Origin of the sequence: Enterococcus crotali, from assembly GCF_000633635.1 — a bacterium.
GTDB lineage: Bacteria > Bacillota > Bacilli > Lactobacillales > Enterococcaceae > Enterococcus_L > Enterococcus_L crotali.
Map to the genome: position 1 here is coordinate 230,687 of NZ_AYPQ01000001.1, position 57,671 is coordinate 288,357.

Annotated in this window: 52 protein-coding genes, 1 tRNA gene, 1 pseudogene and 1 other annotated feature (2 of these 55 running past the window's edge); of the genes and pseudogenes, 47 read left to right on the forward strand and 7 right to left on the reverse strand. The window is 35.9% G+C overall.

Annotation, left to right across the window (positions count from 1 at the left end; genetic code table 11):
* Nucleotides 1–68, reverse strand: the beginning of a protein-coding gene (locus V192_RS0101110) for a hypothetical protein (protein WP_010763354.1). It extends 169 nt beyond the left edge of the window; the window shows 68 of its 237 coding nt (coding positions 1–68); it begins with the start codon at nt 66–68; its stop codon lies beyond the left edge, outside the window.
* Nucleotides 69–205: 137 nt separating this feature from the next.
* On the opposite strand from V192_RS0101110, the gene V192_RS0101115 reads away from it, so the two are divergent.
* Nucleotides 206–278, forward strand: a tRNA-Thr gene (locus V192_RS0101115).
* A gap of 259 nt (nt 279–537) precedes the next feature.
* Here the strand turns inward: V192_RS0101115 and V192_RS0101120 are convergent.
* On the reverse strand, nt 538–969 hold the full coding sequence (locus tag V192_RS0101120) for a hypothetical protein (protein ID WP_025868561.1): 432 nt from the start codon (nt 967–969) through the stop codon (nt 538–540).
* A 309-nt stretch (nt 970–1,278) separates the two neighbouring features.
* Between V192_RS0101120 and V192_RS0101125 the strand changes: the two genes are divergently transcribed.
* The 10 genes from V192_RS0101125 to V192_RS0101170 all read left to right on the forward strand — a co-directional run bounded on the left by V192_RS0101125 (nt 1,279) and on the right by V192_RS0101170 (nt 9,554).
* Complete coding sequence (locus V192_RS0101125; protein ID WP_025868562.1) at nt 1,279–2,733, forward strand: MucBP domain-containing protein; 1,455 nt, start codon at nt 1,279–1,281, stop codon at nt 2,731–2,733.
* A gap of 386 nt (nt 2,734–3,119) precedes the next feature.
* Nucleotides 3,120–3,305 carry a hypothetical protein gene (locus V192_RS0101130; RefSeq protein WP_025868563.1) on the forward strand — a complete coding sequence of 62 codons (186 nt, stop codon included), beginning with the start codon at nt 3,120–3,122 and terminating at the stop codon, nt 3,303–3,305.
* 460 nt (nt 3,306–3,765) lie between these two features.
* Nucleotides 3,766–4,950 (forward strand): FtsW/RodA/SpoVE family cell cycle protein, encoded by a 1,185-nt coding sequence (locus tag V192_RS0101135; RefSeq protein WP_025868564.1) that lies wholly within the window; start codon nt 3,766–3,768, stop codon nt 4,948–4,950.
* An 18-nt stretch (nt 4,951–4,968) separates the two neighbouring features.
* Complete coding sequence (locus V192_RS0101140) at nt 4,969–5,325, forward strand: arsenate reductase family protein (protein ID WP_025868565.1); 357 nt, start codon at nt 4,969–4,971, stop codon at nt 5,323–5,325.
* Nucleotides 5,322–5,651 carry a glycine cleavage system H family protein gene (locus V192_RS0101145; RefSeq protein ID WP_338030839.1) on the forward strand — a complete coding sequence of 110 codons (330 nt, stop codon included), beginning with the start codon at nt 5,322–5,324 and terminating at the stop codon, nt 5,649–5,651. Before V192_RS0101140 ends, V192_RS0101145 begins: the two co-directional genes overlap by 4 nt.
* A gap of 57 nt (nt 5,652–5,708) precedes the next feature.
* Nucleotides 5,709–5,953 (forward strand) — a binding site (T-box leader).
* A 234-nt stretch (nt 5,954–6,187) separates the two neighbouring features.
* The gene (locus V192_RS0101150; protein ID WP_025868567.1) at nt 6,188–7,225 is read left to right on the forward strand and encodes a methionine ABC transporter ATP-binding protein; all 1,038 of its coding nucleotides are present in this window, start codon (nt 6,188–6,190) and stop codon (nt 7,223–7,225) included.
* Nucleotides 7,215–7,904 carry a methionine ABC transporter permease gene (locus V192_RS0101155; protein WP_025868568.1) on the forward strand — a complete coding sequence of 230 codons (690 nt, stop codon included), beginning with the start codon at nt 7,215–7,217 and terminating at the stop codon, nt 7,902–7,904. The genes V192_RS0101150 and V192_RS0101155 overlap by 11 nt, the downstream gene beginning before the upstream one ends.
* 35 nt (nt 7,905–7,939) lie before the next feature.
* Complete coding sequence (locus V192_RS0101160; protein ID WP_025868569.1) at nt 7,940–8,791, forward strand: MetQ/NlpA family ABC transporter substrate-binding protein; 852 nt, start codon at nt 7,940–7,942, stop codon at nt 8,789–8,791.
* Nucleotides 8,792–8,995: 204 nt separating this feature from the next.
* Complete coding sequence (locus V192_RS0101165; RefSeq protein ID WP_025868570.1) at nt 8,996–9,184, forward strand: hypothetical protein; 189 nt, start codon at nt 8,996–8,998, stop codon at nt 9,182–9,184.
* A gap of 91 nt (nt 9,185–9,275) precedes the next feature.
* Entirely contained in the window at nt 9,276–9,554 is a 279-nt protein-coding gene (locus V192_RS0101170) for a hypothetical protein (RefSeq protein ID WP_025868571.1), read from the forward strand.
* A gap of 96 nt (nt 9,555–9,650) precedes the next feature.
* Here the strand turns inward: V192_RS0101170 and hemH are convergent, their stop codons facing one another.
* Complete coding sequence (gene hemH / locus V192_RS0101175; RefSeq protein WP_025868572.1) at nt 9,651–10,595, reverse strand: ferrochelatase; 945 nt, start codon at nt 10,593–10,595, stop codon at nt 9,651–9,653.
* A gap of 219 nt (nt 10,596–10,814) precedes the next feature.
* On the opposite strand from hemH, the gene V192_RS20790 reads away from it, so the two are divergent.
* The 7 genes from V192_RS20790 (at nt 10,815) to V192_RS0101210 (ending at nt 18,159) form a co-directional block, all read left to right on the forward strand.
* Nucleotides 10,815–12,431 (forward strand): TPM domain-containing protein, encoded by a 1,617-nt coding sequence (locus V192_RS20790; protein WP_025868573.1) that lies wholly within the window; start codon nt 10,815–10,817, stop codon nt 12,429–12,431.
* A 206-nt stretch (nt 12,432–12,637) separates the two neighbouring features.
* A complete protein-coding gene (gene sufC, locus V192_RS0101185; RefSeq protein WP_010763366.1) occupies nt 12,638–13,408 on the forward strand; it encodes a Fe-S cluster assembly ATPase SufC in 771 nt (256 codons plus the stop codon).
* 14 nt (nt 13,409–13,422) lie between these two features.
* Complete coding sequence (sufD, locus tag V192_RS0101190) at nt 13,423–14,709, forward strand: Fe-S cluster assembly protein SufD (RefSeq protein WP_025868574.1); 1,287 nt, start codon at nt 13,423–13,425, stop codon at nt 14,707–14,709.
* Nucleotides 14,706–15,941 (forward strand): cysteine desulfurase, encoded by a 1,236-nt coding sequence (locus V192_RS0101195; protein ID WP_025868575.1) that lies wholly within the window; start codon nt 14,706–14,708, stop codon nt 15,939–15,941. Before sufD ends, V192_RS0101195 begins: the two co-directional genes overlap by 4 nt.
* Nucleotides 15,928–16,395 (forward strand): Fe-S cluster assembly sulfur transfer protein SufU, encoded by a 468-nt coding sequence (sufU, locus tag V192_RS0101200; protein ID WP_025868576.1) that lies wholly within the window; start codon nt 15,928–15,930, stop codon nt 16,393–16,395. The genes V192_RS0101195 and sufU overlap by 14 nt, the downstream gene beginning before the upstream one ends.
* 74 nt (nt 16,396–16,469) lie before the next feature.
* A complete protein-coding gene (sufB, locus tag V192_RS0101205) occupies nt 16,470–17,864 on the forward strand; it encodes a Fe-S cluster assembly protein SufB (RefSeq protein WP_010772886.1) in 1,395 nt (464 codons plus the stop codon).
* A 76-nt stretch (nt 17,865–17,940) separates the two neighbouring features.
* Nucleotides 17,941–18,159: a hypothetical protein gene (locus tag V192_RS0101210; RefSeq protein WP_025868577.1), complete on the forward strand. Its 219-nt coding sequence runs from the start codon at nt 17,941–17,943 to the stop codon at nt 18,157–18,159.
* A gap of 177 nt (nt 18,160–18,336) precedes the next feature.
* Here V192_RS0101210 and V192_RS0101215 read toward each other — a convergent pair whose 3' ends face one another.
* Entirely contained in the window at nt 18,337–18,648 is a 312-nt protein-coding gene (locus tag V192_RS0101215; RefSeq protein ID WP_025868578.1) for a hypothetical protein, read from the reverse strand.
* A 101-nt stretch (nt 18,649–18,749) separates the two neighbouring features.
* On the opposite strand from V192_RS0101215, the gene V192_RS0101220 reads away from it, so the two are divergent.
* The 6 genes and pseudogenes from V192_RS0101220 (at nt 18,750) to V192_RS0101245 (ending at nt 29,924) form a co-directional block, all read left to right on the forward strand.
* Nucleotides 18,750–18,974 (forward strand): helix-turn-helix domain-containing protein, encoded by a 225-nt coding sequence (locus V192_RS0101220; protein ID WP_420834547.1) that lies wholly within the window; start codon nt 18,750–18,752, stop codon nt 18,972–18,974.
* A 197-nt stretch (nt 18,975–19,171) separates the two neighbouring features.
* Nucleotides 19,172–21,022 carry a DUF262 domain-containing protein gene (locus tag V192_RS0101225; protein ID WP_025868580.1) on the forward strand — a complete coding sequence of 617 codons (1,851 nt, stop codon included), beginning with the start codon at nt 19,172–19,174 and terminating at the stop codon, nt 21,020–21,022.
* Nucleotides 21,023–21,186: 164 nt separating this feature from the next.
* Nucleotides 21,187–22,781: pseudogene (locus tag V192_RS18950) on the forward strand (type I restriction-modification system subunit M).
* Nucleotides 22,771–23,991: a restriction endonuclease subunit S gene (locus V192_RS0101235; RefSeq protein ID WP_025868581.1), complete on the forward strand. Its 1,221-nt coding sequence runs from the start codon at nt 22,771–22,773 to the stop codon at nt 23,989–23,991. The pseudogene V192_RS18950 and the gene V192_RS0101235 overlap by 11 nt, the downstream one beginning before the upstream one ends.
* An 11-nt stretch (nt 23,992–24,002) precedes the next feature.
* Entirely contained in the window at nt 24,003–27,170 is a 3,168-nt protein-coding gene (locus tag V192_RS0101240) for a type I restriction endonuclease subunit R (protein WP_025868582.1), read from the forward strand.
* Entirely contained in the window at nt 27,171–29,924 is a 2,754-nt protein-coding gene (locus tag V192_RS0101245; RefSeq protein ID WP_239644538.1) for an AbiH family protein, read from the forward strand.
* 212 nt (nt 29,925–30,136) lie between these two features.
* Here the strand turns inward: V192_RS0101245 and V192_RS0101250 are convergent, their stop codons facing one another.
* Nucleotides 30,137–30,403 (reverse strand): hypothetical protein, encoded by a 267-nt coding sequence (locus tag V192_RS0101250; protein ID WP_025868584.1) that lies wholly within the window; start codon nt 30,401–30,403, stop codon nt 30,137–30,139.
* A 1,266-nt stretch (nt 30,404–31,669) separates the two neighbouring features.
* Between V192_RS0101250 and V192_RS0101255 the strand changes: the two genes are divergently transcribed.
* The 15 genes from V192_RS0101255 to V192_RS0101330 all read left to right on the forward strand — a co-directional run bounded on the left by V192_RS0101255 (nt 31,670) and on the right by V192_RS0101330 (nt 48,531).
* Entirely contained in the window at nt 31,670–32,521 is an 852-nt protein-coding gene (locus V192_RS0101255) for a PRD domain-containing protein (protein ID WP_025868585.1), read from the forward strand.
* Nucleotides 32,522–32,624: 103 nt separating this feature from the next.
* A complete protein-coding gene (locus V192_RS0101260) occupies nt 32,625–34,496 on the forward strand; it encodes a beta-glucoside-specific PTS transporter subunit IIABC (protein WP_025868586.1) in 1,872 nt (623 codons plus the stop codon).
* Between the two features lie 13 nt (nt 34,497–34,509).
* On the forward strand, nt 34,510–35,967 hold the full coding sequence (locus V192_RS0101265; protein WP_025868587.1) for a glycoside hydrolase family 1 protein: 1,458 nt from the start codon (nt 34,510–34,512) through the stop codon (nt 35,965–35,967).
* A gap of 473 nt (nt 35,968–36,440) precedes the next feature.
* Complete coding sequence (locus V192_RS0101275; RefSeq protein ID WP_025868588.1) at nt 36,441–37,109, forward strand: TetR/AcrR family transcriptional regulator; 669 nt, start codon at nt 36,441–36,443, stop codon at nt 37,107–37,109.
* Entirely contained in the window at nt 37,087–38,043 is a 957-nt protein-coding gene (locus V192_RS0101280) for an alpha/beta fold hydrolase (protein ID WP_025868589.1), read from the forward strand. The genes V192_RS0101275 and V192_RS0101280 overlap by 23 nt, the downstream gene beginning before the upstream one ends.
* 18 nt (nt 38,044–38,061) lie before the next feature.
* On the forward strand, nt 38,062–38,994 hold the full coding sequence (locus V192_RS0101285; protein WP_025868590.1) for an alpha/beta hydrolase: 933 nt from the start codon (nt 38,062–38,064) through the stop codon (nt 38,992–38,994).
* A 195-nt stretch (nt 38,995–39,189) separates the two neighbouring features.
* The gene (locus V192_RS0101290; protein WP_025868591.1) at nt 39,190–39,558 is read left to right on the forward strand and encodes a DUF2620 domain-containing protein; all 369 of its coding nucleotides are present in this window, start codon (nt 39,190–39,192) and stop codon (nt 39,556–39,558) included.
* A gap of 4 nt (nt 39,559–39,562) precedes the next feature.
* Nucleotides 39,563–40,870, forward strand: a complete 1,308-nt coding sequence (locus tag V192_RS0101295) for a YhfT family protein (protein ID WP_025868592.1) — start codon at nt 39,563–39,565, stop codon at nt 40,868–40,870.
* Between the two features lie 23 nt (nt 40,871–40,893).
* Nucleotides 40,894–41,787, forward strand: a complete 894-nt coding sequence (locus V192_RS0101300) for a phosphotriesterase family protein (protein ID WP_025868593.1) — start codon at nt 40,894–40,896, stop codon at nt 41,785–41,787.
* Nucleotides 41,784–42,878, forward strand: coding sequence for an aminotransferase class V-fold PLP-dependent enzyme (locus V192_RS0101305; protein ID WP_025868594.1), 1,095 nt, complete (start codon nt 41,784–41,786; stop codon nt 42,876–42,878). Before V192_RS0101300 ends, V192_RS0101305 begins: the two co-directional genes overlap by 4 nt.
* 5 nt (nt 42,879–42,883) lie before the next feature.
* A complete protein-coding gene (gene yhfZ / locus V192_RS0101310) occupies nt 42,884–43,807 on the forward strand; it encodes a GntR family transcriptional regulator YhfZ (RefSeq protein ID WP_025868595.1) in 924 nt (307 codons plus the stop codon).
* 13 nt (nt 43,808–43,820) lie between these two features.
* Entirely contained in the window at nt 43,821–44,174 is a 354-nt protein-coding gene (locus V192_RS0101315) for a PRD domain-containing protein (RefSeq protein WP_025868596.1), read from the forward strand.
* 12 nt (nt 44,175–44,186) lie between these two features.
* Nucleotides 44,187–45,338: a YhfX family PLP-dependent enzyme gene (locus tag V192_RS0101320; protein ID WP_025868597.1), complete on the forward strand. Its 1,152-nt coding sequence runs from the start codon at nt 44,187–44,189 to the stop codon at nt 45,336–45,338.
* A gap of 3 nt (nt 45,339–45,341) precedes the next feature.
* On the forward strand, nt 45,342–46,553 hold the full coding sequence (locus V192_RS0101325; RefSeq protein WP_025868598.1) for a phosphopentomutase: 1,212 nt from the start codon (nt 45,342–45,344) through the stop codon (nt 46,551–46,553).
* A gap of 304 nt (nt 46,554–46,857) precedes the next feature.
* Nucleotides 46,858–48,531, forward strand: coding sequence for a metallophosphoesterase family protein (locus V192_RS0101330; protein ID WP_025868599.1), 1,674 nt, complete (start codon nt 46,858–46,860; stop codon nt 48,529–48,531).
* 157 nt (nt 48,532–48,688) lie between these two features.
* Here V192_RS0101330 and V192_RS0101335 read toward each other — a convergent pair whose 3' ends face one another.
* Together V192_RS0101335 and V192_RS0101340 are read right to left on the reverse strand one after the other, a co-directional pair.
* On the reverse strand, nt 48,689–49,501 hold the full coding sequence (locus V192_RS0101335; protein WP_025868600.1) for an ABC transporter substrate-binding protein: 813 nt from the start codon (nt 49,499–49,501) through the stop codon (nt 48,689–48,691).
* A gap of 4 nt (nt 49,502–49,505) precedes the next feature.
* Nucleotides 49,506–49,766 (reverse strand): hypothetical protein, encoded by a 261-nt coding sequence (locus tag V192_RS0101340; RefSeq protein WP_025868601.1) that lies wholly within the window; start codon nt 49,764–49,766, stop codon nt 49,506–49,508.
* Between the two features lie 456 nt (nt 49,767–50,222).
* Here V192_RS0101340 and V192_RS0101345 point away from each other — a divergent pair, with 456 nt between their 5' ends.
* The 8 genes from V192_RS0101345 to V192_RS0101380 all read left to right on the forward strand — a co-directional run.
* Nucleotides 50,223–52,061 (forward strand): beta-glucoside-specific PTS transporter subunit IIABC, encoded by a 1,839-nt coding sequence (locus V192_RS0101345; protein WP_025868602.1) that lies wholly within the window; start codon nt 50,223–50,225, stop codon nt 52,059–52,061.
* Between the two features lie 87 nt (nt 52,062–52,148).
* The gene (locus tag V192_RS0101350; protein ID WP_025868603.1) at nt 52,149–53,612 is read left to right on the forward strand and encodes a glycoside hydrolase family 1 protein; all 1,464 of its coding nucleotides are present in this window, start codon (nt 52,149–52,151) and stop codon (nt 53,610–53,612) included.
* 23 nt (nt 53,613–53,635) lie between these two features.
* Nucleotides 53,636–54,499, forward strand: a complete 864-nt coding sequence (locus V192_RS0101355) for a PRD domain-containing protein (RefSeq protein ID WP_025868604.1) — start codon at nt 53,636–53,638, stop codon at nt 54,497–54,499.
* Nucleotides 54,500–54,667: 168 nt separating this feature from the next.
* Nucleotides 54,668–55,525, forward strand: coding sequence for a MerR family transcriptional regulator (locus V192_RS0101360; RefSeq protein WP_025868605.1), 858 nt, complete (start codon nt 54,668–54,670; stop codon nt 55,523–55,525).
* A 519-nt stretch (nt 55,526–56,044) separates the two neighbouring features.
* The gene (locus V192_RS0101365; protein ID WP_010772852.1) at nt 56,045–56,320 is read left to right on the forward strand and encodes a BMC domain-containing protein; all 276 of its coding nucleotides are present in this window, start codon (nt 56,045–56,047) and stop codon (nt 56,318–56,320) included.
* A 29-nt stretch (nt 56,321–56,349) separates the two neighbouring features.
* Nucleotides 56,350–57,354, forward strand: a complete 1,005-nt coding sequence (locus V192_RS0101370; protein ID WP_025868606.1) for a DMT family transporter — start codon at nt 56,350–56,352, stop codon at nt 57,352–57,354.
* 1 nt (nt 57,355) lies between these two features.
* On the forward strand, nt 57,356–57,640 hold the full coding sequence (locus V192_RS0101375; RefSeq protein ID WP_025868607.1) for a hypothetical protein: 285 nt from the start codon (nt 57,356–57,358) through the stop codon (nt 57,638–57,640).
* A 12-nt stretch (nt 57,641–57,652) separates the two neighbouring features.
* Nucleotides 57,653–57,671, forward strand: partial view of a BMC domain-containing protein gene (locus V192_RS0101380; RefSeq protein ID WP_025868608.1) — the start only. 278 nt of this gene lie beyond the right edge of the window; 19 of the gene's 297 nt are visible here — the first part of the coding sequence; its start codon is at nt 57,653–57,655; its stop codon lies beyond the right edge, outside the window.

Consider the following 57,671-nt stretch of genomic DNA (forward strand, 5'->3'; position numbering starts at 1 on the left):
TCAACAGTGAATAAATCCCCTTCCGCAGAAGGCTCAACAGGACGATTAAAGTTACCGAAATTAGACATTCAAAAAAACTTCCTTTCTTAACTACGTCTATTATACCATAAATGAAGAAAAATTTCAGAAAACTAATTTTATTTTAAAAAAGCAGCGTTTCTGACTTTACAAAGAGGAGGTTTAGTTCTATAATCTTCATTGTATTGCCAGCTTAGCTCAGTCGGTAGAGCAACGCACTCGTAACGCGTAGGTCGTAGGTTCGATTCCTACAGCTGGCATAGTGATAACTCTCGATTTATCAATGTTTTTTAGCATTGGTGTATCGAGAGTTTTTATTTGTCATCTAAAATGTATCTAAAGCATCATTTTATGAAAGAACAAGTAGTCCAGTACAGGACTGTTTAATATCGACAATTAGCGGTAATACTATATTAGCCAACGATACATCACGCTGGTTAGTCAAAGAGTGTAGGAGATGTAAGGAAACTAGCGCCCCTGTCGGATTTAAGCAAAGAAAAAACGCAGGCTTTGTAGAGGTTAAAATAGAAAAGAGACGATCATTGCTCCTACAAGCGTAGGCAACAAACATTTCACAAAAAATATTTTAAAAATCTCTACTTGTTCATGATCTGCTTTTAAACGAATCATACCCAAACCTTTGTTAATGTTTAAATCAAAAATTTTTTCTTGATAGTCGTACTTTCCGCATTCTGGACAAGTGAATTTATACATTGTTTTTGACTTCCCAAGTGAATCAATCTTTTTTGTAGGAGCGAATTTTATTTTTTTCTTAGTGTTGGGTCCATTTAATTCGTTAGTCTCAGTACAACTTTCGCATATAAAAGTATGAAGTGTGTCTTTTGAAAAGGCAATGTTATTTGATTTGTAAAAGAAATGGATTGTTCGTATGAAAAAGTTAAGCGCTAATGATAGCAATAAAAGCAGACCGATAATCCTTTTAATAGGCATAATAAACTCCTTTTACAACAATTATATCCTTTTATTACTCAATTCCGCAATTCTATTTTAAAAATCTGCACTTAGCACCAAAAACCTATTCAACTCCGAAGTCTCCTGGAAGATCTTAGACCTCCGACATGCCATCCCTTATTCCTAAACAAACCTACAACATTTTGTACACACTTCACTTTAATTGGAGCCATCAGAAGTTTTGAAAGTGTTCTATTATTTTTTCTAGTGAAAATAAAAAAACACAAAGTTAAAGCATACTATGTTACGATTCTTTTGATAAAAAAATAGATAAGTGAGAGGTTGCAGATGAAAAAACGTTTGTACTATGTAGGTTTTCTAGTTTTAGGCTGTTTATTATTTTACACTTCACCAGCTTTTGCCCAAGGGAATGTGTCTAGTTCAGGAATAAAGACTTCAGATGATGGGACAGATTATGTTCTTGTTGGAAAAGCTTTCCATGATATTTTTTCTGAACCAACAAAAATAGATTTAAATCAAAATAAAATCGTTTATTTTCAGCAAGATTTGACTGTAAACAATGGGACTATGACAAAATATCTAGCCAAGTTCATTAATCAAGATATAACAGGAAATTCTTGGTTTCAGTTCACATCATATCCAACAGTGACTAAAGGGAATGCTAAGTTGACCTATACAATTGATGGAATAAACTTTAGTGAAACACTTCCAGATTTAGATGAGTTAGTCGGATATAAAATGGAGCTTACACAAGATATTGTGCATCCGTCTGACGGAAACAATAGAGAAGCAGATTTACTTATTTCATTTACAATGGCGCCAAAACAAGAATATATTCTTGAAAATAGTGCATTGAATAGGGATATTGTGCCTTTTAGCGGCGGTTATGATTCGGGTGGCTATGGGACCTATTATGATTGGGGCTTTAGAAGAGGTGTGCAATTTACGAATATTCCAGTTCCAGGAGAGGCTGTTGAAGTGACCTATAAAGATGATCAGGGGATACAAATTCATGAGCCTCAATCGATCACTGGAAACACGGGAGACATCTATGATACCACTACAGCTCAATATCAATTGGACATTCCTGGCTATACGCTGGATCAAGATAAATTACCATTAAACGCTATAGGTAATTTTACGGACACAAAGCAAACTGTCGATTATGTTTACAGTAAAAATCCGGTAAAGGCAGCAGATGTAACAGCAAGATATCAAGATACTGCCGGGAATAAATTGACAGAAGATGTGATAAATACTGGGATGATCGGAGAGCAATATACTACCGAAGAAAAAGAATTTGATGGTTATCAATTCAAAGAAGTACAGGGTAGCACTTCTGGTCTATTTACAGATGAAGCACAAACAGTCATCTATGTATATACGCCAATCTCAATCAAACTATCAAAGATAACTGTGAAATATCAAGATAGTGCTGGAAATAAAATAGCAGAAGATGTGATAAAAACTGGAATAGTCGGAGAACAATATACCACAGAGCAAAAAGAAATAGAGGGGTACACGTTTAAAGAAGTGCATGGAAATAGCAAAGGAATACTGACCGATGAAGCACAAATTATTACGTATGTGTATGAAAAAAATAAAGGACAGAATCTTAGCAATAATGCTAATGATGACATCCAGTCATCAACAAAAATACTTCCGAAAGCAGGTGAAAATAATCATTATTCACACCTATTAACAATAGTAGGAAGTCTGCTGATACTATGTGTTGGTGTTTTGGGAAAAAGTTTCAGGAATAAAGGATTGAAAGAGAGATAAAGCGAGGGTGTGCAAAGTCTTTAGTTTTTTGAATAAACATTTGATAGTAACCATGCCGTTATTGTCAGTTTCAAATAATCGCCCAACTCAAGACTGACCTTCTTAGACTCAGTCGTACTGATTTTTGTGTGCTCTTTCTCTTTTTTGCCTCTGGCATTTTTGCGCTGATTTCTAAATTACCTAGAACCCCCATTTTTTATAAAATGGTTTGTTAGCATTTCATTCTTGTTTGACACATTTAACTCCTCGCTTTACTATGCAATACTTATATATAAACTTATTTTAATTTCCTAGCGTCGAAATATCCTTAAAATACTTAATCTTTGTATATTTACAAAAAAGAGCCTACACTGAAAGTAGAATTAAGTATATAGGAGGAATGGATCATGTCAGAAAAAGTCGATACAATCACAAAATTAGCCAATGAAGCTAAGAAAGAAGTCGAACGTTTAGAGGACAAACGTCAAGAGAACTTAGGCAACTCTATCAACTATATCGAAAATGAATTGCAAGTCCAACGTTTATATGCTCAAATCGAGGCTTATGAGAAAGTATTAGATATTGTAAAATAATTACCCATCATCAATAGTAAGAATCAATAAAAAGAATAGTGGCGATTAGGAAACTATAGTAAGTTTTCTAATCGCCACTATTTTTTAATACATAATTAGAGATAGCTATTTTCTATGGAAATCAACGCCTTTCGTCATTGTATCAATCTCTGGCTCTATAAATGTTGTTTGAGTCATCGTTGTGTTGCTTGAAAAGCTGGTTTTTCTAGTTGAAGTTTCACTTTCCACTTCTTTTTTTTCAACATGAAGAGGGGATGCAAATGCTACTTGTTGAAACTGATTTGTTCTTTTTTTGTATTATCTACAACTTTTTTTTAAATAGCCACTTTTTTTCGGTCTTGAAATAAGCAAGCTTTTGTCATTACCTAAAGTTTTTCCAAAATCATCAAGTCTATACTTTCTTTTCTTCTTGTAGAAAGTTATAATAAAAAGCGTATGATTTAAGGAAAAGGGATGACGAATGAATAAAAATAAATTAATGCGTAATCTAGATAATAGAATTGATTATGGAGTGATCTTGCCTGTATTTCTCCTTTCGATCATCGGTATATTGTCATTATATGTTGCTTTAAATAACGACCCGATGCGTCCAGAAATTGGCAATATGCTGATGAAGCAAGGGCTTTGGTATTTAGTCGGCGGTGTTAGTATTGTTGTCGTTATGAATTTTAGCTCAAAATTACTCTGGCGTTTGACCCCGATTTTCTATGCGATCGGTTTGGTCATGATGGGACTCTTATTAAAATTTTATGATCCCTATTTAGAAGCTCAAACAGGTTCTAAAAACTGGATCAGTATCGGTGGAACAACGTTTCAGCCTTCTGAATTAATGAAAGTCGCGTTTATTTTAATGCTGGCTTATGTTGTAACCATGCATAACGTGAAGAATGTCGATCGAACGATAAAATCAGATTTTTGGCTGATTGGAAAAATGCTGCTGGTCACAATGCCTGTGATCATTTTGATCTTATTGCAAGATGATTTTGGAACAATGCTGGTTTTCCTTGCGATTTTTGGCGGCGTATTTTTGATGTCAGGAATTTCATGGAAAATTATTTTGCCGACATTTCTAGTAGCACTTTTGATCGGAGCAGGAACGATCTATCTTGTAACGACAACTTCAGGAAGAGAATTTCTTTATTCTGTTGGATTTAAACCCTACCAATTTGAACGAATCGATTTATGGATGAAGCCGTTTCATCATGATCCCGACCGGTCACAACAACCAGCGTTGGCTTTGATTGCTATTGGCTCTGGCGGTTTGTTTGGTAAAGGGTTCAATGTCAGTGATGTTTATGTACCGGTTAGAGAATCAGATATGATATTCACTGTTGTCGGAGAAAATTACGGGTTTATTGGCGGCTGTTTCATTATTTTGCTTTATTTTATTTTGATTTACCGCATGATTCGTGTCTGCTTTGATACAAATAATGAGTTTTATGCTTATATCGCAACTGGGATCATTATGATGATTTTATTCCATGTATTTGAAAATATCGGTGCCAATATCGGACTTTTACCATTGACTGGGATTCCGCTGCCGTTTATCAGTCAAGGTGGTTCCTCGATTTTAGGGAACATGTTAGGTGTAGGCTTGATTATGTCTATGAAATATCAAAAAGAAGCAACAATCGAAGACTATTAAACGAAAGAAGGCGTTAAAATGTACACATTTTTCTGGTATCCAAAATGTTCAACTTGTAAAAAAGCAAAGGCTTGGTTAGATGAGCATCAGGTAAAATATGAAACAATCGATATGATCGAAAATCCTCCTACAGCTAAACAATTAGCAAATTGGATGGAACAAAGTGATTTACCAGTCCGCCGTTTCTTTAATACGAGCGGTATTCGTTACAGAGAACAAGGCCTGAAAGATAAAGTCAACGATTTTTCGATCAAAGAAGCAAGTGAATTATTAGCGACCGATGGTATGTTGATCAAACGTCCGATTTTTATTAAAGGAGATCAGTTTTTAGCAAACGGATTTAAAGAATCTGATTATGAAGGAGCTATTAAATAATGGCGGAAGAGTTGAAAAAAATCGATAATTTATGGGTTTTGAAAACAAATGAAGGCTATAAAGTTGGTTTAACGAATGAAGCACAAGAAGATTTAGGCAATATCACTTTTGCGACAATGCCTAAGGTTGGTCAGGCATTGAAAAAAGGCGATTCATTGATCGAAGTGGAAGCTGAAAAAGCAGTTAGCGAATTTAGTACACCAATCAGCGGTACAATTGTTGCAATCAATGAAGCTGCCGAACAAGACCCAAGTGTCTTAGACGATACTGATCAAACCAAGGCCTGGATTGCTATTTTGACTGATGTTGATGCAGCCGAACTGTAGCAGACATAAAAATGATTGACAAGCTATTTAGTTGTTGCTATAATTTCATCAATAAAAGTAAAAGCTTTGAAAAGAAGAGTACATGTCAAACATGTTTGAAGAGAGCCTTGTTCGCTGAAAATAGGTAGCATAGTTGAGATGGAAGATGGTCTTTGAGCGGAATAAGTGAGCAGATGTGAACTTATTACGGGAGTGCCCGTTACAGCGCAACAGTATGCGAATTCAAGTACTGTGTAAGGCTATTATTGTGAAGTAATAGTAAATCAAGGTGGTAACACGAAAGACAAGCTTTCGTCCTTATGTCAGATTAATGACAGAGGGCGGAGGCTTTTTGCATGTTTACTACTGTTGGTGTTCAATGGCACTTGGCGAGCGAAGTGCGAGAAGTTTCTATACAATTGAATCACATTTCCAAGCCATGAATTAAGTCATCTAGCTGGGAAACAAAAAATTAATCTGCCGATTATTTCACAACATAGCGCACAGCATGTAGTATAATAAAAAGAAGTAAAACCAAAGAAAGTGGAGGGGAAAAAATGCCTCTAATCGAATTGCATCAGGTACAAAAACAATTTTCAGGAAAAAACGGACAAGTAACAGCTGTGAGTGATGTCTCACTGACCGTCAATCAAGGTGATATCTATGGTATCGTCGGATATTCAGGCGCTGGGAAAAGTACTTTGGTTCGTTTATTAAACGGATTAGAACTTCCAACAGAAGGAGAAGTCATTATTCAAGGGCAAAATGTAGCTCAAATGGCCAATCGTCAACTACGCCAATTTCGTAAAAAAATCGGTATGATCTTTCAACATTTTAATTTATTATGGTCAAGAACAGTTTTGGAAAACATCATGTTACCTTTGGAATTAGCAAATGTTCCAAAAACTCTAAGAAAAGAGCGTGCACAAGAGCTTTTAAGCTTGGTAGGTTTAGAAGGTCGTGGAGACGCTTATCCGAGCCAATTATCCGGTGGACAAAAGCAGCGAGTAGGAATTGCCAGAGCTTTGGCTAATAACCCTGAAATCTTGCTTTGTGATGAAGCAACAAGTGCATTAGATCCACAAACAACAGATGAAGTCTTAGATCTACTGCTAGAAATCAACAAAACCTTGAACCTAACGATCGTATTGATCACTCATGAGATGAACGTCATCCGAAAAATCTGTAATAAAGTGGCTGTGATGGAACTGGGACAAATCGTTGAAGAAGGCGATGTGCTTGAAGTCTTTAGACATCCACAACAGGCTGTCACAAAACGCTTTGTACAACAAGAATTAGAACCAAAAGAAGATACAGAAGATTTACTACAAGAATTGATCAAAGAAAATCCAGATGGGCTAGTAGCTACTCTTCAATTTAGTGGAGACAATGCTAATGAACCAGTGATTTCACAAGTGATTCGAAAATTTGCGGTCGACATCAATGTTGTTCAAGGACAAGTTCAACAAGCCAAAGAAGGCGCATTTGGAACTTTGACAGTTATGATCACTGGGCCAGCAAACGAAATAGAAAAAGCATTGATGTTCTTTAAAGAAAAAGAAGTTGGGTTGGAGGTGATTCACCATGGCGAATGAAACATTTACAGAAAAATATCTGAACTTTAGCCGAGTGAATCCAGAATCGATGCAGCAGGCGGCGATCGATACATTATTTATGACGGTCGTTGCGATGATTTTTGTTATTATTATTGGGTTTTTATTAGGATTATTATTATATAGTTTAAGCCGAAACAAATCACCTTTTGCAAAAATTTGTTATAGTATTTTGTCAGTCGTCAGTAATATTTTCCGTTCGATTCCTTATATCGTGTTGATTATTTTGTTGATGGACTTTTCAAGAAAATTAGTTGGAACAGGGATCGGAGCGAAAGCAGCAATCCCCTCACTGATCGTATCAGCAGCCCCATTTTACGCTCGCCTAGTTGAAATTGCGTTTCGTGAAGTTGACAGCGGCGTGTTGGAAGCCGCAGATGCCATGGGTGCCTCTCGAGTCCAAAAAATCTTTAAGGTTTTGATCCCTGAAAGTATGCCAGCGTTATTATCAGGCGTGACGCTTACAACGATTACGATGATTGGCTTTACTGCAATGGCCGGAATTATCGGTGGTGGCGGTCTTGGTGGTTTGGCTTATCAAGAAGGGTTTAGCCGTAACAATAATACCGTTACATTGGTTGCAACAGTTTTAATCTTGGTTATTGTGTTTATTATTCAATTTGTCGGTGATCAATTTGTCAAACGCTCTGACAAACGATAAACAATCAAAATAGAAAATAATTGGAGGAAATAAATATGAAAAAGAAATTATTCGGTTTAGCAGCATTAGCAGTTTTAACAGTTGGATTGGTTGCTTGTGGCGGACCAAAGAACCAGACAGATGATAGTAAATCAGCGGGTTCTGAAAAAGAATCTTCTGTTTTAAAAGTCGGTGCATCAGCTTCACCTCATGCGGAAATTTTAGAGCAAGTCAAACCAATACTTAAAAAAGAAGGCGTTGATTTAGAAATCGTTCAATTCGACGATTACATTTTGCCAAATAAAAACTTGGCAGAAGGCGATCTTGATGCAAACTATTTCCAGCATATCCCTTATTTCAATTTAGCAGTAAAAGAGAACAATTATGATTTTGCCAATGCTGGCGGTATTCATATCGAACCAATGGGCTTATATTCAAAACGTATCAAAGATATCAAAGACTTGAAAGAGGGCGCAACGATCATCACATCTAATTCAGAATCGGACTGGGGCCGTATTATTACGATCTTACAAGATGCTGATTTAGTTACTGTAAAAGATGGTGTTGATTTAGAAACAGCGACCTTTGAAGATATCGATAAAAATCCTAAAAACTTAAAGTTCATACACAACATCAATCCTGAAGTGTTAACAACAACGTATAATAATGATGAAGCGGATCTTGTGGCAATCAATGCAAACTTTGCTTATACTGCAGGTTTGAATCCGTTAAAGGATTCTGTATTGCTTGAAAAAGATAATTCACCATACGTAAATATTGTTGCTGTTCGTTCTGAAGATAAAGATAGCGACAAAATTAAAAAATTAGTAGATGCATTGCATAGCAAAGAAGTTCAAGATTGGATTCTTGAAAAATGGGATGGATCTGTAAAACCAGTAGATAAATAAAATGTGTAACCGAGACAAGCCATAACTTTGCTTGTTTCGGTTTTTTTAGTGCAATGTAGTCAGTGTTTATAAAAAAGTGTATAAAAACATATGTTTATTGTAATGTAATTATTATTTTTAGAATATATTTATAAACTTTAAGTTTACAATGGGGTTTATATATGATAATCTATATCTGTAATTAAATAAAAAGGAGATAGTAAGATGAAATTGAAAAAAGGTGTTTTATTTTGTATGGCATTAGTAGCAGTATTGTTTGCAAGCGTGGCGTACAGTTCAAAGAGTGAGGCCGCTGAATCTTTTGATTTAGATAAAGGTGCAACGTTTACGTTTGATTCTGCTGGTAATTGGAAAAATATTTACTCAGGGGTTTTGAGTCTCAAAAATTGGTGACTATACAAGCTACCAATATGTAGATTATTCTGGTCAAGTTCAATATGTAGAAGCGACAGCTGATTCTCGAAATATTCAAGCAGCATATGTTGTGAAGGATCGGATTTTTGATTTCGTTGGTACCTATTCACCATCTGAGTCATATTTTTCTGAGTTTACAAAAATTTGGACTTATAGAGTAAATCAAGTAAATGGATTAGCACCTGTGTATATTACAACTGTTTCCATTGAACAAGGGGCTCTTGGAACAACGTTATCAGTAAAAGCTGATCGTAGCATTGTACCAAATTGGTCTGCGTTACCTAATGTAGAAAATATGTCTAAAGTCATGATTTATCCTGGGCGTCTTTCATTAAAAGTCAAAAATTAACTAGTAGCTCAAATAAAAAGTAGAATTGATTCTCCAGTGTAGGAGAGCAATTCTACTTTTTTTACTGTCAATAACAAGTTTCATTTTAAGGTGTAGTTAGTATTTGCTTACGAGTTTTTCAAGAATATCAACAAATATCGGATCCCCATTAAATGGATGTAGATAATGGAAATGCTCTCCGCCATTCTCCATAAAATAGCCATAATTCTCTTTCTCGATTTCTTCGACTGTTTCTAAACAATCAGCAACAAACCCAGGAGTTAGGATCAAAATGTTTTTAGCTCCTTGTTTAGGGAGTTCTTTTAAGGTCTGATCCGTTGCGGGTGTCAACCATTCAGCTGGGCCAAATTTTGATTGAAACGTGTTAATGAAAGGAACGTCCCCGACTAGTTCCATCACAGCTTGAGTCGTTTGTTCACAATGTTCTAAGTAGTGGTCGCCCTTTTCAACATAAGATACCGGAATTCCATGATAAGAGAAAACAATCGTATCGATCTTTTTTTCTGATAAAGCGCGTTTGATCTGGTCAGCTAAAGCGTTAATATATAATGGCTCATCGTAAAATGATTGAATAAAACGCAAATTCGGAATCACTTCAGCTTTCAAATAAAATTTGGCAACTTCATCGAATATCGGTGCAGTAGTCGTAGTTGAATATTGGGGGTATAAGGGAATAATCGTTAAATCAGTAACCCCTAAATCTTGCATTTCTTTTAGCACTTCTGGAATCAACGGTTGGCTGTAACTCATAGCATAACGCACGACATGATCAGGAAAGCGGGCCTGCAATTGTTCAGCTTGAGACTTCGTATAGATGAGAAGTGGAGAACCTGCTTCTTGCCAAATTTGTTGGTACAGAGCAGCGGATTTTTTTGGTCGCGTTCGTAAAATAATACCATGTAGCACGGGTAACCAAATAAAGCGATTCGTATCAATGACACGTTTATCACCTAAAAAACGTTTGAGATAGGCGCGCACTTCTTTAGTTTCTGGTTTATCCGGCGTACCAAGATTGACGATGACGATTCCTTTTTTAGACATAAAAAGACCTCCCTTTGGCTGGCTGGGACAAAACAATGATTTTGTTCTAGTCAAATTTTTATTCTGAAATCGTGGTAAATTATCTCACATATGACATGGAAAATCAAAAAACATTTTATTTTAGCTTGAGACTTCTGATTCAGATTGCAGTTGTGAAAAGGATATGGAATAATTGAGTCAGTAGGAGTAGAAAATAAAAATAGGTATTGGGGTTAAACAATGAAGAAAGACTATATGAAAAGACAACTACAAAGAATCAGCGAAGGCATTTTTATTCTGTTGGTCTTAATAGCGGTTATAGGCTATTTACCAAAAGAGGCGAAAGCAGACAGTTTTTTTGTTGATGATCAGGCACAGCTTTTATCTGAACAAACAAAAGAATTGATCATCCAAGCTAATGAGCAAGAATTTCAACAACTGACAGGAGCACCTCAATTTGTTGTGAAAACAATCAAACGATTACCCAAAGCACAGACTATTGAAACTTACGCTGTAGAGTCCTTTGAAGACCTGGGAATCGGGCGTAAGGACCTAGATAATGGTTTTCTTTTTGTTTTAGCACTGGAGGATCGGAAATACCGCTTAGAAGTAGGCTATGGGGTAGAGGACATCATCACGGATGGTATGAAACGAGACATCGTGCCAGTCGAGGTGGAGGACCTTTTCAGAGCTGAAAAATACGATGAAGGAATTAGTAGAGTCAGCCAAAATGTTATAGATACAGTGAAGCAAAGGTATGGAAATTACGAACTTTCTAAACAGGAAGTAACAGAAGTGAAGAAACAAGCGAGTACAAATCAACAGCCGCATAGAAGTCTATTTGATTCAATCGTTTTAGTGTTAAAATGGGGCTTTTATTTTATTGTATTTGTTATAATATTGCTCGTGATCTATTATGGCTCAATTTATTTAATAAAAAATGATGCGAAACAGAGTTCATTTTTTAAACCATTACGCGATAAAAAAGTGTTCATTGCAAGTGATTCAAAAAAAGTATCATTTTTCGAAAAAATCGATGGTAGCTATTTAATCCCAATGTTCTTTGCTCATTTCAATCGGTACGAACGATTGAACAAGAAAATAGCGCAATGCTTTTTTGAAGATACTATAATTGATTTAGGCAGAAAAATGAATAAGCGTAATCTTGAGCGAGTTCCACAGATAAACAGGCAAACTTATTTTGAAATGTCTATCGAACTCGCTGCGCCACTTTGGCCAGACTATTATCAAGTAACTCGAAATAGCTTATTTGATCGAATACAATTAGAACAGGCCAATGAGCAACTCAAAACACAGCTTATGGAAAATCATGAAGAGATGAAGCAGTTATTGGAAAATTTTTTGATTGCTCGACAAAATACGGCGAAAGCAAAAAATCTTGTTCAAAAATTCGTTAAAAAACAAACATTAAAGAAGGCTAAACAAGAAGAATTGTTGATTATGCTGACACTCTATTTTCTATTAGCGAAAGAAAATACATTGGCAAGCGACTTCTCAGAAAAATTGACAGGCAAGCTATCGGATCAAATTCCAAAAGCCTACAAAAAGGCCAAAAAGAGAAGCCGTTATATTGATACTTCTTCTTATAAAGAGGTGAGTAAAGAGATCTACGATATGCTTTTTATCACAGAACTTTCAGGCGTAGAGGTAAAAAAATATAAAAAGATGAATCATTTAGGAATGATGATCTATCTTGATTTACTGATTAGGATATTATTAAGTGGCTCAACTTCCAATTATAACGGTTCAAGTTCTGGTTCAAGCTCCAGTTCTAGTAGCGGTTCTACGGGAGGAGGAGGTTCATCAGGTGGTGGTGGATTTTCAGGCGGCTGGTAGATGTAGGTAATATTCAAAAATCAATCTGTGCGGTTAAATCAAAAGTAGGCGCCATTTTAGAAAGATTCTAATTAAGTCCATATTTTCACAAAGAAAACCTAGATTAAATAAGAATTATTCTAGTAAAGAGATTGCTTATCATTCTCAATTAGGATAAAATGAATGAGAACGATAAAATAATTATTTTAAGTTGGAGGGAATTGTACATGTCCGTTTTAGAAATTAAAAATTTACACGTATCAATCGAAGATAAAAAGATTTTAAAAGGGGTTAACCTGACGATGAAAACAGGTGAAATCCACGCAATCATGGGGCCAAACGGAACTGGTAAATCGACCTTATCTGCGGCGATCATGGGAAATCCTAATTACGAAGTCACAGAAGGCGAAATCTTGTTTGACGGAGAAAATGTCTTAGAACTTGAAGTGGACGAACGTGCTCGTTTAGGTCTATTCCTTGCCATGCAATACCCAAGTGAAATTCCAGGAATCACAAATGCTGAATTTATGCGTGCGGCAATCAACGCCAAACGTGATGAAGACGACAAAATTTCAGTCATGGAATTCATCAAAAAATTAGATAAAAAAATGGATTTACTAAATATGCCAGAAGAAATGGCTGAACGTTACTTAAACGAAGGCTTCTCTGGTGGAGAAAAGAAACGGAACGAAATCCTACAATTATTGATGTTGGAACCAACATTTGCGATTCTAGATGAAATCGATTCTGGTCTAGATATCGATGCTTTGAAAGTCGTATCAAAAGGCGTAAACGAAATGCGTGGCGAAAACTTTGGCGCGTTGATCATCACTCACTACCAACGTCTATTGAACTACATCACACCAGATGTGGTGCATATCATGATGGAAGGCCGTGTGGTTAAAACTGGCGGTGCAGAACTTGCAAAACGTTTAGAAGCAGAAGGCTATGCTGGAATCAGCCAAGAATTAGGTATCGAATACAAAGAAGAAGCATAAGGAGGACAAGATAAATGAAGGAAATAACAACAGCGAATTATCTTGACGACGTTAAAGCTTTTTCAGCCCGTAACGAAGAACCTACTTGGATGACCGACTTACGTGTAGCGGCTTTAGAAAAAGCTGAAAACTTAGAATTACCAAAGATCGAACGTGTGAAATTTCACCGTTGGCCTTTGTTTAACGTGAATACTGAAGAGTATGCACCTGAAACAATGAACATCCCAAGCTTTGACGCAATGAAAGACAATCCAGTAATCGTGCAACAAGGGTCGATCACAGCGTTTGAACAACTTTCAGCAAAATTAGCCGATCAAGGCGTGATTTTCACAGATATGTTCACAGCACTACAAGAACATGGTAATTTAGTCAAAGAATACTATATGAAAAAAGCGGTTGAAATGGATGAAGATAAATTAACAGCTTTCCATACAGCCTTTATGAATAGCGGTGTGTTCTTATATGTACCGAAAAATGTTGTGATTGAAGAACCGATCGAAGCAATCTTTATCCAAGATTCAGCGAGTGAAGAATCGTTCTTCAAACATGTCTTGATCGTAGCGGACGAACATAGTGAATTCAGCTATTTAGAACGATTCCAAACAATTGGCGATCAAAAAGTCAAAGTGTCAGCGAATATCGTGGTTGAAGTGATTGCCAAAGCTGGTGCAAAAGTGAAATACTCTGCTGTAGACCAATTAGGTGAAAATGTTTCAACGTACATGAATCGTCGTGGACATATCATGCGTGATGCGTCTGTTGATTGGGCGTTAGGCGTGATGAATGATGGTGACGTGGTTGCTGATTTTGATTCAGATTTAGTAGGCGAAGGCGCTCATTCAGAAGTAAAAGTTGTGGCAATCAGTGCTGGCAAACAAACACAAGGAATTGACACTCGTGTAACCAATAAAGCTTCTCATTCAGTAGGTCACATTCTACAACACGGAGTTATCCGTGAGCGTGGTACTTTAACATTTAACGGAATTGGTCACATCTTAAAAGGAGCTAAAGGGGCAGATGCCCAACAAGAAAGTCGTGTCTTAATGCTTTCTGACAAAGCCCGTGGCGATGCGAACCCAATTCTATTGATCGATGAAAATGAAGTAACCGCTGGACATGCAGCCAGTGTTGGTCGTGTCGATCCAGAAGAAATGTACTATTTAATGAGTCGTGGCTTACGTAAAGATGATGCGGAACGTTTGGTTATTCGCGGCTTCTTAGGTTCAGTGATCACAGCGATTCCTGTTAAGGATGTTCAAAAAGAATTTGTAGACGTAATCGAAGGGAAGTTGAATGCATGATAAACGCAGATAAGATTCGGCAGCAGTTTCCCATCTTGTTTCAAGAAGTAAATGACGAGCCGCTTGTTTATCTGGATAATGCAGCAACAACTCAAAAGCCTAAAGCAGTTTTAGATAGACTGACTTACTATTACGAACACGATAATGCCAATGTCCACCGTGGTGTGCATACGTTGGCAGAACGTGCGACGAAAGATTATGAAGAAGCTCGTGAAAAAGTTAGAGCCTTTATCAATGCCAAAGAAACAGCCGAAACGCTTTTTACCCGAGGCACAACGACAAGTTTAAACTGGGTTGCCAAAAGCTACGGTGATTTAGCGGTCGAAGCAGGGGATGAAATCGTGATTTCTTATATGGAACATCACTCTAATATCATTCCTTGGCAACAACTAGCGGAACGCAAAGGCGCAACCTTAAAATATATCGAGATCACAGCAGATGGCTTTTTAGATATGGAAAGCGCGAAAAAACAAATCACGGATAAAACCAAGATTGTTTCTATCGCTCATGTATCGAATGTTTTAGGCGTGATCAATCCAGTAGAAGAGTTGGCAGAGTTGGCTCATAGTCACGGTGCTGTCTTAGTTGTCGATGGTGCTCAAGCGGTACCGCATATGCCAGTGGATGTTCAAGCAATCAATGCTGATTTTTATGCATTCAGTGGGCATAAAATGTGTGGTCCGACTGGAATTGGTGTATTATATGGAAAACGCGAATTACTAGATCAAATGGAACCCGTAGAATTCGGTGGTGAAATGATCGATTTCGTGAATTTGTATGATAGTACGTGGAAAGAATTGCCTTGGAAATTTGAGGCAGGAACACCCAATATTGCAGGAGCGATCGCTTTAGGTGCGGCAATCGATTTTCTAACAGAGATTGGCTTAGAAGAAATTCATCAACATGAAGCTGAATTAGTGGCTTACGTGTTGCCAAAACTATTGGCGATTGAAGGTCTGACAATTTACGGACCGCAAGATCCAGACCATCATACAGGCGTTTTGGCGTTTAATTTAGATGGCTTACATCCGCATGATACAGCGACGGCATTAGATATGGAAGGCGTGGCAGTTCGTGCAGGACATCATTGTGCACAGCCATTACTGAAATATTTAGATGTTCCAGCGACCGCTCGTGCGAGTTTCTATCTCTATAATACCAAAGCAGATGCGGATCGATTGATCGAAGCAATTTTAGCGACAAAGGAGTTTTTCCAACATGGCTCTATCTAGATTAGATAATTTATACCGTCAAGTGATTTTAGATCATTCCAGCCATCCTCATCATCATGGAACGTTGGCAGAATCAAGCAAGAAAATCGAAATGAATAACCCAACTTGTGGCGATGTGATCGAATTGCAAGTGGCTATTCAAGACAATGTTATTAAAGATATTGCGTTTAGCGGAAGCGGTTGTTCGATCAGTACTGCGAGTGCTAGCATGATGACAGATGCGGTGATCGGGAAGACATTAGCCGAAGCAGAACAGTTGGCTGAAGATTTTTCTCAATTGGTACAAGGAAATGAAGTGTCAGAAGAAGAAAAATTAGGTGACGCAGCAATGCTTAGTGGTGTAGCAAAATTCCCAGCACGGATCAAATGTGCAACATTAGCTTGGAAAGCATTAGAACAAGCAGTTGAAAATGACGGACAAGGAACCGCAGGACAATTACACTGCGAAGAATAGAAAATTAGTGAGAAATCAAATAACTCGAAACTAATCGTTTGATTCTCAACCTAAGAAAGTGAGCGTGAGATAATTTGAGTACTGTACCTGAGTTAGAAGAATATCAATTTGGTTTCCATGATGATGTGAAACCAATTTTCAGTACGGGAAATGGACTAACAGAGGAAGTCGTTAGAGAAATTTCACGTAAGAAAGAAGAACCAGAATGGATGTTAGAGTTCCGACTGAAATCATTGGAACAATTCAACAAAATGGCTATGCAAGAATGGGGACCTGATTTATCTGATATCGATTTTGAAAAAATCAAATATTTCCAAAGAGCTAGTGACAAACCCGCTCGTGATTGGGATGATGTACCAGATAAAATCAAAGAAACGTTTGAAAGAATCGGAATTCCAGAAGCAGAACGTGCGTATCTAGCTGGAGCTTCAGCGCAATATGAATCAGAAGTGGTTTACCACAACATGAAAGAAGAATTCCAAAAATTAGGAATCATCTTTACAGATACAGATTCAGCGTTGAAAGAATACCCAGATATATTCAAAAAATACTTCGCAAAATTAGTCCCACCAACAGATAACAAATTAGCTGCATTAAACTCAGCAGTTTGGTCTGGTGGAACGTTTATCTATGTGCCAAAAGGGGTTCGTGTGGATGTCCCATTACAAACATACTTCCGAATCAATGCGGAAAACACAGGACAATTTGAACGTACGCTGATCATTGTGGATGAAGGCGCAAGTGTTCACTACGTAGAAGGCTGTACAGCGCCTACGTATACAAGCAATAGCTTACACGCAGCGATCGTTGAGATCTTTACTCATAAAGATGCCTATACACGTTATACAACGATCCAAAACTGGTCTGATAACGTTTATAACTTGGTAACAAAACGTGCTAAAGCTTATGAAGGTGCCACTGTTGAGTGGATCGATGGAAACTTAGGGGCTAAAACAACGATGAAATACCCAAGTGTTTATCTTGATGGAAAAGGTGCTCGCGGTACAATGCTTTCGATTGCATTTGCTGGGGAAAACCAAATTCAAGATACAGGGGCGAAAATGATTCATAATGCACCAAACACTTCAAGTTCGATCGTTTCTAAATCAATTGCGAAAGACGGCGGTGAAGTGAATTACCGTGGTCAAGTAACGTTTGGGAAAGATAGTGCTGGCTCGATTTCACATATTGAGTGTGATACGATCATTATGGATGACAAATCGAAATCTGATACGATTCCGTTTAATGAGATTCATAACAGTCAAGTAGCGTTGGAGCATGAAGCGAAAGTTTCGAAAATTTCGGAAGAGCAGCTTTATTACTTGATGAGTCGTGGGTTGACTGAGGTTGAAGCGACTGAGATGATCGTTATGGGATTTGTGGAGCCGTTTACGAAGGAATTACCGATGGAGTATGCGGTTGAACTTAATAGATTGATTTCCTATGAGATGGAAGGGTCAGTTGGATAATACTTTATATAGGCTAGAAACACTAGTATAACAGTGTTTCTAGCTTTTTCTATTTGCTGAAAATCATTTTGATGTAATGGACGAAGAGAATAAGCTGATCCAAGTCAAAATGAAGCAACAGAAAACGAAAAATAGAAGTGCATTTTTAATAGAAAGAAGCATTGACGGTTATGTTGTTGTAATTGATGATTGCCATGTGAAAAAACGCATCTTTTTGATTAATAAAATCAATCGTGTTGGAAAAAATAGCTCTAATCAAATCTTTCATAATGAAATTACTTTGCTTAAAAAATAAGTTGCAGATTTTTTAGCAATACAAAAATCTATTATAGAGAAATAGAGGAAATGTTGCATCATATAACATTATAAAAGAAGCCAACAGTCATAATGTTTTCCTAAAATCACTGTTGACTTCTCTTATTTGGCATGTGCTTTTGTTAGTATACGGGAACTCACAAAATAGCAATTAAAATCATTTCGAGCATTTGACCTTTTCTTTTTTCATTAATTGGCCCAGTTGTGTTTCTAATCGGTCAATACAGGTTGAGAAATCATCCATAAATGAACCAAAAATTTGAGATATGGAGTAGTAATCTCTGGCAATTTTTTTCTTGTCTAGTGGTAGTTTTCGGTTTGCAAAGTGTTTATCGACTATTTCTAATATTTCTGTCCATGATTCAAGCTGTTCGAGGGTGTCTTTCATCGCATACATGTCTTGGTAGGACACTTGTTTGATGGGTTGCTTGTTATTGGTTGTTAAAACAGTTGCTTTATTCTCTATCATAATTTGTTAATCCTTTCTATAATTGTTTGTATATCAATAATATCTGTATTGCAGATAAATGTCAACATCTTTATTACAGATATTTATAATGGAGTTGGGTGATGAAGATGAAATATGTAAATATTAGATCGATAAGAGAAGATAATGATATAACACAACAAGAAATGGCAAAATTGTTGAATGTGTCACAAAATACTTATTCTCAATATGAAACTGGAAAAATAGAATGGACGGCCAGTACTCTAATTAAAATAGCCGATTATTTTGATGTGAGTATTGATTATCTGCTTGATAGAACGAAGAATAAAAGCGTGTATAAAAAATAAATTTTCTCCTGTAAGCAAAACAGCGGCTCTGGGTGATTATCTCACGTTTTATTAAACAGGGGAAATGGACAAAAATCGTAACACTAGTTTGATAAAATCTATGCACGAAATAAAATGAGCAACGACTTGTTGTGTATGATATACTGGTCATTGAGAAGAGAACAGGATTAAATTTACTATATTGGAGAGAACTGTATATGGCGACAACTATTGAAGTAAACAAACAAAGTGTAAAGCAGTTGCTTGAATCTGGAAAAAAACAAAGATTTGTTATACCAGAATATCAAAGATCCTACGCTTGGACAGATGAACAAATTCAAGTCTTATTTGACGATTTGGTAGAATACACAGAAGAGAATTTGGACTATGCGAAAGATGGTACTGGTCACACTAAAAATAAGCACGAAAGTACGTATTTTTTAGGGACTATCGTATCTTATGAAAATGATAGAAATGAACAAGAAATCATTGACGGCCAACAACGAATCACGTCGCTGTTTCTTTTGTTGCGTGCGCTTTATACTAAATTGAAAAGTATGGCTGAAACACCAGAAGTTAAAAATTTTAAGACACAGATTGAAGCTTGTCTTTGGGAACAGGATGAACTGACTGCTGAAGTAGATTATGAAAAAACATTGATTGTTTCAAAAGTAATGGGGGACGCAGGCAATGAAGTTTTTTCTTCTATCTTAATCACAGGAAAAACAGAAAAGCAGGCAAAAGACAACTATTCGTTAAACTATGAGCTGTTTGTAGAACTGATTGAAAAGTATGCTACAGCGCAGCCAGAACTGCTATTTCGATTTATGCATAACACGTTAAATAAAGCCATTTTACTACCCATTACGGCAGATTCCCAAGACACTGCCTTAACCATCTTTTCAACTTTAAATGATCGTGGGCTGGCCCTTTCGGATGCGGATATTTTTAAAGCAAAAATCTATAACCATTTAGATCAAAACGGTAAAGAAGAATTTATTGAATTTTGGCAACAGTTGGATGAAGAAGCCAGCAATGCAAACGAGAGCATTCAAAAATTATTCTATTATTATATGTTTTATCTAAGAGCACTTGATAATGATCGGAATACAACAACGCCGGGGATTCGAAAATACTATTCAAAAAATAATTTCGAACGTTTATATAAAAAAGATGTAATGAAGAATCTAAACACGATTTTAAATTTATGGCTCGTCATCAATAATCGAATTGAGCTTGAAGAGGAAAGCTGGTCTAAGAATATCGAGATTAACCAGGTACTGGATGGATTGACCTCATATCCAAATGAATTTTGGAAATATCCTGTCGTGATTTATTATTTGCGCTATCATGACAAGGAAAATTTTGAATTCGCGTTTTTACAATTTTTGAAACGTTTATTTGCTGTTCTTTCGGCACGCTATATTATTACGCCAACAATTAATGCAGTGAAACGAAGTATTCTAAATTTAAATGCTGAAATTATCCAATCAGCAACTCCTAAATTTGACTTTAATGAAATCGATGAAAAGGAATTGAAGGATAAAATCAAAACGGCTCATCGCAATACCGTTCGAATGATGTTAAAAATCCTTGCCTATCAACACCAAAATACGTTGCTTCCGGAAAAATGGGAAATCGAGCATATTTTACCTCAAAAATGGCAGTCAAGTTATTTTCCGCCAAATTCCGATACGGAAGTCAAAGAGCTTGTGGAACATTTGGGCAATAAAATTCCCTTTGAAAAAAAATTAAATGTGATTGCAAGTAATGGCTACTTTATGAAAAAGAAGGAAAGCTACCAGAAATCGGATGTTCAAATTGTCCTTGATCTTTCAAAAGATCATATAGACTGGGGCTTAGACGAAATTCGTGAACGAGACATTCGAATTTCTGATGAGTTATTTGAGTTGCTAAATGATTGGGGCTTGAATCAAGTCGATGAGTGTGAAACGCAGGTTCAGCTAATGGAACTTCCAGTTGAGCGCTTAGCAGATTATCAGCAATTTATTCAACTGTTTAAGCGAGATGATAACAACGAAACACGTCAAATGTTTTTAGAAATTTAGTCTGACAGGATTGTCTGAAAAAATCAATTTATTTTCTAGTGAGGACTATTTAATAAATTGATTTTTTCGCAGTTAGAAGAAACAGCCATGGCAATCTGTCTCACTTTTTTAATAGAAAAATGGTACAATAAATAAGGTGAAAAGAAAAGTAGGAGCGTGTAATCATGGGAGTAGAATTAAACCAGCGTTTATTTAGTGCAGCGGACAGCCTTCGCAGTAAAATGGATGCCTCAGAATATAAAAATTATTTGTTAGGCCTAATCTTTTACAAATATCTATCAGATAACTTACTAGATAAGCTTGTCGATTTGTCTGGTGAATCAAGGACAGAATACGATACAATCGAAAAACAAACTGCTCTTTATCGTGAACTGTTATCTGATGAAGAGACAAAAGACGATTTAATTGCAACGTTAGTGGACACTTTAGGCTATGATATAGAGCCGGACTATTTATTCAACATTTTAGCTAAGCAAGCCAAACAGAACACTTTCCAATTAAAGGATTTGAGACATGGTTTTCTTCAGCTATCAACGAAATACGACCAATTTAATGGTTTATTTGATGATGTAGATTTAGAATCAAAAAAATTAGGTTCGGATGATCAGCAGCGAAATATTACGATCACTGAAGTCTTAAAAAAGTTAAATGATATCGATGTTCTTGGACATGAAGGAGATGTCATTGGAGATGCCTATGAATACCTAATCGGTGAATTTGCCTCAGAAGCAGGCAAAAAAGCAGGGGAATTCTATACTCCGCATATGGTTTCTGATATGATGGCGCAAATTGTGGCGCTAGGACAGGAAGCTAAAAATTTATTTAGCGTATTTGACCCAACCATGGGCTCAGGCTCTTTAATGTTAAATGTGCGCCACTATTTAAACAATCCAGAAACAGTTAAATATCATGGACAAGAGTTGAATACTACCACCTATAATTTAGCAAAAATGAATTTAATTTTACATGGGGTAGATAAAGAAGATATGCGTTTGCGTAATGGCGATACGCTAAATAAAGATTGGCCCTCAGATGAGCCTATACCTTTGATTCTGTGGTGATGAATCCGCCTTATTCAGCAAAATGGTCAGCGGATGATACCTTTTTAGACGATTCTCGTTTTAACCGTTATGGCAAATTAGCACCAAAATCAAAAGCCGATTTCGCTTTTCTGCTACATGGCTATTATCATTTGAAAGACACGGGGACGATGGCGATTGTCTTGCCCCATGGTGTCCTATTCCGTGGTGCAGCGGAAGGCGTTATTCGTAAAAAGTTGCTAGAAGATGGCAGTATTTATGCAGTCATTGGCATGCCGGCGAATCTTTTCTTTGGCACATCGATTCCAACAACCGTGATTGTTTTGAAAAAAAATCGCAAAACCAGAGATGTGCTGTTTATTGATGCCAGCAACGATTTCGTAAAAGGAAAAAATCAAAACAAACTCTCAAAAGAAAATATAGATTGCATTATTGCTGCGTATAAAGAGCGGAAAACAATCGAAAAATATGCCTATTTAGCAAGTTTTGAAGATATTGAAAATAACGAGTATAACTTAAATATTCCAAGATATGTGGATACGTTTGAAGAGGAAGAACTTGTTGACATGGTAAACGTAGGTCAGGAAATCAAAAAAATTCGCGAAGAAAAAAAACAGTTAGAAACAAGCTTATTTGAAGCGATTTCCTCTTTACAAGTGAAACCAGAAGACCAAGAATGGCTCAAAGCTGCGTTAGAGGTGTTTAAACATGATGAATAAAAAACAGCCAGAAATTCGTTTTCCGGGATTTGATGGGGATTGGAAGCAGTATGAATTGGGAGAAATGCTAGAAGAACGTAATGAACAAATTATAGAAAGTGATGAATATCCATTAATGTCATTTGTTCAAGGTGTGGGTGTTACTCCAAAAGGTGAAAGATATGATCGCAGCTTTTTAGTGAAAGATGATAAAAAGAAATATAAAAAAACAGAATTGGGTGATTTTATTTATAGTTCTAATAATCTTGAAACTGGTTCAATAGGATTTAACAAGACTGGAAAAGCTGTTATTTCTCCTGTATATAGTATTTTTTCTTCTAAAACTAAACTTGAAAGCCAATTCATTGGAATAATGTCAACCCGTAAAGACTTTATAAACAAAATGATCCATTACAGGCAAGGCGTCGTTTATGGGCAGTGGAGAATTCATGAAAAAGATTTTTTAAATATTAAAGTAAATATTCCAGTGGAAAAAGAACAAAAAGAAATCATAGAGTTCTTCAAACAGCTTGATGATACTATTGATCTTCATCAGCAAAAACTTATTAATCTCAAACAAACAAAACAAGTTTTTTTACAAAAAATGTTTCCAGAAGAGGGTAAAAAAGTACCAGAGATTCGCTTTCCAGGATTTACTGATACTTGGGAACTGCGTAAGTTGGAGGATATTTCCGATAAAATTATTGAGAAGAATAAAGAGAATAATTTTACTGAGACATTAACTAATTCTGCTGAATATGGAATTATCAATCAACGTGAATTTTTTGATAAAGATATTTCTAATGAAAAAAATTTAAATGGATATTATATTGTTAGGCAAGATGATTTTGTTTATAATCCACGCATTTCAAATTATGCACCAGTGGGGCCGATTAAGCGCAACAAATTAGGAAGAACCGGTGTGATGTCACCCTTATATTATGTTTTTCGAACATATGATGTAGATAAAAATTTTTTAGAATATTACTTTGATACAACAATCTGGCATAAATTCATGAAACTGAATGGTGACTCAGGTGCAAGAGCAGATCGATTTGCGATAAAAGATTCAACTTTTAAAGAATTGCCAATTCCATATCCTAGTTTAACTGAACAAAAACGTATTGGTGTATTTTTAGATAAATTGACAAGCACTATCGCTCTTCATCAACGTGAATTAGACTTACTACAAGAAACTAAAAAAGCCTTTCTTCAAAAAATGTTTATCTAGGAGGTGACAAGTTGGCTAACATCAATCATCGTGAAGAAGCTGAAATCGAAAGCCATTTGATTAAAGTCTTAGGTGAGGGACATAATCAATGGACTTACCGCCCAGAATTCAAATCAGAAGCGGATCTTTGGCAGAATCTTCGAGATAAAATCACACAGAATAATCTTGCTGAAATCGGGGAACATCCGTTAACCGATAAGGAATTCGACGCAATCAAAACAGCATTATTACTAAAAACAAAAACGCCGTTTGAGGCTGCTAAATGGTTGAAAGGTGAGAACGGCATTGCACGACTCACCATTGATCGTGAAGAGATTTCCCTAGGCTCTATGTCTCTCATCCTCTACTCGAATCAAGATGTTGGAGGCGGTATTTCAACCTATGAAGTGGTGCATCAAATTGCCAAGCAGCGTAGTAGTGCAGAAGAAAGAGACCGTCGTTTCGATGTCACCTTGTTAATTAGCGGCTTGCCAATTGTTCAAATTGAATTAAAACAGGTTACGGCGAAAGATGGCGTTTATCAAGCGTTTCATCAAATTAAAAAATACGCAGAAGAAGGCGTGTTTCGCCAGAACATTTTTTCAACGGTTCAATTATTTATTGTCTCCAATGAACAGACCACTCGGTATTTTGCCAATGCACTGCCGAAAGAGCTGCACCGTAAATTTCTATTTAGTTGGCGTACGAAGGACAATAAAAAAGTGGAGAATCTCTATGAGTTTTGTAAACAAGTCTTAAATATTCCAGATGCCCATCGATTGATTGCCAATTATACCATTGTTAGTGAAGATCAAGATGATAAAACCTTGATGGTGTTACATCCGTACCAAATTCATGCAATCGAATCACTCTTTGTAGCAGCCAACAAGCATCAATCTGGGTATGTTTGGCATGCGACAGGTTCAGGGAAAACCTTAACAAGCTTTGTTTCTACTAAATTACTAGCTCGAAAATCAGGCATTGATCGTACGATTATGCTCGTCGACAGAAAGGATTTGGATAGTCAAACAACAAGTGAATTTACGAAGTTTGCGTCTGAATTTAACACAGGGATATCTTCTGGAGAGGCAAAAGCCAACAGTTTGATCGTTGGAACAGATAATCATAAAGATTTAAGTAATACCTTGCTTGCAGATGCAAACTCGAATGTCATTATTGTTACAACGCGTCAAAAATTGGATGCTGCTTTGAAGTATGCGAAGAAGCAGGAAGCCAAAAAAGGAACAAACCGTTTTGAAAAACTCATGGGCCAACACATTGTTTTTATTGTAGATGAATGTCACCGAGCATTAAGTGCGGAAAATATGGAAAAAATTAAAGAATTTTTCCCTAATTCTACTTGGTTTGGCTTTACTGGAACGCCTATTTTTGAAGTGAATAAAAAGCAAGTAAAAGGGCAACTGGCACGAACAACTTACGATCAATACGGAGAAAACCTCCACACTTATACAATTAAAAATGCACTAGAAGACGGGGCGGTATTAGGCTTTCAAGTGGAGCATGAGAATACGATTGAACCAGTGTCGCTAGACAATCAAATTTATCGACAATTACAAGTCGTGGAAAAATATGCAGACTATAGTTCTGAACAAATCAATCAACTAATCGATCAAATGGATGGACGGACAAAAGAACGGTATATTGAAAATACGACCTATGAAGACGCCGCCCATATTGATAAAGTGATCCGGAAAATATTTCGCCCGGATAATGCCTATACAAAGTTTGATTTTATGGGTGGACGTCCAACTAAGTCCGCTATTTTAACTACAAGCTCAATTGAAATGGCCAAACGTTATTACAAAGCTATAAAAAAATTGACCAAAGACACAAATTGGCTGAAAACAGAATTTCCAAATCACCCAATCCGTGAAGGTCGAACCATGGAAGATCCTGATTTCCCTCGAATTGCGATTACGTATTCATTAGATGAAAACGATGATAACGCAAAGCAAAAACAAGATGAGATGCAAGAGATTATTCAAGAGTACAATCGTTATTACCGCACGGCATGGTCAATTACGGATATTGAACGCTATAATGGCGATATTAACAATCGATTAGCTCGTAAAAAAGCAGAATTCAAACAATTTGGCCATCAGATTGATCTGGTGATTGTGGTTGACCGCTTATTGACTGGGTTTGATGCACCGACAATTCAAACGTTATTCGTTGATCGTCATTTAGAATATGCTGGATTAATTCAAGCTTTTTCTCGGACAAATCGCACCTATCCAGAGAAGTCCAAAGGGTTGATAGTGACATTCCGTAAACCTTATACAATGGAACAAAATGTCAAAGCTGCGACGAAACTTTACTCTGAAGCAAAAGAAGAATCAGGCTTGATTTATCCAACCTATAAAGAGTCAAAAAAACGGTTCAAAAAAGCCTATCAACTCATGGAAGAATTTACCCGTTTGCATGGTGAGATAGATGAACATGACACAATCGAAACACGAATAGAGTATGTTCAAGCGTTTCAAGCGTTAAATCATGCGTATGATGCATTGGTTACTTATGATGAGTATAACAATGACATGGAAAAATCATCAGTATTGCCAAATCAAGTAAGTCTTCTTGAAGAGCAAATTGGGCTTTACCAAACAATAAAGGGCTCTTTGATGGAAACCGAACCTGTTGGAAACGGAACAGATGATAAAGCTGATTTTTCAGGGATTGCATTTTATAATGACAATGCGACTAAGTTGTATGATATTGACTCTACGTATATCGATCAGCTGTTGGGAACATATGCAGCGAATAATCCAGATGTACGAGAAGAAATTGAAAAGGCCTTACAAAAGTTAAATAAAACAGAGCTCGTAAAAGAAGTCTATCGTGGGATTTTGAATGGGATTGATACTGGAGAAGTGAATCAAGAGGAAGACATTTTTACCATTAAACGCGCGTTCTTTACGAAAGTTAGAGATCAAGCTATTGCCAACTTCTCGAAAGAATGGTTTGTTTCAGAAGCTGAACTCCATTCATCAGCGATTCAATATGTTTTTGGAGAAGAACTAATCCCTAATATGCGTGGAATTATTGAAAGTAAAGAATATGATGCATACAAAGTGGTCCATCCAGAAGTCAAACCCTTTCAATACCCGCAAGCCATGAAACGTGCATGGCGAGTTATGTTAGATGAACAAATTGTACCGTTGGATGATGAGTTGAGGTAGGTGGAAAATAAGATGGAAGAGTTGGGTATAGAGGAAACCATTCCAAAAAAAGAACACAAAATTGTTGTGATTGGCAATGGTTTGGATATAAGTTTAGGGTTAAAGACTTCCTATCAACATTTTATTGACTATATCAAAGATCGACATCATTTCTCAGAGGATTTAGAACTTTATGAGTATAATCGGTTATTTTTGAGAAAGTATGAAGATTTTAATTTGAATTGGTCAGATTTTGAAAGTTTGTATGAAGAAACGGTCAGAAAGGTGAATAATCGTGCACAGCATGAAGACTTACAAGATTCTTTTGAAATTACGGGGATCAATGATGCAATTACGGCACTGGAAAAAGACTTCTATGACTATGTTTCTGATGAATATCAAAAATGGCTGCAACAAAATACTGTACCGCAATATGGTTCAGAATTTAAAAAGTTTTCCAAAAAAGTTAATCCTTTTATTCAAAAACTAATGAAAGATGAGGATGCCTTTTTCATTAATTTTAACTACACAGATACCTTAGAGGATTTGTGTGAAGATATTCTTTACGATGGCAGTGAAGACAAAATACAGCTGTCAACGAAGCAAGTCAGGCAGGCAAAAGAGAGAATTGCACACATTCATGGAAGTATTGAAGATGAAAATATTCTTTTTGGCGGTGGTTTTGCAGATAGAGAAGATACAAGAAGTATTCACTACTCTAAATCGCTATTGAATGATAAATTATTTAGAATTAAAGAAAATGATAAGCTAAATACAACGCGTAAAAATATTATGGATGAATTAGAAACAAAGAAAAAACACTTTGATCTTTATATTATTGGACATTCATTACAAGGAAGCGATTTTCCCTTCTTGAGTAAAATGTTACTTGACGCAAAAAGGGTATTTATTTTTTATTATGAAGCAGATTATACGACGAAAATGGAAGAACTGATTAGGGAATTAGGCTCTTCGATTGTTGAAAAAATTGTTTTGGTTCCGTTTTTAGAAATTTTATTAGAGAATCAATTAGTCATTGATAGTTATGTTGCTTATAAGGCAATCGAACCTTTTTTAAAGAATAAATTTCCTAAGCAAGAAATACTAGAAGATTTGTCCTTAACAGCACGTCATTTTATATTTAAACATATTACGGAGCTAACTATTACATCTGAAAATGTAGAGACTGTCCTTAACTTGATAGAAAAACTTCAAGAAAATAGAATACCTATTCGTATTAAAAAAGTGTGTTTTTCAGGTACATTAAAGGAGGAGTATCTAAATAGGATAAAAAATTCTAAAGCATTTATGAATTTACTGTCCTCTATTGAGAAAGCATATTTTAAAAATACTGGTATTGATATAGAATTTTTAGAAAATCTGTTCCAAGATGCGGATAATATGACTTATATGAGTGTAGATCATTGTACATTGTTGAATAATGGGCTGACAGAGTTAGATATTTCAGTATGTGAGTCATTAGTAAGATTAGAGATTATTGATTCTACGTTTAATCCTGAAAACAAAAATGAAAACTTTATTTTTAACTCTGCTAAATTAGTGAATAATATTGAAAAGCTTGTGATTGAAAAAAACACGAATATTTTTATAGAAAATTCTATTTTGGAAAATGCTAAAAATCTACTTGAAGTTTCCATTGTTTTTTCAGATACAGATACTTATACTATTGAAGCTCATTTAGAAAATGTAGAAATTTTACGAATTGATTGTTCTACGACAGATTTTCCAGCAATCACTGTTGGAAATCATATTAAGGAAATGACGATTACGGGTTATCCAGATGATCGATTACAGTTTTCTTCATTAATGAAAAGCGACGAAAGCTCACTAGGATTTCCTCAGTTCCAATTGTTGCAACTCAATAGCCCAGATAACATTCGGTCATTTGACGAATTAGAAATTGATGTTCTATTGGATGTATTTTCGACAAATATAAAGCTGATTATTGATGAAGAAAGTATTTCAATTATGGAGTATTATAAAAAGTATAAAAGTGTTGCAGTTGATCCATTTTTAATTACAACAAAAGAAATTATGGAAAAAACTTTTACCAGCATACTCAAGCCGGAAGAAACGTTGTCCCAAGAAATCGTTACTGACTTTGAAGAATGGTATGATGATCTATCATCCAAGTTAAATCATACTCAAGAGGATAAAGAACCCCTTTTATCACTGATTCGAGAGCAATTGAGTCATTCAAAAGTTCCAAAGAAAGAGAGTCAAAAGATGACTAATGAAGATACACCTAAAAGTGATTCTGATTCATTAGTAAATAATGAACAACATATTGACTATACAAAAACAGAAAAACTGTTATTTGACTATGCAGAAGCTAAAATTAATTCTGAAGCGTTTATGATTTTCTTGCGAGACGAAAAAAAGAGTCAGATGGTCATCGATATTTACAAACAAATTCTTGATTTAATTGAACATCAGGAATTGACAGAAGCTGAAATTTTCCAACTAAAAGAGCAGCAATTTAAACGTATAAGAGCAGAAATATTTAATCAATTTTCTGAAAAATGGTTTGTTTCAAATGAAGATTTAATGCTTTCAGCAGTACAGTATAAAAAGGGAATGGAGCCTATACCTGCCATTGGTTCTATTATTGATAGTCGAGATTTTAATAAGTATAAAAAAATACATCCTGATGCGAAGAAGTTTAAGTATCCACAACAAATGAAACAAGCTTGGCAGAAAGTATTAGAGGAACAAATAGTACCGTTGAATGAAGAACTTACCTATTTGATGTAGGTATCTTACTGTTATTATTAGTAAGAAAACAAATTTTTTCGTTTCAAATTTAAAAGAACTTTTTTCAAATTATGAATAATTAGATAGTTTGTCTTCAGATTATTTCTAGTCTATAAAATTGAACAGATGAAAACGAGTCCTTAATTTAAGTTTAAAAACTAAATAGGGATTGTTTTCTTTTTGATAGAGATGTTCCCCAAAAGTGCGTATATTTACACTTTATTTCTCTGCATCATCCTCGCCGCAATCTCCTCACTCTCCTTCAAAACCTCCTCAAAATCCCCAGAAAAAACCTGATACAACTGCTGACAAGAATAATACTGCATCCGCATATCCTTCTTATTCCTCGTAACCTTCCCATCAAAAAACTCATCCAAATAAACCAACGACTTCTGCCAAGACCGAAGCTTAATCAACTCACTCCGCACATCCAAAATATCCTGATAAGGGACTGCCTTAAAATTCTGTTCTTTACTCATCACTACACATCCATTCCTATTTTTTTGAAAAACCAACAGGAAAATAAAAAACGATCAGACCTATCTGTGCCTCATCGTGTGCAATAGTTCGCCAAAGAACACATGAAATCGCCAAAAAGATGAAAGAATCCAGCAAAGAGACTAGTAAAATCAATCAAAATTAAGTACAATAAAACATGCGAGTACTTCGGTACGCGCTATCGGCAACTCGGACAAGCAGCGTGAGGCTGTTTATTCGGGGCCTTGCAACGTGATGCCAGTCAGGTTGTAAGGTGCCGTTTTTTATTTTTCTATTTTTAAACTTGTACATCGTTACGTTTATTATCACCACCATCAATAAAAATCAGACCTAGAATAGAAACAAAAAAGGCATTGGCGCAATGTCCAATACCTGAATAAGTCAATAGTACCTTAAAGAAACCTAGCATTTTTTTCTAGTTGTAGCTCAAAAAGAGACACAACAAAAAAGCTAGTGATTCATTTACTATTGGCAAACTTGTGAGGACAGTTTTTGAAGTTTTCAAGACCATTTCCGCTCGGTGCCAGCCAAACAAAAAGGTGCCAAGGATTAAATTGTCATAAAGTTGAGTGATGTTCTGAATCAGGACTTACTCAGCTTTTTTATTTCCATTCTATACACTAAGTATAAATAAAACGACAACGAGAATCAAGGCGAACAGAGAAAAAAGCGAATAAAAATTCGGATTTATTGTACGCAGCTATTAATTTTTAAATAGTCCTGAAGATTAAAAAACTACGTTAGCATGAAATAACAAGATTCATTTACTAAAAGTTCACTCAAAATCTAGTATAAATAGTAGTTAAGTACAAATCAAAGGATGTGCGTGCTAGGTCATTAAATATAGATAAATCAAAATTAATAATCATGGGTGTATAACTTGATTCTCAAAAAGACTTTAAAAGCGCCTGGTACACTTTGAATACAAATATAATTGTAGGCTGGGAACTTAAAAGGGATGATGTATGAGGGATGAAGCAATATATTGTTAGAAAAAATAAAGAACACCTCCACGAATAAATTTTCTATATACTGCACCTCTAACTAAGCACCAAAAACTTTTTCTATTTTTTGTATAAGCGATATGTTAATAAAAAAGTGTGTTGACAACGGTTACAACAACTGCTATTATACGTATATAAGAATACGGACTGTTACTGATTCGATCAGGCATAACCTACGTTTGAAACACATTAAGTAATTAATGCGTGTTTTGGCGTATTTTTTTTGGAGAGGAGGTTATTGTTGTGCAGTTTCACAAGAAAATCAATAATAGTGTTGCTTGGGTGATAGATGATAATGGAGATAAAGTTATTGCTATGGGAAAAGGAATCTCGTTTGGAAAGCAAGCGGGGCAGGAAGTGAAGCATGAGGAAATAGAGCGTGTCTTTCATTCGAATGATGAGGACAAAAAGGAACAAAATGTTCTTTACAAAGCAATTGAAAATATCACCGCAGATACTTTGCTTTTAACAGAAGAGATTAGTGAGCAAGCTGCTGTTGCACTTGGAATTCCTAAATTTGATGATAGTCATTATCTAGCATTGGCTGATCATCTAAGTCATGCACTGAAAAGAAGTGCTAGCGATACATTTGATTATCCAGAGAATCTGCGCTGGGAAGTGAAAAATTTATATCCTAAGGAGCATGAAATAGCGGTTGATAGTTTATATTATATTGAAAAGAAAATAGGAATTCGATTACCTAAAAGTGAGCAGACCTTTTTAACCTATCATTTTGTGAATGCTCAATATGATTCTCGGGTGAATCTTCAATCAATGCAACTAGCGGAATTAATCAATAGAGCCATTGAAATTATTCAATATCATTACCAAATAATCTTAGATCAAAACTCTGTGAATTATATCCGTTTTGTTACACATTTAAGATATTTTATTTTGAGACAGATCAATCATGAAAGCTCAGATAAAATTGATGCTCAATTAATTGATATCGTAAAGAAGAATTATCGAAAATCCTTTCAAGCCGCTGAGAAGGTTGGAAAAATGATTGAAAACAATCAAAAGTGTGAAGTCAATGCGGATGAGTTGTTTTATCTTACGTTACACATTGAAAGAGTCACTGAAAGACAAAAATAGAAAAATGGACTGTTACTGATTCGATCAGGCATGACCAGATATTGCAAAAGGAATAATTCTTTTGTAATGTTTGGTCTTTTATTATTTATAAGGAGTGTTGAAAATGGCAAAATATACAGAATTAGCATCGACATTGATTGAATTGATCGGTGGGAAAAAGAATGTTACAGCTGCATGGCATTGTGTAACACGCTTACGTTTTAATGTGAAAGATGATAGTAAAATTAGAATTGATGCGATTAAGAACACTAAAGGGGTTATGGGCGCTCAATTTTCTGGAGATCAATTTCAAATAATCATTGGTAATGATGTTTCCAACGTCTTTGATGAGGTTGAGGAACAATTAGGAATATTATCAGGTGAAGCAGGAGATGGCAAAGGTAAAAATGGAAATATTGTAAATCAGTTAATGGATACGATTTCCGGGATATTTACCCCTGCTTTGCCTGCATTAGTTGGAACAGGGTTATTAAAAGGTGTGCTTGCATTATGCACTGCTTTTAATTGGCTGCAGCTCGAAAGTACAGGTTACCAAGTATTAAATATTATTGCGGATTGTGCTTTTTATTTCTTGCCATTCATATTAGCCGTTTCTAGTGCTAAAAAGTTTAAAACGAATGAGTATTTAGCGCTTTGTATTGCAGGATCGTTACTTTACCCTTCAATGACAGCGGGAGCTGCTGCATTAATGGCGGGGGAAACAGTTAATCAGTTAAGTTTGTTTGGTATTCTGCCAATTCCTTACTTGACTTATAGCGCATCTGTAATTCCAATCATTTTAGCTACCTATCTTTTAAAATATGTTTATGACTTTGTAAAAAAATGGATGCCAGCTACATTGACTACAATGTTTACCCCTATGTTGACGTTACTAATTGTTATTCCTGTAACATTAATCGTTTTAGGACCAATTGGAACCTATATTGGCGGTGCGTTGGCAGGTGTTATCACTTGGTTATTCAATTCAGCAGGATTCGTTGGTGGTGCAATTATAGGTGCCTTTTATCCATTATTAGTTATGACAGGAATGCACTGGGCAATGTCACCGATTATGATTGATACATTTGCAAAATTTGGCTTTGATAATACACTAATGCCAGCGATGTTAGCAGCAACCTTTGCTATGGCTGGAGCAACTTTTGGTGTATTTCTTAAAACTAAAAATAAGGATATGAAACAACTTTCTTTATCTGCTGGAATGTCAGCAATTTTAGGGATCACTGAACCGGCATTATATGGAGTTGTGTTAAAGCTAAAACGTCCTTTGTATGCAGCGATCGTGAGTGGTGGGATCGTAGGGATATTTTTCAATTTATTTAATGTAAAAACATTTGGTATGGCAATGCCGGGCTTGATTGCAATTCCAGGGTATGTTGATGCGAGTAATGGTCAAAATATCATTATTACTATCGTTGGGTCTCTGGCGGCTTTTCTTATCGCTGCTGGCTTGACTTGGGTATTAGGCTTCAATGAAGACACTTCTCAATCAAAAACGGAAGTAAGTGTGGCGTCAGGCAAACAGCTGAATATCAGTTCTCCTGTATCTGGCGAACTTGTACCAATTGAAACCGTTTCTGATGCTACTTTTTCAGAACAAATCATGGGATACACAGTAGCAATAAACCCAAATAGTAACAAGATTAAGTCTCCCGTTGAAGGTGAAGTGATCATGATAGCTGAAACAAAACATGCGATTGGTTTAAAAAGTGTAGACGGGTTGGAGATCTTGCTTCATTTAGGTATCGATACAGTAGAGCTTCAAGGCAAAGGTTTTGAACCTCAGGTGAAGGTTGGAGACCAGGTTTCGGTAGGCGATTCTATTATGTCTATGGATATCAAGTTTATTAAAGAATCCGGGTATGACCCGGTCGTATTAACAATCATTACGAATAGTAACGATTATTTGAAGGTGCTACCAATACATTCAGAAGATGCTATCAATTTTAGTGATGAATTATCAGTAGTAGTAAGTTAGGAGGAAATAAGAGATGAATGAAAAAAAATTCCCACAAGGTTTTCTATGGGGAGGAGCGACAGCTGCGAATCAAATAGAAGGTGCTACAAGAGAAGATGGGAAAGGCTGGACAACTTCTGATACGTCAAAATATATTGAAGATCCAAAAAAAAGGATGCAGCAAATGCTGGCTCCGATGACCACTCAGAAAGTTCAGGAAGCATTAGAAGATACGGATGGATTTTATCCTAAAAGAACGGGAATTGACTTCTATCATCGCTATAAAGAAGATATTGCTCTATTAGCTGAAATGGGCTTTAAGACCTTTCGTTTTTCCATTTCATGGGCAAGAATTTTCCCCGAGGGTGACAATGAGCAACCAAATGAAGCAGGACTTCAGTTTTACGAGGCTGTTATTGATGAGCTGCTAAAATATCATATTGAACCATTAGTGACACTCAGTCATTATGATTTTCCGCTAGTACTATCATTTAAGCAAAATGGCTGGAGTAGTCGAAAAACAATAGCTGCTTTTGAAAAATATGCAGAGACGGTATTCACTCGTTTTAAAGGCAAAGTAAAATACTGGATATCCTTCAACGAAATGAATGTTATTAGTATGACAGGCTACTTATCTGGCGGAATTTTAGCGGATAAACTAACTGAAACTCAAGATAGCAATCAAGTAAATTTTCAAGCGGCACATCATCAAATGGTGGCTGCAGCCAAAGCGACTGCACTTTTACACAAAATCGATCCAGAAGCAAAAATGGGCTGTATGATTGTCAGATTTGAGAATTACCCAGAAACCACCAATCCGGAGACTGTCTTATCCAGTTTAAAATCAGATCAGGAAAACTTTTTGTTCACAGATGTATTAATGAAGGGCTATTATCCAAGCTTTTCTAAACGTTTATTTAAAGAAAAAGGTATTTCAATTAATAGTACGCAAGAGGATAAAGAATTACTTGCTGCTAATACTGCTGATTTTTTCTCTTTCAGTTATTATATGAGTGGGATTATTGCAGAAAATAAAGGGGAGGAAACAGCGGGCAATATCTTAGCAAGTAAAGAAAATCCGTATCTGGATAAAAGCGAATGGGGTTGGCAAATTGATCCGGTTGGACTGCGGATTAGCTTAAATAAGATATATGATCGTTATCAAAAACCGATATTTATTGTGGAAAATGGTCTAGGTGCTAAAGATACATTGACTATTGATCATCAAGTGAATGATGAGTATCGAATCAATTATTTACGAGCACATATTGAACAAATCGCTGAAGCAATTTCGGATGGCGTCGATATTATTGGCTATACGCCGTGGGGCTGTATCGATCTAGTTAGTGCTAGTGGAAACGAAATGTCTAAAAGATATGGATTTATTTATGTAGACTTAGATGATGATGGGAAAGGTTCCTTAAAAAGATACAAAAAAGCTTCTTTTGATTGGTATAAAAATGTTATTTCATCAAATGGTGAAATCGTATGAGAGAGCACGGGAAAAAATGGGGTTGTCAGCTAAACTATGGCAGTTAATGTAGTTAAGAGCTTTTAAAAATTAGAATTCTTCAACTTGGGATTAAAATACATGAAAAAATCTTTTCTAATGCAGGTTGGGTGATGAGCTTTATTTCAAACCAGTTATTGATCGACAGAGTTATCTGATTACGATTATTTTTACGATTGTTTTAATCATTATTGTGAATTATCTCTCCAATCAAAAAATCAATAAGATTAAAATGACTGAAGCACTTAAAAGTGTCGAATGATACATCTTTGATTTGATGACAACTCAATAAATCGAAGCTATTTAGGTAATTAAAAGTTGAGTAATGTTCTAAAATAGAACTTACTCAACTTTTTTATTAACTAAAAAAATGAAAATATAATTTGACATTCCACAAAAGAAGCGTATGATAAAAACATACCGATTGAATGTTTTTTTAAGAAAGGAGCGATTAGATGACTAAAAAATATACAGCCGAGGAAGCTAAATCATTAATTCTAGATGTTTCAACACAACTATTCATAGAAAAAGGCTATGAAAAAACATCTATTTCCGATATCGTCAAAGGTTTAGATGGTTTAACTAAAGGTGCCGTTTATCACCACTATGCATCTAAAGATGAGATCATAGATGCCGTTGTCAGACGATTTATTCCCAATGAAACTGCCTTAACAGCAATTATGGAAAAAGATAAATTAAATGGGTTAGAGAAAATTCAGGCTCTGTTATTTGAAGGAATGTTCAATAGTGAGGCCAGTCAATCGCGAATCCTTAGTTTTACGTTATTAGATAATCCTAAATTCTTTTCAATGTATATTCGAACGACGAATGAAATTTTGGCACCTTTAGTAGAAACCTGTTTGATCGAAGGAAACAGCGATGGATCAGCCACAGTTGATCAACCGAAACAAATGGCTGAATTAGCGATCTTGATTTTAAGTACATGGTTTATTCAAGCCTTGTTTCCAAATACAGTAAAGACCTTTTTTGAAAAATTAATGGCTGCCAAAACAATGCTTGAAAATAGTGGAATGCCAATTATCAGTGATGTATTTTTAGAGCAACTTGACCAACAAATTATGATAAAGGCGGCAGAACTAAATGACCAAACAACTGAAAACTAAATCACTAAGCATCAGACTATTAAAAGGATTCGGCAAAGTAATCTTAGGTATAATCACCATCCTAATTGTGTCCTTAGTAATTACCTTTACGATTCACCAGATAAGTTTGAAAAGTGAAGCAAAACGAATTGAGTCATATGGGGAGAAGTTAAAAATTTTTGATGGTGAGATGAATGTTGTCGATGAAGGGGAAGGCAAGAAAACAATTTTACTCCTACCTGGGCAAGGAACTGCTAGTCCTTATTTAGATTTTAAACCGATGATCGAAGAGTTGAAGAAAGAGTATCGTGTGGTTACGATTGAGCCATTTGGCTATGGATTAAGCAGCCAGACGAATCGTCGTCGTAGTGTTGAAAATATTGTGGAAGAAATCCATCAAGTAGCCAAAGAACTGAACATTCCTAAATACACTTTGATGGGGCACTCGATTGCGGGGCTTTATGCGGTGAATTATGCTCAAGTTTACCCAAATGAAATGGAAGGCTTTATTGGAATTGATTCCAGCACACCAGAACAACCTTGGCCTGGCATTGATATGTCAGCCTTTGACTTCTTAAAAACAGCTGGTATTTTTCGAGCGTTAATCAAAGTGAATCCAGAAAAGGGTTTAGGCGTGAATCAAGATAATCCAAATTTTGAACAGATTAAGTTACTGACGATGAAGAATATGAGTAGTCCTGCGATGAAAGATGAACTTCAAGAATTAAGCAATAGCTTTCCTGATTCTCGTGGCCTAACCTATCCAAAAAATATGCCGGTTTTATTATTTGTTGCAGATAATGACATGAATCAAAAAAATTGGCTTGAGATGCATCAAGATCAGGTGAAAGGTTTAGATAAAGGAAAATTGATTCAACTGCCAGGCGCCCATTATTTACACCACACGCAAATGGAAACAATCGTAAAAGAAACAAGCAATTTTTTGAATAACTGACAGAGTTGAGGGATGACTATGAAAAAAATAGTGAAGATTTTAGGTATTTCAATCGGAAGTTTATTGGTGGTTGTGCTTCTTGTTTTCGTCGGAGTTTACGCAAATAATAAAATCCAACTAAAAAAAGAAACGAAAAAAATTATTCCTTATGGTCAAGAAGTGAAAGTAGAGAACAAATCGCTGCGCGTTCAAGTGACGGGGACTGGTGACGAAAAAATGGTGTTGTTACCAGGTTATCTAACGGGTTCTCCTGTTCTTGATTTTCAACCCCTAGTGAATGAGTTATCAAAAAAATATCAGGTCGTCGTGGTGGAACCCTTCGGCTATGGGTTAAGTGATGATACGGATAAAGTACGTTCCATTGAGAATTTAACGAGTGAGCTTCATCAAGTATTGGAGCAGTTAAATATCAGTTCGTATCACTTAGTAGGGCATTCTATTTCTGGAGTGTATTCACTTGCTTATATTAATGAGTATCCCAATGAAGTGAAAAGTTTTATTGGGATTGATAGTAGTTTGCCTACTCAAGGTGGAGCAGATGATAATCAAGGTGAGACCATTAAGTTATTGAGTCAATCAGGAATCTATCGTTTACTCTTTGATATAGAACCTTCATTTTTGAATGCCCCTAAGTTATCGAAAAAAGATACTGAACAATTTAAATATATTTCGCTAAAGAATATTGGGAATAAAGCGACATTGAATGAAGGAGAAGTCATGCAAGAGAATTTTGATAAAGTAGCTAACTTAACTTATCCAGTTCAGTTACCAGTCTTATACTTTTTAGCCGCTGAAAGTGTTGAGTCAGATGAGAAATGGGTTCTCCTACATGAAGATATGATAAAAGATAGTCAGAAATCTGAGATAAAGATATTAGAAGGGAGCCACTATTTACATCATACTCAATCTGAAAAAATAGTAGAAATAATCCCACATTTTTTAGAGAAGTAAATGTCATGGTACAAAATTTTGAGGAAAGTAAATGGCTAAATTCTGGCTAAAATATTAGCGCCATGACCTATCCACCAGAAAGGGTTTACATCCAAAAATAAAGATGTTATAATAACACTGAAAATAAAAATACATTTTTTTGTATTTTTATTTTCGGGTTAAATGTACAAAATTTTGTACGAAAGGAGATTTATCATGAAAAAAATCGTTATAGGTGGGCAAATCGAAAAAGCAACAATCGAAGAACTGCTACAAAAGTATGGAAAGGGGAACTATGAAATCACCGTAAAAACCGATATTGATGCGGCAATGGCGTTAAAAAGTGGTGCAGCAGACTACTATTTTGGTGCTTGTAACACGGGCGGTGGTGGCGCATTAGCAATGGCGATTGCATTATTGGGCGGAGATAAAACGGCAACATTAGGAATGCCGGGTAAAACTGCTTCTGAAGAAGAAATCAGCCAAAGTGTTGCGGCAGGGAAAATTGCTTTTGGGTTCACTTCGCAAGATATGGAGTTTATCATTTCAAATGTGATGAAAGCGCTTGAGAATAAGGGGGAGTAACGAAATGGCTTTAAACATAGTAATCATGGCAGCATTATGTGCGGTTACAACGATTATGGCGAATACAAAAATTGCTGTTTTTAACGACGCGCTAAGACCAATCGTTTTAGAGTATCGTGAAAAGCGGGTTACAAAATCAGCATTAGGAACTACGGCACTTGCTTTTGGAATCGGGTATATAGTTGGGTTTATTCCACAGTCTATTGCGTCCAGCGTAATTATCATTCATGTTGTTTTATTGGGAACAGATATTATTGGTAGCTATTTGCCAGATGATAAAAGATATTCTATCTGGATAGCAGGAGCAGCTGGCGGAGTTTATGGTGTTGTGATGGGGGCGGGTCTAGGAACAATTCAAAAAGTATTTGAAATTCTTCCTTATAATTTCTTAGATAGTCTCGGTCAAGTCTCATCCGTTGTTTTAGTAGCATTTGCTGTTTTCCCAGCCTTAGTTGTAGCCCTTCAATATGGTTGGAAAAAAGGAATGATCACCTTTACAGCAACAGTATTTGCTCAAGTGGTGACAACACAATTTGGTTCGTTTAATTTAGCCAATGGTAATACGATTGTTATTAATGCGAATGCGATTGCGTTGCTTGTTGGGATGATTTTTATGATCAGTTATGCGATGAATGATAAAAGAGAAAGAACAGATTCTCAGGCACAATTGGCAAATATCTTTGCGGAACGAGTAAAACAAATTAAGAAGTATTGGTACTTATTTGCTTTATCTGGCGCATTGATTGCTTTGGCGGCTTCGATGTCAATTGTAACGGAATCTGCACTCTCAGCTCCATTATACCAAGAAGGTCAATTTAATTCAGCTGCTTTGACCGAATTAGCTAGAGTTGTTGGATTTATTCCATTAGTTGTAACGACTGGAATTGCTACAGGAACTTATTCACCAGCTGGTATAAAGATGGTATTTGTGATTGGCTCAATCGGTGCGGCGATGGGACAACCGCTTTTAGCCTTTGTGGCAGGCGGAATTTGGATGTCGATCGAAGTGTTACTCTTAACGAAATTCTCAGTGTTGCTAGATCGATTCCCAGGAATGCGTGATGCTGGTGATAATATTCGAACAGCGATCACAAAAGTCTTGGAAATCGCTTTGCTCGTTGGTGGTGTGATCGCAGCAACAGCAATTGCTCCTGCTTGGGGTGGTTTATTTGTTGTTGGACTTTACGTATTAAATGGCACATTCAAAAAGAAAATGGTCGACCTTGCAATTGGACCAGTGGGTGCCTTATTAGTCGGTGTGATTTCAAATATTTTAGTATTACTTAATTTAATGACACCACCAGGACTTTAAAAAATTTAGGAGACGACAACGAAATGAGCTTAGTAGATGGAATCACTTATATGCATGAACATACGACAATTGATTTGTCTCGTATAAAAAATATCGACGATACAAACCTAAATTGTTTTGAGGAAACAATCATAGAATTTAAAGAACTTTATGATAAAGGCGTTCGTAATATTGTGGACGTTACAAATTTAGATATGAAGAGAAATCCATTATATGTCCAAAAAGTGGCAGAAGCATCAGGTATCAATATTGTGCAAGCAACGGGCTTTTACACTGAAAAATTTTTACCTACTATTGTTACGGAATGGTCAGTTGAAGATTTAGGGAAATTAATGATCAAGGAAATCCAAAGTGGTATCGCAGATACAACTATTAAAGCTGAGATCATTGGTGAAATTGGTTCAAGTAAAGATGGTTGGACGGTAAATGAGAAAAAAGTTTTCGATGCATCTGTGATTGCCCATAAGGAAACGGGTGTGCCAATTACCACCCACACAACCCTTGGCACAAACGGTCATGAACAAGTTCAGTTTTTTAAAGAAAATAATGTTGATTTAGCATCTGTTGTGATTGGACATGTTGATTTAAGTGGCAATCTTGATTACATTTTAAACATGTTAGACCAAGGTGTCTATGTAGAATTTGATACAATAGGAAAAGAGAACTATCAACCAGATGCACTCCGTGTATCGATGTTAAAAGAAATTGAAAAAAGAGGCTTAGCAGATCAGGTCTTTTTATCAATGGACATTACCCGAAAATCAAATATGAAATTTAAGAATGGCATTGGTTATTCGTATTTACTTGATACGTTTGTCCCAATGATGAAAGAAGCAGGAATTTCGAGTAACACAGTTGAAAAAATGCTGATTCATAATCCTTCGAATTTCTTTGGACAAGGAGTGAAACAAGGATGAAAACATTTCCTTTAGAAACGATGAATCTAGAAGAAGCAACGAAGAAACAATTTCAAATTGTCGATTGTATTACGAGAAATTTTGAAGGTTCAGAAATCTTAACACGTGGCGATTTAGGCGTTGTGCCAGGTTATAATCAACCCATCACTACGAATAAAGTAGAGAGTGTGTTGAAAGAGTTATTTACAGCAGAGGCAGCAATGTTGGTGCGCGGTGCGGGTACAATGGCGATTCGTCTGTCATTACATGCGGCAAGTAAAAAATATGGAAAAACAGTACTCGTTCACGATGCACCAGTATATCCCACGACGCAAACATCGATTGAGATGCTGGGTTTAAAAACAGTTGTTGCTGATTTTAACCAACCAGAAGCAATTAAAACTGCACTTTCTGAAAATGATATCCAATTGGCAATCGTTCAATTTACAAGGCAAAAGCCTGACGATGCTTACCAGCCAGAAGCTGTTATTCAACAAATAAAAAAACAAAATAAAGATATTGTGATCATCACAGATGACAATTATTCTACCTTAAAAGTACCCAAAATCGGCGTAGAATGCGGTGCAGATCTCTCTTGTTTTTCGACGTTTAAATTATTAGGACCAGAAGGTGTCGGCTGTATTGTAGGAGATGCCCAATTGATCAAAGCGTTACGCAAAGAGAACTATTCTGGAGGATTGCAGGTACAAGGGTTTGAAGCAATAGCAGTATTGCAAGGGTTGATATATGCACCGGTAGCTTTAGCGATTTCATCTCAAGTTTCTGAGGAAGTAGAAACGCGCTTAAATTCTGGTGAAATTAAAGGCGTAAAGCAAGCCTTTATCGCTAATGCTCAGTCTAAAGTGATCATTGTAGAGTTTGACCAACCGATAGCAGCGGAAATACTGAAACAAGCAGAAAAACGAGGAGCAGCTCCTAATCCAGTAGGTGCTGAATCAAAATATGAATTTGTCCCGATGTTTTATCGACTTTCAGGAACCTTTAGAGCAGCATCTCCAGAAAGTACTAAAACGATGATTCGGATCAATCCGATGAGAGCAGGTGCAGATACGATCATTAGAATTATAAAAGAGTCAATAGAAGGGAATTAAAGCCAATGCAAGAGGAATTTCTAAATAAAACGGGAAAAGCAATTCAACAATTATCAGGTGAGTTGATTTTATTATCTGAAGGTAGCCGTATGCCTGTGATTTCAGAGTTTCAAAAAAAATATGGGATGTCACGGGGAACGGTTCAGAATGCTTTGAATTACTTGAAAGAAGAAAAAATAATCCACACAGTAAGTCAAGGACGTCAAGGGACGATTTTGACCACGATCGACTACCAACGATTACAAAAAATTGTGATCGAAGGACCGATTCGTGGAACGATGCCGTTACCGTACTCCAAGACATACGAAGGGTTTGCGACCGGTTTATATGAAGTATTTCAACGTGCAGAAATTCCTTTGAGCATGGCTTATGTAAGAGGTTCTAAAGATCGAATGGATTTGACGAGTGAAAAAACCATGCATTTTTCAATTGTATCAAAACTAGCTGCGCTACAAGCAATAGCGGAAGAGAACAAGTTAGAAATTTTTAAAGACTTTGGACCTCGCAGTTATTTGTCTAATCATGTAATGATCTTTTCAAATCCCAAAAGCTCAAAAATTGAAAACCATATGCGTGTGGGAATTGACCATAATTCTTACGATCAACAGATTTTAACAGAAAATGCGACAGTTGGTAAAAAAGTTGAATTTATCGAAGTGCCAAGTCATCAATTGATTTATTCACTGGAACAAGGACTGATCGATGTAGGAATTTGGAATTACGATGAAATCAAAGATCGAAAATTAGATCATTTAAACTATCAGTTTCTTGAAGGTAGTGTCGAAGATGATTTATCCAGTACAGCAGTTTGTGTAGTCCATAAAGACAATCTGCTATTAAAAAAAATCTTAATGAGTGTGATCGATGAAACAAAAATTTTATCTGTTCAAAAGCAAGTAATAGAAGGTAAAATGATCCCTCATTACTAAAAGGACGTTTAGAATGATTGGAAAAAAACTAGAAATTTTAAAAGACTCAAAGATAATAGATGAAGAAACAGAACAGTTCGTTTTGACAGTGAATAACTATTTACTTGAACAAAAAGTCATCAATAACGAAGAACATCTAGATATGTTTTTAACGCATATCGCTATGGCAGATGCAAGGCAGAAAAAGAATGAGCCTGTAATCGGCATGGATGAGCTGATTTTATCTGAGATTCAGAATGATGAAAAACTAGCAGAATCGAAAGCATTATGGCAAGAACTATCTCGCTATTGTGCGACAACCTTTAGCCAAGAGGAACTGTGGTTTATTTATATGCACATTATTAATCTATTGAAGAAAGAGCAGTAAGGGGGGATTCATTTGTTTCTACCGATGATGAAACAAGAAAATCCTGCCTTGATAGACGCAGGAATTTATTTACACCAAACTGGACAAATTCTTCCCGATACTTACATTTTAGACTTAGATACAATTCGTATGAATGGTGCAGTGATGTTAGAGAACGCAAAGAAAATCGGCATCGAACTGTTTTTTATGCTAAAACAAATTGGTCGAAATCCGTTGATTGCAAAAGAATTAATGGCAATCGGCTATCGTGGAGCTGTGGTAGTCGACTTTAAAGAAGCACTCATCATGATGGAAAATCATATTCCTCTCTTTAATGTTGGGCACTTAGTGCAAATACCAGATCAGCTCATAGAAAACATTATGGTTTACGGTGCGGAATATATCACTGTTTTTTCCCTTGAAAAATTAGAGCAGATCAATGCAGTAGCTCAAAAATTAGGCATCAAGCAAAAGGTTTTGCTAAAAGTTGTTGCAGATGATGATCAATTATATGAAGGGCAGTTTGGCGGATTTTTATTAAAAGATCTTGCTGAAACAAGTAACGTTTTTCATGAATTCGGAGCTATTGAATTTAGTGGTATTACTTCTTTTCCTTGTTTTTTATTTGACGAGACATACACCACATTATCACAAACAAAAAATGTAGAAACAATCGAAAAAGCTCGAGCTATTATGCGTCAGGCAGGTTTTGCAGTACCTGAGCTGAATGTTCCTTCTGCATCATGTAGCGAAACATTTCCATTTATTAAAGAAATTGGCGGAACACAAGCGGAACCAGGGCATGCGTTGACTGGAACGACGCCATTGCATGCTTATAAAGCACAGCCAGAAAAACCAGCTTTAGTTTATGTAAGTGAAATATCCCATAATTTTAAAGGAAAAGCCTATTTTTATGGTGGTGGCTACTATCGCAGAGGTCATTTGAATTCAGTGCTGATCGATGAAGCAAACATTCGCACAGAGGATCAGGTTGAATCATTTTCAGATGAAAGTATTGATTATTATCTTTCTATCTCAGCGGAACATCATGTTGGGGCAACCGTGATTGCTGCTTTTCGTACCCAAATATTTGTTACGAGAAGCAATGTGGCGGTTGTAAAAGGAATTAGTGAAGGCAAACCAGAGATAGTCGGGATTTTTGATAGTCAAGGAAGAAGGATTTAAAAAATGAGTCGATTTATTATTAATGTTTTAGACAGCTTTGGTGTAGGGGCAATGAAGGATGTACCATTGGTTAGACCAGCAGATAATGGCTCAAACACAGCGAAGCACATTATAGAAAAGATTCCTACAATAACGATCCCTACATTAACAAAACTTGGATTGATGAATATTCTAGAATTTGAAACAGAAGAATTAACATTTTCACCAAAAGCAAATTATGGAAAAGCGAATTTAACTCATCATGGTGCTGATTCATTTTTAGGCCATCAGGAGATTTCTGGAACGACACCAAAAGAACCATTAAATCAGGCGTTCAATGAAGTGATCGATGAAGTTTTCGAACATTTGAAAGCCAAAGGGTATCAGGTTCGCTATGTAGGAGAAATAGATGAGCCTAAGATTTTAGTTGTAAATGAAGTGGCTACAATTGGTGATAATTTAGAAACGGATTTAGGTCAAGTTTTTAATGTTTCAGCAGCTCTTGATGATATTTCATTTGAAGATGTGACAGTTTTAGGAAAAGCCGTCCGAGAAGTGGTCAAAGTATCTAGGGTGATTACATTTGGTGGACATGGCATCCATTTGGCTGATTTATTAGATGCTAGAACTGTGATTGGAAAATTTGCTGGAGTGGATGCACCAAAATCAGGTGTTTATAATAATGATTATCATGTTATTCACCTCGGATATGGGATTGATCCTAACGTCCAAATTCCTACGATATTAGATCAAGCAGGAATTCCAGTAGCTTTATTTGGCAAAGCGGCGGATATTATTCAAACCTCCAGTGAAAAACTGTTTCCTGGTGTAGATACTGAAGAACTATACGATAAACTGATTGCAGAAGTGAAAGCAAATGACAATGGTTTATTCTTCATTAATATCCAAGAAACGGATTTGGCTGGACATGCAGAAGATGTTGAAAGGTATGCGGATCGCTTAGAAATCAGTGATAAGAAACTAGCAGAATTAATTCCTCTTTTAAATCAAGGAGATTTGCTGATCATAATGGCTGATCATGGGAATGACCCAACAATTGGTCATAGCCAACATACACGAGAACTCGTGCCCTTGTTGGTTTATAGTCTTGGTATTGAAGGAAAAGCGATTGGTGAAAGAGAAACGATGGCAGATGTAGCAGCTACGGCAGCAGAATTTTTTGATGTTAGAATGCCGCAAAATGGACAGTCGTTTCTTTATAAATTAAAAGACTGATTTTAGGTAGAGAAAGTAACATGTTGCTTTTCGGAAATAATGTGTCAATTATTTAGCTAGCAAACAGTCAAGTGATAGTCTGAATCAGAAATCACTTGGCTGTTTGATTTTTACATCGTGTGTAAGATCAACTGAAAAATGCTAGATTGAAAAAGAATTTGCTTTGTTCAATTTGGCATAATACAATTAGAATAAAAATGAGTTAGCATTTTTTTAGTAAATAGGTTGTGTTCTATGAAGAAGCATCACTAAATATAAACTAGAAGAGAAAGTCACTATTTTCTAAGGAGGAGATACTAAAGTGATGCCAAATGAACACAAAAACACTTTATTCATTGAAAAACAAGCAGAAGTTGACACTATCTTACCTTCCCAACTTGCTAGTCTATTTGAGCATTATCCAGAAAATAAGAGGAGACCAATCAATAAAATACTATTTAAAAATGATTATTTCCAATTAACCTATAATATGAAGGCGAATTCGTTAAGTGTAACCTCTAGAGGGGATCTTGTTTATTCGGCGATTCCGTATGACACTGCTAGAAACTACATACAACGCGCTGCAATCCAGTATTTACTCTATCCGGAAGCTGCTCGTCAATACATCGAATCTCATAAAGGAAATTTAGAAACCTATCTAGCGTTAAGCATTTTCCAAGTGACGAACAAAAAGGTAGATAAGAACTCTTTTGAAGTGATCCAAGCCTATAATGCCATATTTGAAGATCCCTTATTTGAGATTCAAATTCTAGGACGTTTACTTCAACATGATGAAACGGGTGCTCTTTCTGCTAATCTTGCAGGCAAGTTTTTATTTAGCGAAAATGTAAAAACAGGGATATCAGGGTATGTTTCAGAATATCTTAATTTTGTTGTTCAGATGACTCAAAAGTTGCCGATAATGACTGACGGAAAAAGTGTCCAACTATCAAATTCAGCTATGCAAGAACGTTTTGTATCTGATAGATACTTAACATTAGGATCAACAATTAAGCCAGGATTGGAGCTACTTCCTCAAGAAGTACAACAAACGATAGAACGATCGCTTGTTGTAGAAAAACAAGTTGTACCAACACATAATAAGGTACTTCTACGATCAGAGTTTGGGAAAGAATTAGCCGAAGTCAGGAAAAATTACGTTGCTCATAGTGTTGATCCTAGAGAACTAGAGCAATATTTTGAAAATGTTCTTCCAACTGAAAATACAAATGTAGTCAATGTTGTTTCTGACATATCTACCATTGATGGAGAACTTGCATTTACAAATAAACATTTTAATATTTTGGCGGGCGATATTTCGGATTCTCATGTGGTCAACGAAGATATTAAAGGTCTCTACGTTATAGGTAATCATGATTTAGTTAATGTATTGCCAAAAGGTCAGAACCATGAAGCGCAAGAATGGAAAAAATGGCAGCCTTTTTTTAAAAATGAGTGGTTCAAAGAGTTGATCCAAAATCCAGAAGACTCTTGGTACAAGTTACCTATAGGAAATCATCTCTACTATGAATGTGTCAAAAATGAACTCGAAAAACATTTTCCTACAGTGAGCGTGTTAAATAATGATAGTCTTATTCATAATGGTATTCGCTATATTGGATTGACAATACCAGTTGTACTAGTAAGACGAAAAAAAGCGCAGCAAAAATATATACTTGAGACATTAAATCAGCTATTAAACGACGAATACGATGTACCGACCGTAATCGTTTCGCATGCACCTTTATTTAATGAACTGAGCATGCTCTCACCAGAAAGTACTGCGTATAACAAAAACTATGTATGTTCACAACCAAAAATTGAAACATTATTCAAGGAATATAATATAATTGGGGCTATTCATGGTCATCATCATATACCATCATCTGCTGGACGATATAAAATGACAACATTCGCAGGAAAAGAACTTTTTGTTGTTTGCTCGATTTATTCTAAAATGAACACTGGATTTGAGCTGACAAATTTGCTTAATGTTTGAAAATAGAGAGTAGGGTAATGATCATTATTAATTCCTTTTCTTGCTGTCAGTCTATAAAAAAAGTAATAAGGAACGTGCATATTTTCAATGTATTTTTTAGTGTTGTCTATAAATCTGTTGAACTAAAATTAAAAAGAAAAGCCGAGAAGGCTTTTCTTTACTGTAGTGATTTCGCTAAATTATCGGTAATCTCCTTCAGACTGTCTCGATAACCAATGAGAAAGTCGACTAATGAATCTTTGCCAACTAAACGTTTATTTCCATATTTTTCGTACTGCTTTTTTTGTTCTTCAAATGAGGTATCATATTCTTTTTTCTGTTCCTCAAAACTTGCTTGATCATATAAAATAGTATCTTTAATCATATTTTCGTAATCAGAAAAATAATTGTTAATGATTGCTTGATACATACTTAAATAATCTTGATACGTTTTTATTGATTTTATCGTTTGATCTGAGACATCTTTAGGTTCAAATGCTTGTGACTGTGATTCTTGAGAATTGGTAACATCCGTGTTTTCTGAGCTTGAAGAAGGAGATGCCTCTTCCGTTGAACTTGCTTCAGTTTGAGTGCCGTCAAAGTCATGATCTGAATAGCCAACGATGATGGTTGCTCCTTTATCCGCATAAAATCCATGTTTGTCACCAACAGACTTAGTATCATAATAGATTACTGCGCCTTGGTCACTGGAAATCTGATCGCACTCATCTTTTCTTAAGAAATGCTTATTGTATTGTGCAGCATCGTCAAAATTAGCAACGACAAATTTTGGTTGTAATCCGACAGAATCGAATTCAGCTGTGACTTGTTCTTTTGTTTTAAAATATGTTTCAGGAATTTTTACTTTTCCTTTTAGAACGGTTTTTGCATTTTTAGTTAGTTCATTATTTTTACTTTTCTCAGACGGTCCACAAGCAGAAAAAAATATTAGTCCTGATAATAGACATAAAAAAAGTGCTCTTTTTTTCAACTATTTACGCTCCTTTACTCGCTTTTTCTTTTTTTGGTAAAAGCAGTAATATAACAATTGGAACAACTAAAAATAGAATCATCGAATTCATTGCTCGGGCATCTGAATTTGATAAATTAAATAGATTATTCTGCCAATTATTAATAAAGATTCCTAGGGCGTCATACTTGCTCATTGTGTAAAATAGAGCGACACTACCAATAATGTCCAGAATAATCACAATGATGCATAAAACTTTGACAATTTTACCAACCACGGTTTTCATTTTTTCAATTCCTCATTTCAAGATATGATTTTGTTACAAAATGATTATATCATATTTTTTTGGATAACTATATCTATTTATAAGATAAATTCTCTAAAAAAAGAGTTATTTTAGAGATGAATAAATAACAGAAAATAAGGTGACTTCTGTTGCTATGAGATGTACATTTTTATTGCTCAAAATGACCAACTTGTTGATGAGAAGTAACTATCGTTTTAGTGTTATTTAAAATGAGCCCAAATGATAAATTATTCTGGTGGTTGCGTTTACAAAAAATCTATGCTAACATAAAGATAATTAATAACAGGCATGTGACTGGTAATGCAGGCAGGACCTAAATAAAGCATTTTTCAACAGAGGGTATTCCACTCTGATAAATGTTTTATTTAGTTTCTGTCTGTTTTTTGTGTAGAATTTGGCCGATTTTGCGTAACTACTTATAAAGGGGAAATTAGGATGAATTACAAAGAAACTGCTACAGCGATTCTTTCACTGATTGGTGGAAAAGAAAATATCTCACATCTTGAGCATTGCTCAACACGCTTGCGTTTTACTTTGAAAAATAACGAGTTGGTCGAAATCGAAAAACTTGAAAAAGTAGACGGCGTGATTGGTGTACGGCAAAATGTTCAATGTCAGGTTATCATTGGAAACGATGTTGTCGAGGTCTACGATGAAATGAAGATATTATTAGGAGAATTAACTGCTGATGATGGACCGAAAGAAAAACAAAAATTGGGATCAGTAATACTAGATTTTGTCATTTCTATTTTTCAGCCCCTAGTTTCGGCTATTGCTGGCGGTGGTGTACTAAAGTCCTTATTATTACTTGCTTCTGTAACAGGACTTATGAGCGATCAAAGCCAAACGTATCAAATTATTAATTTGATCGGTGGGGCACCTTTATATTTCCTTCCAATTTTAGTTGCAATGACTACAGCAACTAAATTAAAAGTAAATCAGCTAGTTGCGGTCTCTGCTGTTGGAGCGCTGATTCTGCCAGAATTGACTACGATGTTGGCAGAAGGGACTAACTTTCTTGGAATTGGCGTAACAAATATTGCGTATGCTTCACAAGTCTTTCCAGCTATTTTAACCGTTTTATTTTACGCACAAATAGAAAAACTCTTCACTAAATATTCACCAAAACCAATTCGAATCTTTTTTGTACCGATGATGAGTTTACTGATCACAGTACCAGTTGCTTTACTTATTTTAGGACCACTAGGCTATAATGTCGGAACGGTTTTTTCAACGGTCATTATTTGGTTATACAGTCATTTTGGGTGGGTTGCTACTGGAGTGTTAGCGGCTGTATTACCTTTTATGGTGGTAACGGGAATGCACAAAGCAATGATACCCTATGCTGTATCATCTATGAGTGAAATCGGAGCAGAATTGCTTTATTTACCTGCTTCTCTTGCTCATAATATCGCCGAATCTGGTGCATGTTTTGCAGTGAGTCTCAAAACCAAAGATCAAAAATTACGATCCACGGCAGTGTCAGCAGGTATTTCGGCATTATTTGGTATTACGGAACCAGCTTTATATGGTGTGACGATTTTAAATAAACGAGTATTATACAGTGTGATGTTTGCTAGTTTAATTGGTGGTGGTTTTGCAGGGATCATGGCGATCAAAGGCTTTGCTTTGGTTGGGCCTGGTTTAGCTAGTATTACGATGTTTGTAGACAAAAGCAATTCAATGAATCTGATTTGGGCATTTGTGACGCTAGGTATTTCATTTGTTGTAGGTTTCTTGTCGGTACTGTTTATCTATAAAGATGAAGTTGCTTTGGAAGTAGCAGATGGGGTTGAACTATCATCTGAAAATGGCGCAGAACAATTGATCAGTCCTGTTGCTGGTAAAGTGATTTCTTTAACTGAAGTAAAGGATGATGTGTTTTCAAGTGGCTTGATTGGTGACGGACTTGCTATCATACCAGAAGATAATAGTTTAGTTGCGCCAGAATCAGGAGAAATCACGATGGTGTTTGAAACGAAACACGCGATAGGGCTAAAAACAACCAATGGTGCGGAAATTCTATTTCATATTGGTCTAAATACAGTGCAATTAGGTGGGAAAGGATTTGAGGCGTTTGTCAAAGTAGGTGATCAAGTGGTCAAAGGACAAAAATTGCTTGCTTTTGATTTAGCTGAAATCAAAGCGGCTGGATTTGATCCTACGGTAGTTTGTGTTGTAACGAATAAAGACGCATATGATGTTCGAGTTTCTCATCATTCAGAAATGGTGACGAATCAGACAGATATCTTGTCCATTGTGCCAATTTTATAGATAAAGCACTGGCGTTGCAAATTGCTGTTGCTGAATTATAGTAAGAGAAAATGAATCTACTGATTTTTAAATTTAGGAGGAGATTGAATGAACAATCAAAACGCATTTCCAAAAGATTTCTTATGGGGCGGTGCAATTGCTGCCAATCAAGTAGAAGGTGGCTGGAATCTTGACGGAAAAGGGGTATCAGTTGCAGATATTGCTAGCTATAAACCTCATGTCGATAACAAAGATTATGCAGCTCATATGGATATTTCTACTGCAACGATCGAAGCTGCGATAGCAGATAAAACAGATCAATGGTATCCCAAGCGTCGTGGCATCGATTTTTATCATCGCTATAAAGAGGATTTAGCCTTGTTTAGCGAATTAGGGTTTAAAACCTTAAGACTATCGATTGCCTGGACTCGGCTTTTTCCAACAGGAGAAGAAGAACAACCAAATGAAAAAGGACTTGCATTTTATCGAGATGTATTTAAAGAAATGCAGCGTTTGGGTATCAAACCGATCGTTACATTGTCACATTATGAAATGCCTCTTGCTTTGAGCTTGAATTATAATGGCTGGGTCGACCGCCGTGTAGTCGATGATTTTGTTCGTTTTGCATCCGTTTGTTTTGAAGCATTCGATGAATATGTGGAATACTGGCTAACATTCAATGAAATCGACAGTATTCATCGGCATCCTTTTACAACAGCAGGAATCATACCGGATAAATGTACGCCAGGGAAAGAGGCGCAAGACGTTTATCAAGCGTTGCACCATCAATTTGTTGCTAGTGCTTTAGTTACCAAGCTTGCTCATGAGAAAAATCCTAACAACAAGATTGGTTGTATGTTGACGAAATTGATGACATATCCATTAACTTGTGCACCGCTGGATGTTGAATTAACATTAAAGAAAAATCTGGAAAATAATTTTTACGCAGATGTACAAGTCAAGGGTGAGTATCCAAACATGATTGAAACTGCTTTAGAAAATAAAGGGATTACCATTAAAATAACGCCAGAAGAACGACAAATTCTAAAAGAGAATACGGTTGACTTCCTTTCTTTTAGTTATTATATGTCAATGGCGGAATCTGGTGATCCAAAGGCTGAAAGAACACCAGGTAATACAGTCTTAGGAGTTAAAAATCCATATTTACCTTCAACTGATTGGGGCTGGCAGATCGATCCTAAAGGGTTGAAAATTGCTTTGATCGAGCTGTACGATCGTTATCAAGTACCATTGATGATTGTGGAAAATGGTATGGGTTCAGTTGATGTTTTGGAAGAAGGAATGGTTCATGATCCTTATCGCGTAGAATATTTTAAAGCCCATTTTAAGCAGATGAAAGAAGCTATCGATGAAGGGGTCGATTTGATTGGTTACACGAGTTGGGCTCCAATCGATTTAGTTAGTGCTGGTACATCACAAATGTCAAAACGCTATGGTTTTATCTATGTTGATGCAGACGATGAAGGAAATGGGACTTATGATCGTTTTAAAAAGGATTCATTTAGCTGGTATCAGGCAGTCATTGCAACAAATGGCGCAAGTTTAGTGTAGTAAGGGACAAGGAGTGGATCATGATGATCATGGTAAAAAAAGTATTGAATTCGAGTGTGGTTCTTGTTGAAAAAGATGGGCAAGAAATGATCGCCTTAGGCAAAGGAATTGGTTATGGTAAGAAAATCGATGATGTTATTTCAGACTCTCTAGTTGATAAAATTTTCTTACCCATCGAAGCACAAAAATCTTCTCAATTTGCTGAATTAGTTGATGAAATTCCTATACGCTTTTTTGAAATCACCAAAGAAATTGTTGCAATTGCTGAACAAGAGTTATCTTATCAATTGAATACGAGTATCTATTTAACGCTTTCAGATCACCTGCATTTTGCTGTGGAACGTAGTGAGAAAGGGTTGAATATTTCTAATCGTTTGTATTGGGAAATAAAGAATTATTATCCAAAGGAATTTCATATTGGGGAAGTTGCACTCAAAAATATGAAGATAAATGATCAGATTTTTCTACCAGATGAAGAAGCCTCAAATATTGCTTTTCATCTGATCAATGCACAATCAGATAATCATGAAGATCAGGATGGTTTGAAAAAAGCTAAATTAGTAGGGACGATCGTTAATATGGTCCGTTACTCATTGCATCAAGAAATCGATACGAATTCAGTACATTACTCACGATTTATCACACATGTCCGCTTCTTTGTCGATCGTTTTTTTACTAATGGTCTGCTTAAGGAAAAGGAAATAGAATTGTATCGTCAAATGTGGGCGTTATACCCAGAGGCGATGGAGATTGCTACAAAAGTGAAGAACTATATTGATCAAACGTACCATACCAAAATACCAGAAAATGAAATTGTTTATTTAGGAGTTCATATCAATCGCTTGATGAACCATTCAGCAATTGATAGTGGCGAAGTAAATACGTAAAAAAGTAAAATAGCTTGATTAATAGTTATGACAAAGAAAATGATAGCGTATCATAACGTTCCGATTGTTATTTAAAACGCACTAAAATAAAGATATCTCCGATATTCACTTGACAATTGTGCAGATATTCTCAATAATATAAGTGGCTGCGAGTAATGGAGATGTCTAATGAATAATACAAAAATATGCAAAAAGACTAATCAAATGTACTCTATTGGTGAAGTTGCCAAATTATGTAATGTTTCCCGCAAAACGTTACGTTTTTATGAGCAATTAGGATTATTGAGACCAGATCATGTAAGTGTTGAAAATGGTTATCGGTATTACACAGAAGAAACAATGAATAGCATTCCTGTAATCAAATATTATAAACAAATGGGCTTTAAATTACAGGAAATGAAAGGGGTTCAACAATCAGGGGATTATTTCTATCAAGAAAATATATTCTTAACGAAATTAGAGGAACTGAAACTTGAAGAAAGAAGGATCCGTAATAGTTATACTGCTGTATCAGACTGGTTGGGTTTGATTAGAGAAGGTACTTTAGCTAGCGAGAACAGAATACAAAGCGTGAATGTTAAGTATTTTGAGCAAGAAAACTACGTATTTTTAGAGCAAGATTTTTGTCATGACTATATGGATGCAGTAATCAATATTCCTTGGGTAAACTATTTAGAAGAACAAAATTGCGCCATCACTGGACCTGTCATTCTTCGATTCGAAGATTGTGAAGCAGGTGATTTTCAATGTTCAAAAATGATGATCATGCAAAAACCTATTGGCATACCGAATTCTAAGATGCCAAAACGAATGATAGGCGGCCAAATGTTTTTGTCTAGTTATCATATTGGTGATTTAGCTAAAATTTCTCAACAATATAAAAAGATGCAAGCATGGGCAAAGAAAAACAACTATCAATGTAAAAACGAAGTGTATCAGCGTTATGTCATTGACTATTGGACAACGATGAATGTGGATAATTTTGTTGTTGAGTTATTGATTCCAGCAGAGAAAATTAGAACATAAAGACAAAGAGAAACTAGCGGTTTCAAGATCTGATGACCGCAGTTTCTCTTTATTGTGAATAAAACGTTAAAAGGTTCCCCTATAGGGGAACCTTTTTTTGTGTTATAAAATAGTCGCAAAGTGTTTTATTTGTAAGGATTTCATCATTTATTATGTTATCAAATGATTGTGAGAGCATAAGTTCAAGACAGATAAAGGAGACTTAGACGATCTCCAGTGATTCTTTATGTGAAAAAATGAACATGCGGTGTATCAATTTAAAGACCGTTATTAAAATAAGTGATTAGAATAAGAATAATTATCACTTCTAGCTAGATAAATACTATAGCCGTAATTGCAAAGATTATTCTTAATTAGAACAGCCAATTGAGAATACCTATTGTGTTAGTACAGATAAAACTGTGTTATATACAGAAAAGAATTAAAAAAATAGATTGACTACGCCCTTAAGGTCATCGAATATGATGGTGCTGTCATAAAGAAAGCGTTTTTTAATTTAATAATGAGAGGAAGAAAAACATGAAACATGATGCATTAGGTATGGTAGAAACAAGAGGAATGATTGGATCGATCGAAGCAGCAGATGCAATGGTGAAAGCTGCAAATGTTTCACTAATAGGAAAAGAATTTGTTGGAGGCGGTATTGTTACAGTGATGGTTAGAGGCGATGTTGGTGCTGTTAAAGCTGCAACAGATGCAGGTGCAGCAGCTGCAGAACGTGTGGGTGAATTATTATCAGTACATGTGATCCCACGTCCGCATAGTGAAGTTGAAAATATTCTGCCAAATAAATAATTGAAAATAACGATTGAGGAGAAATAGATATGGAAAGTGGAAAAAATATTTCTTGTACAAGTGCAGACGTTAAGATGGATCAAGCAAAAAAAGGCTTCCGAGTTAAAGGAATCAGTAATGGGATCATCTCAGGAATTACTTACGGTATTTATTCAACATTAGTCGTTGTAGCAAGTGGTTATGATCCGCTAGTTAGTGCGGCAGGTTTTTTGGCGGCACCCTTCGTTTGTTCAGGGTTAAACGACTTTTTCGCAGGAATTTTACTGTTATTCTATAATGCCAAACAAGGAAGACTAAAAGAATTGATCAGAACACTGCATACAAAGCCAGGGAAATTATTGGTACTAGGGTTTTTACTGGGCGGACCTATTGCAAATGGCGCTTATCTAGTCGGATTGGCGATGGCTGGGGCATATGCGATTCCAATTTCTGCTACTTGTAGTTTATTTGGGGCATTATTTTCTTGGATTTTCTTAAAACAAAAGCCAACCGCTCGTATTGTATTAGGAATGGTCGTTGTGGTTGCTGGAGCAATTACCATTAACATGGTGAAACCAGAAGGCGCTCCTAACTTTACCTTGGGTATCATTTGCGCGTTGATTGCAGCAATTGCCTGGGGATTAGAAGGCGTATTTTCAAGTTTTGGTGGTGCGATGATCGATACTGATGTAGCGGTAAATTTACGTCAATTGATTTCTGGTCTTGTTGTTCTAATTATTGTTGTTCCTGCCGTTGGTGCGTTTAACTTATTATTCGGTACGTTAGCTGCGGTAACACCTGTTTTATGGTTAGTGTTGTCAGGATTAAGCGCTGCTGTTTCATTTTTAACATGGTACAAAGCAAATGCCATGGTCGGAACAGCAATTGGTATGTCTTTAAATGTAACTTATGCATTTTGGGGTGTCCTCTTTAGTGTTATTTTCCTAGGACAAGCTCTGACACCAACGATGGTTATCGGCTCGATTATTATTGTGATTGGCGCAATTTTAGTAACAATGAACCCATTAGATTTACTTAAAAAGGGGGCAGAGTAAGATGCTTTTGCCTAGTAGAACAGCTGTATTGAATCAAATGTATGACCAAAGAGAAATAGATGTTGCTCAGATTATGGAGGAATTGAAACCACAATACGGGCAAGAGAAACAGTTTAATGAAAAAATGTATTTAGAACATATGATGGCCTTAGAGGCTAATGGTTTAGTAGAGTTAACAAGCTATGATTTAGATGCAAATGATAAATTAGTTATCTATTACAAAATTACTGATGAAGGTAGAGCAACCGTTGACAAGTATGTTGACAAAAAATATCGTTCAGTGTAAGGAGGAAACACATTGAGATATCGTGGCGAAG

Bases quoted from the DNA above. Each gene is read 5' to 3' on its own strand.
- V192_RS0101120 (WP_025868561.1), bottom strand. From the start codon at position 969: ATGCCTATTAAAAGGATTATCGGTCTGCTTTTATTGCTATCATTAGCG.
- V192_RS0101125 (WP_025868562.1), top strand. From the start codon at position 1,279: ATGAAAAAACGTTTGTACTATGTAGGTTTTCTAGTTTTAGGCTGTTTA.
- V192_RS0101130 (WP_025868563.1), top strand. From the start codon at position 3,120: ATGTCAGAAAAAGTCGATACAATCACAAAATTAGCCAATGAAGCTAAG.
- V192_RS0101135 (WP_025868564.1), top strand. From the start codon at position 3,766: ATGAATAAAAATAAATTAATGCGTAATCTAGATAATAGAATTGATTAT.
- V192_RS0101140 (WP_025868565.1), top strand. From the start codon at position 4,969: ATGTACACATTTTTCTGGTATCCAAAATGTTCAACTTGTAAAAAAGCA.
- V192_RS0101150 (WP_025868567.1), top strand. From the start codon at position 6,188: ATGCCTCTAATCGAATTGCATCAGGTACAAAAACAATTTTCAGGAAAA.
- V192_RS0101155 (WP_025868568.1), top strand. From the start codon at position 7,215: ATGGCGAATGAAACATTTACAGAAAAATATCTGAACTTTAGCCGAGTG.
- V192_RS0101160 (WP_025868569.1), top strand. From the start codon at position 7,940: ATGAAAAAGAAATTATTCGGTTTAGCAGCATTAGCAGTTTTAACAGTT.
- V192_RS0101165 (WP_025868570.1), top strand. From the start codon at position 8,996: ATGAAATTGAAAAAAGGTGTTTTATTTTGTATGGCATTAGTAGCAGTA.
- hemH (WP_025868572.1), bottom strand. From the start codon at position 10,595: ATGTCTAAAAAAGGAATCGTCATCGTCAATCTTGGTACGCCGGATAAA.
- V192_RS20790 (WP_025868573.1), top strand. From the start codon at position 10,815: ATGAAGAAAGACTATATGAAAAGACAACTACAAAGAATCAGCGAAGGC.
- sufC (WP_010763366.1), top strand. From the start codon at position 12,638: ATGTCCGTTTTAGAAATTAAAAATTTACACGTATCAATCGAAGATAAA.
- sufD (WP_025868574.1), top strand. From the start codon at position 13,423: ATGAAGGAAATAACAACAGCGAATTATCTTGACGACGTTAAAGCTTTT.
- V192_RS0101195 (WP_025868575.1), top strand. From the start codon at position 14,706: ATGATAAACGCAGATAAGATTCGGCAGCAGTTTCCCATCTTGTTTCAA.
- sufU (WP_025868576.1), top strand. From the start codon at position 15,928: ATGGCTCTATCTAGATTAGATAATTTATACCGTCAAGTGATTTTAGAT.
- V192_RS0101210 (WP_025868577.1), top strand. From the start codon at position 17,941: ATGGACGAAGAGAATAAGCTGATCCAAGTCAAAATGAAGCAACAGAAA.
- V192_RS0101215 (WP_025868578.1), bottom strand. From the start codon at position 18,648: ATGATAGAGAATAAAGCAACTGTTTTAACAACCAATAACAAGCAACCC.
- V192_RS0101220 (WP_420834547.1), top strand. From the start codon at position 18,750: ATGAAGATGAAATATGTAAATATTAGATCGATAAGAGAAGATAATGAT.
- V192_RS0101225 (WP_025868580.1), top strand. From the start codon at position 19,172: ATGGCGACAACTATTGAAGTAAACAAACAAAGTGTAAAGCAGTTGCTT.
- V192_RS0101235 (WP_025868581.1), top strand. From the start codon at position 22,771: ATGATGAATAAAAAACAGCCAGAAATTCGTTTTCCGGGATTTGATGGG.
- V192_RS0101250 (WP_025868584.1), bottom strand. From the start codon at position 30,403: ATGAGTAAAGAACAGAATTTTAAGGCAGTCCCTTATCAGGATATTTTG.
- V192_RS0101260 (WP_025868586.1), top strand. From the start codon at position 32,625: ATGGCAAAATATACAGAATTAGCATCGACATTGATTGAATTGATCGGT.
- V192_RS0101265 (WP_025868587.1), top strand. From the start codon at position 34,510: ATGAATGAAAAAAAATTCCCACAAGGTTTTCTATGGGGAGGAGCGACA.
- V192_RS0101275 (WP_025868588.1), top strand. From the start codon at position 36,441: ATGACTAAAAAATATACAGCCGAGGAAGCTAAATCATTAATTCTAGAT.
- V192_RS0101280 (WP_025868589.1), top strand. From the start codon at position 37,087: ATGACCAAACAACTGAAAACTAAATCACTAAGCATCAGACTATTAAAA.
- V192_RS0101285 (WP_025868590.1), top strand. From the start codon at position 38,062: ATGAAAAAAATAGTGAAGATTTTAGGTATTTCAATCGGAAGTTTATTG.
- V192_RS0101290 (WP_025868591.1), top strand. From the start codon at position 39,190: ATGAAAAAAATCGTTATAGGTGGGCAAATCGAAAAAGCAACAATCGAA.
- V192_RS0101295 (WP_025868592.1), top strand. From the start codon at position 39,563: ATGGCTTTAAACATAGTAATCATGGCAGCATTATGTGCGGTTACAACG.
- V192_RS0101300 (WP_025868593.1), top strand. From the start codon at position 40,894: ATGAGCTTAGTAGATGGAATCACTTATATGCATGAACATACGACAATT.
- V192_RS0101305 (WP_025868594.1), top strand. From the start codon at position 41,784: ATGAAAACATTTCCTTTAGAAACGATGAATCTAGAAGAAGCAACGAAG.
- yhfZ (WP_025868595.1), top strand. From the start codon at position 42,884: ATGCAAGAGGAATTTCTAAATAAAACGGGAAAAGCAATTCAACAATTA.
- V192_RS0101315 (WP_025868596.1), top strand. From the start codon at position 43,821: ATGATTGGAAAAAAACTAGAAATTTTAAAAGACTCAAAGATAATAGAT.
- V192_RS0101325 (WP_025868598.1), top strand. From the start codon at position 45,342: ATGAGTCGATTTATTATTAATGTTTTAGACAGCTTTGGTGTAGGGGCA.
- V192_RS0101330 (WP_025868599.1), top strand. From the start codon at position 46,858: ATGCCAAATGAACACAAAAACACTTTATTCATTGAAAAACAAGCAGAA.
- V192_RS0101340 (WP_025868601.1), bottom strand. From the start codon at position 49,766: ATGAAAACCGTGGTTGGTAAAATTGTCAAAGTTTTATGCATCATTGTG.
- V192_RS0101345 (WP_025868602.1), top strand. From the start codon at position 50,223: ATGAATTACAAAGAAACTGCTACAGCGATTCTTTCACTGATTGGTGGA.
- V192_RS0101350 (WP_025868603.1), top strand. From the start codon at position 52,149: ATGAACAATCAAAACGCATTTCCAAAAGATTTCTTATGGGGCGGTGCA.
- V192_RS0101355 (WP_025868604.1), top strand. From the start codon at position 53,636: ATGATCATGGTAAAAAAAGTATTGAATTCGAGTGTGGTTCTTGTTGAA.
- V192_RS0101360 (WP_025868605.1), top strand. From the start codon at position 54,668: ATGAATAATACAAAAATATGCAAAAAGACTAATCAAATGTACTCTATT.
- V192_RS0101365 (WP_010772852.1), top strand. From the start codon at position 56,045: ATGAAACATGATGCATTAGGTATGGTAGAAACAAGAGGAATGATTGGA.
- V192_RS0101370 (WP_025868606.1), top strand. From the start codon at position 56,350: ATGGAAAGTGGAAAAAATATTTCTTGTACAAGTGCAGACGTTAAGATG.
- V192_RS0101375 (WP_025868607.1), top strand. From the start codon at position 57,356: ATGCTTTTGCCTAGTAGAACAGCTGTATTGAATCAAATGTATGACCAA.